The sequence below is a fragment of the Bacillus sp. 1NLA3E genome (assembly GCF_000242895.2).
GTDB lineage: Bacteria > Bacillota > Bacilli > Bacillales > Cytobacillaceae > Bacillus_BU.
In genome coordinates this window covers 2998916-3056586 of record NC_021171.1, presented here as the reverse complement: position 1 = coordinate 3056586, position 57671 = coordinate 2998916, and the positions used below count along the sequence as shown (strand labels likewise).

Below are 57671 nucleotides of genomic sequence, written 5' to 3'. Positions count from 1 at the left end.
TGGTGCTTAGGAATTTTGAAGGTGTGATAACCTCCTACCCAGAACCACAAAACTATATACCAGGCATAGCGGAAGGCTACTTTAAAGGTGTATATCCGGATTATGAAAAGTACCAATCTAATGTTGGAATATCCGCTATCATGAATGACAGTAAATTCAACCTCATCCCGGAAGATCTCCATCGCCTAGATAGAAGGCAAAAGTACCAGGTTGATCCAAATCACACTTCTCTAAAGGATAAACGTGAAAAACGGGACGAATTAAAAGAAAAGAAATTTAAGGCTCAGCAAAAATCAATCGGTAGTGAAGATCAACAAAATAAATGAGAAGGTGATTCGTGTTGGAGAATAAATGTGAGTGGTGTGGAGGAAACGCAAGCAGCGGTGAAAGCACAGTTTACTGGGAGCTGCCAGATGGATCAAGGGCAATCGAAATTACGATGACCACAGCTGTTATTTGCAAGGAGTGCGGTATGGTGTATCAGACCGACAACATCATTAAAGAAATTGAGGATCAATTGTTTTTAGTAGATACAAGGATAATCGGAAATTCGATAAGTTTTAAGGAGCTTATAGAATTACCAAGATTATTGAAGAGAAATTATTTTGATTTTTCTTCTAAATGATTCTTTCAACTTTAAATGGCGCTCAGAAATGGGTACCATTTTTCATATTTAATAATTTTTTTCTTATTCAACAATAGGGCCATATTGTGGAACATCACTTTTAAAGAAAAATTGGTAAGAAAGAAGATATTGTGAAGATTTTCACTCAAACAAACGGACCAGTTTAGTTGAAGAAGGAATGATATTATATTTATAGATATACGGAACAAATGATGCTTGTGGGAGGAGTAATAACGATTGAATAAAACTAAGACAATGGTTTATTTCAGCTTGTATGGAGATAACTTTTCAATAGATGAAGTTACAGAAAAGTTAAATGTGACACCTACAAAAACTTATAAAAAAGGCGATTTAATTCCAAACCTCTCAACAGTTCGTTACCGAAAAGAGACAAGTTGGGATTTAGGAACAGGCTATGAAGATTCACTTGATGTATGTAACCAACTTCAACAAATTGTAGGTAAATTACAAAATAAGTCATCAAACATTAACGAAATAAAAGAGGCTTATTCTCTGGAGTGTAAATTCTATATTGTCATTAAAATAGAAAAAGGAAACGCCCCTTTTTTATATTTAGATAAAGATATTATAAAATTTGCTTCAAGTATAGAGGCTGAATTTGATGTGGATTTGTACGCTAATCCATATGAAAGTGACTTTAATCAATAAAAAAGTTTCAACAAACTGGGTGCTTTGCTTCAACAAGGGAGCAAGGCATTTTTCTTATTGAAGAAACGGGGCAGGATAGTTCAACAAAAATATCCTATTATTAATTGTTTCAGTTAGTTACATTTATTATAATTAGTGTATAATTACACTTTTTTGGAGGTTGGTTATCATTAGATTTGGTTTCAAGTTGAGAGTGTCACAAGTCATTGTCACCTGTTTAGGTGTCCTTCTATTTATAACTGGTTGTGAGAATTACGAAGTATCTTCATTAAATATAGAAGAATTAGAAAAAGTAGCTGAACAATATTTAAGGACTCGTGATACAGAGGATGAAGCTCAAATCCGTCCTCGAATTGAAACACTTTATTCTATACCTGATACGAACCGAAAAATTGTTTTATTCAGAACAGGAAATGAACAAACTTGCAATAAATGCTATGGGTTTACTCAGTTAGAAATTAAGGGTGAAAACAAGTATGAGTTTGTTGGAGGTACGGATGTATCTAACGGTCTATTTACGGATGGGTTCATCAAAATAGACAAAATGACATACAGCAAGACATACTATGTAATGGTGGTTGACAATAAAGACGGAGATATAAGGAGAGTAGTTATAAAACAAAAGGGTGTCTTTTCTCATACGTTTATTCCTAAAAAAAACCTTTCTGTGTCTATAAAAGAGGTTAGCAATAGGGTTTACACTGAGATGTCTACCCTGAAAACCGAAATCAAGTTTTATGATAAAAATGGAAGAGATATTTCAGAAAGAGTGAAAAAGAATTTTCCAAATGATTTTTGGGAAGGGATTGGGGGATAACAACTTTTAAATAATAGAAGTGATTAACGGCTCTAATTTAGACTGTTTTTTCTTATTCCGTTAATGAGCCGTTTAACTGGATTGCGAAATAATGAAATTAACAAAAAAGGCTTAGAGTTGTCAACTCTAAGCCTTTTTTGATTGTAATATATACTGATTTGTTTTGTGAATTTTACGTTATTTGCTGTGTGTTTAAGTTTGTGATTTAAGGTTTGAACCTCACAAGTAAACCCGTTAGTCTAAGATAGAAGGTTCATTTTATTAAATTGTAAAGAATTACACTTAAACTATCCGGGTGCTTTACTTCAATTACGATATTCAGCAATCGGGCGCTATCCTGATGCAGGGATTAGCGCTTATTTACATTCTAGGGCCATTTAATGGAATAAGACTCTTTACCAAAAATGAATATTTGTATTAACATCGCCAAAGAGATTGTGAAGTATTTCACTTAAACAATCGGTTCAGGTTAGTAAAAAGAGAGATAAAAAAAGAAGGGTGCAGTTCAAACTGCACACCCCCTACTTGACTCACGATAGTAATAAGTGAAGGACCTTAGTTTGTTAGTCTTATGACCATTTACCAGTTAATACCTCTCCTCGGTCTGTTGCTGGTGCAGGTGTTCTTGATAAACGTGAGATTTCATTATACATTTCTGGTGTCATTTTAAAATCGGCAGCTGCTAATGAATCTTCCAACTGGTTTAAATTACGTGCACCAATGATTGGGGCAGTAACAGCAGGATTTGCTTTTACCCAGGCAACTGCTAAAGTGGAAGGATTCACCCCATGCTCTTGTGCATATTTGGTGAACTCTTCAGCTGTAATATAATCTTCATTAGCCCCGTAACGATCCCCATAGCGGGCATCTTCTATAAGGCGACCTTGTTCAGGACGTTTGTTCACTCCGTATTTACCAGTTAATAAACCGCCACCTAGCGGGCTGTAAGTAATTACTCCTTTTTGTTCAGATTGTGCCATTGGCAAGATTTCCACTTCTGCTTGGCGTTTCACCAAGTTATACATCGGTTGGATAAGTTCAAAACGAGCTAATTGCTCTTTTGCAGAAATGCCTAATGCTTTAGTTATTTGCCAAGCTGCCCAGTTACTAACAGCAGGGTAGAGAATCTTTCCTTGCCGTTGCAAATCGTCCAATGCTCGTAGCATTTCTTCCATTGATGTATTTTCATCGAAGTCATGAAGAAAATAAAAATCAATATAATCTGTTTTCAATCGTCTTAGGCTAGCTTCAACATTTTGTATAATGTTACGTCTTGATGTGCCCAATGCGTTGACATCAGGACGGAATGACCAAAAGACTTTCGTTGTGATAATGACATCTTCCCGCTCGTGAGCAATACATTCCCCTAAAATTTCTTCGGAGCGTCCTCCACCATAAGCATTTGCTGTATCAAAGAAGTTGATGCCCACTTCTCGACAACGTTTATACATGGCTTTTGATGTTTCTTCATCGGCATTAGCACCAAAAGACATAGTACCAAAACATAAATTCGAAACATTAATTCCAGTTTTTCCTACTGTACGGTATTCCATTTTGTACCTCCAATATTTATTTATTGTATATAGAAGTTAATCAACTTTTTTAAATTACATATTTGAACCATAGCCCACCATCGTCCAGCTTTTCTATATCCTTTAAGAAGAAATTGACTAGTTGTGTTTTTTTTTTAGATAATTGCTCGTTTCAAATAGTGTCAGGGAGTTAGAGGCACCCTCAGCAATTGGAACTAAAACAAGGCCCAACTCATCAATTAACTCTTAATTTAAAAAGATCCATTGATAGAGCCTCCGCCTTCTAGTATTAATTGATCGATAGAGAATAAACTTTTTAGCTTTTCCACTACAGCAGTAAAATTCAAAACTTCTTTTCCACCGAAAATATAAGAAATACCTAGATTTTTCAGATGAACTAGATGACATAATAAATAACACACTTTCTTAATTTTCAGGAATAACTTCATTAACGCATGCTAATGCGTTTAGTGTTCTTGGAAACCCCATGTATGGAAGGCAATGGGTGATGGCAGTGATCAATGTTTCCTTGTCATTGCCCACATTTAGGTTACCCTGCACATGTGCCTTTACTTGGCATTCAGCACCGCCCAAGCTACTTACGATGCAGAGGGTCAACAACTCCCGTGTTTTCAAATCAAGTCCACCACGGGTGTAGATATCTCCGAAGCAAAAAGCAGAGAGATAATCCTGTATATGCTTTTGGTTTGCAGGGGCATTTTCCCGCATTTTTGCAATTACATCACCAAATATCTGTACCTGCACGGCAAGTCCTTTATCAAAACGGTTATCTTCATTTACAGTCTTTTGACTTTCAATCGGTAAAGCAATATTCTGCGCTTTGAAAGCCTCATTGACTTCATTGATGGCATTTAGCGTTTTTGGGAATCCAATGTACGGAGCACATTGATAAACTGCCTCTTTGATTTCTACAGGTGTCAGCCCAATGTTTAGTGCAGCACCAACATGTGCTTTTAGTTGGGGCAACGTCTGGTTGGTAGCAAGAACGACTAGGGTACTCAACTCACGTTGCTTGTCATCAAGATCACCTTGATAGAAAACTTCCCCAAAAATGAAATGGCTAAGAATGTCCTGAAAGTCAGGGTCGGTAGCAAATGTTGCAGGTACTCCATCTCCAAATAGTTGTTTGAATTTTTCCTTGCTCTTTTCTACACGGTTCATAATTTAACCTCCGCCTTGTCATTAACTCTTCAATTAAAATGATTCCGTTTGATGCATTAAATAAGAATGCCAAGCTAATCTTAATTAGTGTTGCTTTGATCTCTGTTGAACCAACAGAGATTATTTTTTCCAAGACATTCAAGGCATGCTTTTATATTCGAATAACACGAAGGTTTTTGAATCAGAAATCATGAGCTTTAGCTGTACACAATTTCGTATTCTTCGCGTTTTTCATACAGCTCCCAATACTTCTCTGCAATGAGTTCAGGCGCAAAATGAGTGCCCGGAGCGACAGCTCCCGCAATTGTAACCATTCCGACAAAAATGCCTTGAGGCTTTAGTTCTTCAGCTAGAGAAAAGGCTAGGTTACGTATCGCGGCTTTACCTATGCCCAAAGCCGCATAGTCAGCCGAAGGATACAGCGCCAATCCGCCACCCGTGAAGAGGATTGTTCCTGCTTTTTGTTCTACTTGATCCGGGATAACTTGTAGTGCACAATGCAAGGAACCGGCTACGTCCACCTGATAATGAGACACAAGAGAATCTGCCGTCAAGGAAGTTGGTTTTCCGCCTTTTAAAACTGCAGCGTTGTACACTAGCACATCAGTTGTACCGTACTTTTTCTTGATTTGGTCAAAAGCTTCTGTTAGCGATGCCGGACTTGACGCATCCGCAGCGACGGCATAAGCTTCTATTCCTTCCGAGCTCAACACCTGCACATATTGATCCAGCGAATCCCGATTACGGGAGACTAGGACAACACGGAAGTTATTAACACCGAATTTTTTTGCGACATGATTTCCGACACCAGGACCTGCTCCAACAACCACGATAAGTTTTTTATTCATTTTTTATCCTCCTAAAATTTTAGTAAACTCAACAAACAAGACCAATATTACCCTTTTCCTTCGTTACACCTGGTCCCGACTTTTAATAAGAGTTGAGGCGATTAATCCTACTCCTAATAAAAGTGCTAACAATTCAAACGTTAAAAGATAGCTACTTATATTCAAGATACCAATAGCTACAATTGGTCCAAGAGTTGCACCCATAAATAGAATAAACGAGAACAGTGAAATTGCAGAACCCCTTGCAATACCTCCTAATTGTCCGACAAGTGAGATTAGGGTTGAAATGGTTATGGAGACACCAGCCACAAAAACTACACTCATCACGATAAGAAAGAACAAATTAGAGCTAACTCCTAAAATCGCAAGACCTAAAACGGCTAAAGATAAGCCAACTCTTATAACGGTGTGAATACCAAGCTTTGTGACCAGTCTTCCAGAAAACGGAGAAACTAACATACCTAAAATCCCGACACATCTTACATACAGAATACCTTGACTATTTAGAGCGAATGTACCACTTAAATAACTCCCTAGCGTTGTATACATACCAACAAAAGAAAGTAAAAGCGTTAAAGTGATGATGTAACACAAAAGTAATGATTTTTGTGTAATAACCTTTCCCATTTGTTTAAAAGAGTCAAGCATACTTCCTTTTATTTGTGGGACATTACTCTTTGGGATAAAAAACGTTACTAATATTGCAGTGATTAGATAAACCACTCCAAGGATATAGAACACATAAATCCAACCAAAGTTCTCACTTATTAGACTGCTGAACACCTGACCAACAATTCCGGACATTAAAAATCCTGTGCTAACAAATCCAGTTGTAGTGATCCGTTTTTCTGCCGGAAAATATTCTACTACATACGAAAGTGCAGCTGGAGCAAATGTTGCTGCTGCAATTCCTTGGATCGTTCTAAGAGCTATCACCCAAGACAGATTAGCGAACAATCCAACTAAAGGTGAAACAATGGTTAACACAATTAGCCCAAATAATATAATTTGCTTTCGTCCATAGCGATCTGACAAGGGACCGAAAAATAAAAAACCCACAGCATAACAAAATGAAAAAGCACTGCCGGTCCAGGCTGCTTGCGACGTTGATACTTTAAAAGCTCCTGCAAATACTGAAACCAAGGGAATGGTGATATATAGGCTAGATACAACAACTAAACCACACCAAAAAAGTATTGCTGTTATGAGAGAATAACTTCTTTCTGAAGTTTCATGATTAACTTTTACATCTGCTTCTTTCAAAGAAAGGACCTCCTTATTGACATAGCTAATACCATGAAAACAGACTTCTGCCTCCATCCAACAGGGCAATCTTTGCCATATCATCCGCAGATAACGTAAAATCAAAGACATCCATATTTTCTATCATTCGTTCCCTATGGGTGGATTTTGGAATCACAACGATTCCGCGTTGGATTAAATATCGAAGACCCACCTGTGCGTTGGACTTATCATATTTTTGCCCGATCTCTCTTAATGTTTCATTAGAAAAGAAGTGATTCTTTCCCTCTGTAAAAGGAGCCCAAGATTCGATTTGCGTACCATATTGCTTCATTATTTCCTGTGCCTGCGCTTGCTGCCGAAATACGTGTGTCTCCACCTGATTGACCGCAGGAATGACATTGCAGGATTCTACCAGATTCATAAATACATCCGGATTAAAATTAGAAACTCCAATTGCTCTTATTTTTCCGCTTTGATAAGCTTCCTCCATGGCATGATAAATCCCTTGATAGTCAGGAAAAGGCTCGTGCATCAAAAGCAGGTCAATGTAATCGAGCTTTAAAGTCCGTAATGATTCATCAATCGCATTGACTGCTTTTTTGTAACCGCCATACGGTATATACAATTTGGTTGTAATAAACAGTTTTTCGCGGTGCACACCAGATTTTCGGACTGCATTCCCTACAGCTTTTTCATTGCCATATACCTGTGCTGTATCAATCGAACGATATCCAACTTGGATTGCATCCAAAACGCACCGCTCGCACTCTCTGGGACTGATTTGATAAACACCAAATCCCAAAATCGGCATTTTAACACCATTATTCAAAGCGATAGACTCCACAATTTCCCCTCCTTACTGACGTTTCTTATTATGGCACAAAATGAAAAAATTCTTTAACCTATTACTATCAAGTTTTTGCCTAATACTATAAACGTTGTTACGATTTCGAAAAATATAAGGTATAATGATTTTGTAAAGATGAAGAAAAAGGAGAATGCGTTATGTCTGAAACAACCTACACAAAGCATCAGAAACTCGCAAAAATAATTAAGCATTATACAGGTCGTGACGGTGTAAATGACACCTCTATTCCATCTTTATCTCTAATCCGGGAATCCACTATTACAGAACCTATCTCTAGAGTTGACGTGCCTTCATTTTGCCTAATCATACAAGGTGAGAAGGAGGTGTGGTTGGGAGAGGAACGCTTTCTGTTTGGTCTGGGTAAGTACCTTGTGGCATCCGTTGATTTGCCAGTCACAGGTCAAGTGATAAGCGCCTCAACTGATTTTCCTTATTTAGCTCTCAAACTTGAATTTTCACCTAGCGAAATCTTGGAGGCTTTAGATGACACAGATATTCAAACAGAACAGAAGAAAAGTACGAAAAGGGCTATGTTTACAAGCGAAGTGGAACCATCATTGTTGGACGCAGTAGTAAGGTTAGCATCTTTGCTAGACAATCCAAAACATATCCCGAAACTTGCTCCTTTATACAAGAAAGAAATTCTTTATTGGATTCTACAGGGGCCGTTTAAGGATGCCTTGGAACAAATGGCATTACAAGGTAGTAATGCATTTCGAATTAAAAACGTTATAGAGCATATCATCAATAACTATGAAAGGTCATTTCGAATCGAGGAACTTGCAGAATTAGCAAATATGGGTGTAGCTTCGCTTCACCGGCATTTTAAAGAGGTAACTGCTATGAGTCCAATTCAGTTTCAAAAACAATTGAGATTACAGGAAGCTAGACGTTTGTTATTAATTGACTCATCAGATGTAGCTGATGTCGCCTTCAGGGTGGGCTACGAAAGTCAATCCCAATTCAGTCGAGAATATTCCCGTATGTTTGGTTTTCCACCTAGAGTGGATATAAAACGAATGAAAGAAAATCTCAGTTTAAATGAACAAAGTGTGTGATTAATCAGCTCCAGCAAGTTGGCACCTTCTAGAAGATACCTAAACGTAATTTTTTGATGGAAATAAAGATTGTGAAGGCTTGTACTTAAACTACCGGGGCGTTAGTTGAAGAACCATTAATTGATTTTATGGCAAAAGGACTTATCTTAGTTACTCCATTAAAGGGCGCTTAACTGCAGTAGTTAAGCGCCCATTTTCATTTTTGGGCCAATTTTTTGGAATAACACGACTGTTATTTTAGAACTATATATTTTAAATTGAAGAACTTATTTTAACTTTTTAGCTATCATTTTAAGATAGCTAAAAAGTTAAAATAGCGACTAAAACAGGTGCAAAATAACTCCTAAATCATGTTAATTTCACTTGCCAATTTAGGACGATTAGTAAGTTGTATATTTCAAAATGCACAAATTTACATTTATTCACACCTAGCATGCCGTTTTTGGACTTATCTCTGACTTGCCCCTTAAGAGCTTATTGGAAACTTAAGAATTCTTAAGAATATTTGCCCCATTTTCTTCAGGTTTGGATTCTAAAGTATGATTATCAATTCAAACCAGTGGGGTGGTTAAATATGAAACAGCTCTCTTTCTTATTTCAATTTATAATTAATCCAAAAGCAGTGGGTGCAATCCTTCCTAGTTCAAGGTTTCTTGGAGAAAAAATGATTGAGGGAATTGATTTTAAGAAAGCAAAATACATTGTCGAATATGGACCTGGTATAGGTGTATTCACAGAAAAATTGTCAAAAAAAAGAGATCCCAATACAATTATTTTATTAGTGGAAAATAATAAGGAATTTTATTTATTATTAAACGAAAAATTTAAAGAAGAAGAGAATTTATTCATTGTATATGGATCTGCTGAAAATATTGAACAGTATTTAAGGGAGTACGGTATCCCTTATGCCGATTGTGTTATTTCTGGTCTTCCATTTGCAAGTTTACCAAAACAGGTTTCAAATAAAATTTTATTAAATACCACGAAAATCCTAAACAAGGATGGACAATTCATTACTTTCCAATACACTATATTTAAAAAGGCATTCATTGAAAAGTTTTTTACCAAAATAGATATAAAAAGAGAATTTAGAAATGTGCCACCTGCTTATGTCTTTAGCTGTTCGATGAAAGAAAAAAATGTGGAGGAATATTATGGAGTCTAAAATTCTTATTGTTGATGATGATAAAGAAATTAGAAATCTAATTTCGATTTATTTAGAAAATGAGGGTATGCAAACCCAAAAAGCGGAAGATGCTATCGAAGCCTTAAAATTATTGGAAGATAAGGAGTTTGATCTCATTATTTTAGATATAATGATGCCAAAAATGGATGGAATTGAAGCATGTATGAAGATTAGACGAGAACGTAATATGCCCATCATCATGCTCTCTGCAAAATCAGAAGCTATGGATAAAATCCAGGGCCTTGCTTCCGGCGCAGATGATTATTTATCAAAACCGTTCAACCCCTTGGAATTGATTGCCAGGGTAAAATCCCAATTAAGAAGATTCAAAAAATACAATACTGACACTGACAGCAATAAGGCCGTCATCGAAATTGGCGATTTAACCGTTAATTCTGATACTCGACAGGTATGGGTACGAGGGAAGGAAGTAAGGCTGACCCCAAAAGAATTCGATATACTTGAGCTTCTTGCCCGTAACAAAGGGATTGTCCTAAGTGTTGAAAAAATATATGTAGCAGTTTGGAAGGAAGACTTTTTTAAATCTGATAATACCGTGATGGTGCATATTACAAAAATTAGAGACAAAGTAGAAGAGGATCCGAAACACCCCATTTACATTAAAACGGTTTGGGGCGTAGGGTATAAAATATGAGGAGAATTCATTTTAGGAATAAGATATTTGTAAAGCTTCTTGGTTCGATCTCTATTAGTTTTTTGGGTTCAATTTGTATCTTGAACATTATTTTGCGATTCATCTCAAACCTGATTGGGATGAAACTCCTGACCCCGACAGAGTTTAGTGTATTACAAATTAGTTTGATGATGCTATTTATGTTTTCAGTAGTTATCTTTACTTTTATTGCTTTTTTTTTGTTATTGGTACGGAAAAAATTAATGTATTTGAAGCTCATTTCCGAAAGCGTTAATCATATTGCCAATGGAAAACTGGGTTTGATGATTGAAACTAAGGGAAAAGACGAATTAACCCAGCTCGCTCAAAATATTAATTATATGTCAAAAGAGTTAGAAAATAAATTTGAACATGAAAGACGAATAGAAAGTGCAAAAAATGAACTCATAACAAATGTATCCCATGATTTACGTACACCTTTGACATCAATCATTGGATATTTGGATTTATTAAGAAAAGGTCAATATGACAATAAGATACAATATCAGGAGTACCTTGAAACCATTTATTCAAAATCACAAAGACTGAAATATCTAATTGACGAACTATTTGAATATACCCGTTTATCAAGTCCTGATGTTAAGTTAAACCTAAGTGAGGTGGACTTGGGAGGATTATTGGAGCAAATCATTGGAGAATACATTCCTATATTTGAAAAGGAACACATAAGTGTTCAAAAGATGATAACAAAAGAAGATATACCTGTTGTACTTGATGCAGAAAAGATGGTCCGTGTTTATGAAAATCTCTTTATGAATGCGATAAAATACAGCTTGAAACCATCCGAATTACATATAAGTCTTGAAACAAAGGGTAACAAAGCAATTTTGAAAGTATCAAATAAATCTGAAAAACCTCCAGTAAACAATGTTAATAAATTGTTTGAACGGTTTTTTCGGGGAGATAAGGTAAGAAGTGATAATCGTGGAACTGGACTTGGACTTACTATCTCAAAAAGAATTGTTGAACTTCATGATGGGATCATTTGTGCTGAATATAAAGAAGGTTGGATGAATTTTATTATTGAATATCCTATACACAGGTAATAGCTTATGGGGCTAAAGGTTTCCATAAGCTTTTTTATTTTACATTAACTTAAGAATCCTTAAGGATTTTACGGGGTGTTTCTTAATTCCCATTGCTTATGATGTATGTATAGAAAGCAATGAGGAGAGTGACGAAATTGAAAAAGAAAATTACCATTGTGTCTATATGGATTTTATTCATTTATATATTAAAGCAAAATCATTTATTTTCACTTGACATGGATACGCTAAAGCAATTTATATCTGGAAATACAAAATATGCAATGCTGTTGTTTGTTGCTCTATGGGTTGTTAGGTTGCTAATTTTTATACCAGGTGTAACCCTTATGATTTTAGGGGGAATATGCTTTGATCCAATCGTAGGTTTTTTATTATCAATGGTAGGCATGATATTAAGCGAAACCGTGGTTTATATTTTTTCGAGAATTTTTTCCAATGAAAAAATTATACAGTATTTAGAGAGAAAACACCCAGAATTAAAAACATCATTGGAGTCCTACAATTATAAGCTTTTAGCTCTAGGAATCATTTGTCCGATAGCTCCAACAGATGCAATTTGTTTTTTATCAGCAGCAGCTGGATTAAAATATTCTACTTACATTTTAACAATAATTATTTCGAACATCCCTTTAATGATGTTATATAGCTTTATTGGAATCAGCTTTAGTGAGTCTTTAATGGGGATCATTTTAGTTGTCATATCATTTGTTTTGATTGCTTTTATATCCATAAAAATTTGGAACAATTTTAAGCAGAAGCAAAAAACAGAGCTACAGCATTGTTAATTATAAATCAAATATATTACCCCCAAAAAGATTAAAAGCCGATGAATCCTAAGGACTAAAGGAAAATCAGCTTTCTTCATGTTGAAATTTGCTTAGCGTATGTTTTTCGCGTTTTGCTGGTAGGCCCCCCTATTACTGAGTACTAAGTTTCATCTAACATTGTTTCCAAAGGGAATGCTTCTATATGGGTTTCAGTATCTACTAAAAATTGGAATACGACCCACCAATTCCATTTTGGTTTTTACAACAACAAAATGGCCAAGGTGTCTATTTTGCAAAGACTAAATATCTAAATGTACTTCAATAAGAATCGTCGTAAAGCGTTGCTAAGGCAGCTTTTTTAAGCTAACAGGGTGTTTATCTTGAACAAGATTTAATAAATGATCTTCCACAATCGGGCGCGTGCGATGTGTTCTGTTATAAGCACTAAAGTGCGAAAAACAGGAGACTTTTCAATTTTATATAATACTAAAATTAAAATCTCAACTTTACAACCGAGGATGGGAATGACGGAACCATGTTACCTGAAACCATCCCGACAATACTCCTGCATGCGTCATAATTGACAGATTATGGGGTATGAAGCCAGGTGGAGTCGGCAGAACAGAGGCTAAAGACTCACTTTTTTTTTTTTTTCGTGATGCCATGCCAATGGATATGCCGGGCGGCTGAAAAACTAGATATGGTGAGAATCGTTCCAGATATAGGAACTGACGAACTTTCGAATTTAAGGGTCTAAAGATTGAACATATGGAAACCTATGGACCATCTAACGATGGTGTGAGTGGTGTGGAGTAAAAATGCGCCCTCTGAAACACGCTATATCGAACTATGGCGATATCCAGCTCACAGGCTTAAAGAAAGCACCTACGTCTAGGGAGGATAGCTAGGTTGTAAGGAACGCGGAAAGCAAGGAACATTGAAACGAAGGCTGTCACCTGAAATGGTTGTTATAAGGTTAAACCGAAATACATTTATCCTTGTGAGGGTAGGGGCACGACCTATGAAACTTCTGTAATGGGAGCGGAGGAACAGCCCCGAGTCTAGCGAAATCAAACGATTATTTTCCTAAAGTGCATTGCACCGATCGGGTATGAACATGGGAACATCACCTCGGAGAGGGGGGGATGCCACAGTGCAAGCTCTACGATATTGGGATTACTACAGTATGACTGAAACTTTTACGGATTTATATGATAGAGCCACTCGTAAAGAATCTTTTACCCGATTATATGACTTTATTACATCAAGAGAAAATATTCTACTGTCTTATCGAATCATAAAATCTAATAAAGGTTCAAAAACTGCGGGAACAGATGGTAAAACTATAAGCGATATAAAAATACTGTCTGAAGATGAACTAGTAACCACTGTACAAAGTAAATTACGAAACTATCGTCCAAAGAAAGTAAGACGAAAACTGATTGAAAAAGAAAATGGAAAGATGAGACCGCTTGGAATTCCTTGTATTTTAGACCGAATTATCCAACAGTGCTTCAAGCAAGTTCTGGAACCTATTGCAGAAGCTCAATTCTATAAACATAGCTATGGTTTTAGACCTCTTCGGTCTACTTACCATTCAATGGCAAGAGTACAATCCTTAGTTAATCACGCATCACTTCACTATGTAGTTGACATTGATACTAAAGGTTTCTTCGATAATATCAACCATACCTTGCTTATCAAACAACTGTGGAATCTAGGTATTCAAGATAAAAAGGTCTTAGTTTGTATTTCCAAAATGCTAAAAGCTGAAATTGATGGAGAAGGAATCCCTTCAAAAGGGGCACCTCAAGGTGGATTGTTATCGCCTTTACTTTCTAATGTTGTCCTTAACGATTTAGACCAATGGGTATCCACACAATGGGAGTTCTTTCCTTTAAATCGACCATACAAAACAAGAGAAGGTCAGCTGTATGCCAAAAAACGTACCAATCTTAATGAAGGATATTTGGTTCGTTATGCAGACGACTTTAAAATTCTCTGTCGAGATTGGAAAACAGCCCAAAGATGGTTTGCTGCCGTAAGGCAGTACCTAAAAGACCGCCTAAAATTAGATGTTTCGCCAGAAAAATCTCAAATTGTAAACCTTCGAAAACGCAATTCAGAATTTCTAGGTTTCACGATTAGGGCGAACAAGAAAAGAAACAAGAGGGTTGCCCACACGGGAATAAAAGATAACAAAAAGCAAAAAATCAAGGCTGAAGCGAAAAAACGCATTCAGATACTTAGAGCGTCCCCAACATCTCAAAATGCTTTACTTTTCAATAGTTTCGTCTTAGGAATGCATAATTATTTCAATCGAGCAACCCATGTTAATATAGAGTTCTCTCGCATTGCCTACGAACTGCAATCCTTTATGTACAATCGTCTAAAATCCGTCGGTATATATGAACATCCATCAAATGCATCTCCTACTTATAAGAAATTTTACAGCACAGGAACTTAAACGTTTAAAGTAGCTAATGTATATCTATTCCCTCTTTCTTATGTGAAAACTAGGAACGCCATGAACTTTAGTCATGGTCTTACCCCTTTTACAATTGAAGGAAGAGCACGTATACATAAAAAGATTCAAACGGATATTCAACGGGAAATCTCATTATTGATGAAGTCAACTATTCAGGCACGAAGTGTTGAATATTTGGATAATCGGATTAGCCGATACAGTATGAAAATGGGGAAATGTGAAATCACAGGCAATTTCCTATATGCTAATGAAGTTCACTGTCATCATTATATCCCAGTACATCTTGATGGAAGCGATCAATTTAAAAACCTTCGCATTCTCCATAAAGATGTGCATCAATTAATTCATATGACGGATAAAAAGACGATTACAATACTCATATCGAAACTTGGAATTTCTGGACCTATGGTTCAGAAAATTAATACTTACCGCGAAAAATGCGGAATAGAACCAATCTCATAATGGATGGGTAACAAGGAACTTATAATCTAGTACAAATCGTTAGATGGAGCGCGGAATGATGGGAAACTATCACGTTCCGTGTGGGGCAAGGGAAAAGCTGGAGATAACATCAAAGGTTTACCTATTGCTACTTTCCTGCAATAAGGAAAGTGTTTTTTTCCATTTTAGGGCCATTTAATTGAAAAACACATTTAAAGAAAGTTGGATATTCATATAAAAATTTATGTGACAATAATGGTTGGTATGAAGAATGTACAAAAGAAATCAGCTAACATGGAATAGTTCTTCTCATTTCAGAAATGTTGGCATATTTGCTTCATATGAGAAGGATTTTGAATTTCAAAACAGTGGCAATTAACCATTACAACTCTTGGGAGGGGGAGCCATGTCTAAATATGAAAAATATCAAGAAGGGATTGAAGAACCATTGATGCTGTGAAAACAGGTAAAGTCAGTGGATTTCAATTTTATACCTATAATGAGGGTGAGTTTTTCGATTTTCGCAATTTAAAAGTGGTTTCTGAGGAAGAAGTTAAAAGTTGCATTAACAAATACATTTACACCTCAAATAAATATCCAGAAACTGAACCGTGTGAATTGTGCGGAGCTCCAGACAAAGAAGAATAAAGCAAGGACCGCTACTTAGCGGTCCCCTTTTTATTCCTTTTGCATAACTTTTTTTATAGCTCATATGGATTGTTTCTTATCTTAAGAAACTCATTATATAACGACAACCAAAGCTCTCCGTATTCTTCAAAAATGATGGCATACATCCACAAACCGCCGTCATTTTGGTTTTATAAAACAACATACCTATTCTAATGAACTAACTCAAAGTCCTCATAAGCACAAATGCAACTCTTATTTATATCCTTAGACTTATACATCTTTCTATCAGCAGCATTAATCAACTTATCTAAAGTTTCACCGTCATAAGGGAAGAGTGCCATTCCAGCAGATAAACCAATATTTGTTCCATATTTATCTTCTATAACCCTACTTAATATCTTTTTAGTTTCATCTTTGTCAGCCTTAGGACAAATTACTAGAAATTCGTCTCCACCCCATCTGGCAACAATGTCGGTTTTCCTTACGCTACTTAAAATTATCTTTGATACTATTTGGAGTGTTTTGTCTCCATATTCGTGACCATGCTTGTCATTTATTTTTTTAAAATTATTAATATCAAGAACCAATACACCAATATTTTCATTTGTCTTTAATAATTTAGGGAATACATTATAGACATACCTTCTGGTATATAACTTTGTTAAAAAATCCCTATCAGAAAGAAATTTTAAGTTATCAAACTGTTTACCAAAAACCCAACTTAATATTACGCTACAATTGAGGTAGGGATTTGTTCTAATAAAGGTTCTTTAAAGATAAATAAAGAGATTAAACTAAAGGATAAAGAACTACTTAACAGTGTTATCCGACCTTTATATTCCATATACTCCCCTCCTGTCTCCGATTATAGTGTCAATACAAATACCATTATAATTTGTATTTATATTTTTGCATTCTCTATCAACTTTATTTTATTATATTGTTATTATTCTAACAAATTTATTTTTTGAACTAATCCAAATTAAACCTAAAACAAATAGGGAACTTTTGGAGATTTTAACTATAATAAAAAACTATTCCTGAGTTCAAATATCTAATTAAGTCTTGTGGATATTTATAAAAGTTAATGTGATATTATAGATATGTATAAAATATTGTTAGGGGTATTCAATATGAGCAACCACTACGAAAACAGTCCAATTGATACAGTAATTTTAAAAGGCCTAAAAGCCTCCCTTTTGGGTTTTAAAGATGGAACAGAAGTTATCAAACATGAGCTTAAAGAAGGACAGAGTTGGGGAATTACTCCTGAAGAAGGCTGGGAAGCTTTAGAATTTATGTATATTACAAAAGGAAAAATGACCTGTCAGAAAGATAAGAGTTTTATTATTCTACAAACAGGTGATTATTTAAGTTTATGTCCAGTTAAAGAATTTTTGTTTTTTATTGCGGATGAAGATACAGAATTTATCTACGTTACTTCACAACCTGTTTTTTATCGTTATAGTGAAAGCCTAGGAAAATTAATGGATTTAGCTGTAGATGTCGAGAAGAAAGATGGATATACTGCTGACCATTGCGAAAGAATTATGAAGTTATCCATGAAAGTTGGATCAGAAATGAACCTGTCCAACCACGAAATGTATGTATTAAATTGTGCATCCTTCTTTCACGATGTAGGGAAAATAAAGATCCCATTAGAAATATTAAATAAATCGACAAAATTATCAGATAGTGATTGGAACGTTTTAAAGAGGCATGCAACATATGGTAAAGATATTTTAGATGAAACAGGCAATCCTTTTTTAATTGAAGCCGGTAAAATCGTTGAACAACACCATGAGAGATGGGACGGTAAAGGTTATCCTAAAGGCCTAAAAGGAGACGAGATAGACATTAGTGCTGCAATAATATCTGTTGTAGACTCTTATGATGCCATGACAACGGATAGAATATATAGAAAAAGATTATCTAAAGAAATTGCGATACAAGAAATTAAAAATAATAGTGAAAAAATGTATAATCCTAAAGTTGTTGAAATTTTCCTAGGATTATATCAAAATAATTAACAAGGAGGTGAAGAACCTTGAGAAGACTAGGAGTTTTACTTACAGTATTATTAGTATCTTTGATTCTTTATGCTGGTAATGGAAGTGCTGAGTATTTACCTCAATATGATACTTATATTGAAATTAGTACGAACGGAAATATTGAGCATTTCCCATTAGATTCTAGTAAGGCGCAGGATATGTTTGAACATCAGGAAAGTATCCATGAAAAAGTAGAACAGATTACTGGAAGAGATGTTGACCATTCATACATTTGGATTGTATTGAATGGTGAAACGATTGTAGCTGCCGATCCTCCAGTAGGCGGATTCTAATTATTTTAAAAAAGAAACTCATACTCTTGGTTATTCGTCGAAAATTTAACCGAAGAGTATGATTTTTTTTTTGCGAACCAATCTAATGTAACTCAAAAGAGACAAAAGAGTCGCTTTTCTTCAGCAAACGGGCAAGATTGTGGAGGAAATCATTCAGAATTTGAAAATAAATTAGGGGTTGATTGTTAAGTATTACACTTAAATTAACATTTCAGGATAGCTGAAGAATTTTAGACTTCGCACTAATTAATTGCAGAAAAACAAAATTTCTTTCTTCCCCTAAAAAAACATTTTTTTGCTATAATATGGTTAATTTCATTTTTTAAATATAATTTTTTGTGTATTGTTTTGATTGGAATATATTTACTAATTAGGGGAAACACTATGTTAAAAGATTTGTTTGTTCATGTTTGTATTGTTATTACCTTCCTGTTCATTGGAGGAATGGCATTAAGACGTATGCCCATTATTGATAATATTTTGCAAAAGTTAATATTAGGTATTTCTACAGGAATTCTAGGCTCATTCTTAATGGAATTTTCTATCCATTTAACCCCAACAATCATAATGGATTTTAGGCATGTAGCTATTCTTTTATCAGCTCTATATGGTGGTTATATTGCTACTTTTGTTTCAGTAATAATTATCTGTTTATGTAGGGCTATATTTTTTAGTGGTTCTACAATATCGCTCTTGATTTCGGTTGTCATGATGGTTTGCATAGGAACTTTTGCCACTTTTATTTCAAAATTAAGTTTTTCTGAGCTCAAGAAGTGGATATACATGTATCTTTTTAGCTTGGTAACACTTACTACGGGCTTTCTTTATTTATTAGGTATGTCAAAGGGATTCTATGATTTCATGATTAAATATTGGGTAATTAGCATAATTGCAGGAGCTTTAATTTTTTATTGTGCTAATTTCATCATTCAGTCCAAACGAATATTTTATGAAATGAAAAAAGATTCAACAACAGATTTCCTAACTGGTTTATATAATGTTCGCTATTTTGATTCTAAATTAAATGCATCTATTAAAAAGGCAAAGGAATATAGTGAAAAGTTATCTTTTCTTATGATAGATATTGACCATTTTAAAATGGTAAACGATACATTTGGTCACATTGTAGGTGATGAAGTTTTAAGAAAACTAGGGGCTTTAATATCTAGTTGTGCCCGTTCCTTTGACATCGTTTCAAGGATGGGGGGTGAGGAATTTTCTGTATTGTTATTAAATTGTAATCATGCCCAAGCATTAGAAATTGCTGAAAAGATTCGTTATGCTGTTGAAAACCATAAAATTAAATTTCCTAATGGAAAGGAAATAAATGTAACAATTTCAATTGGTGTAGCAACATATTTGGAGACAACTCAATATCCAGAGCATCTAGTACGCCAAGCTGACAAAGCATTGTATAATGCAAAACGGACAGGAAGAAATAACGTTTGCTCAACATGGGTGTCGTAATAGTAGGGCAAAAATGTTTCCTTATGTAACAAAATTTATAATGTCAAATAGCACCTCGATGTGTTCGGTAACTGAAGGTATTTATGAAAATATAGATAACGTGTATCAAGCAATAAGGTTTTGTCCCCTACTAGACTATAAGTAGCTCCTGGTTGTTCCATTAAAGGGCGCTTTCCTGTAATAAGGAAAGTGCTTTTTTCCATTTTAGGGCCAGATTGTTGAACAACACCTGGGTATCTAGGTTAAAGGTTAGAAGAGATTGTGAAATTTTGTACTTACGAACGTTGCAGGTTAGTAAAGTAGGAATAAGGTTAAATGATATTTATGGAGGAAGATATGACTTCATATAAAAAAAGTATTCCAAAATTTTACCATAAATGGTGATATACTTTAAAAAAGGAGGGCAATGCAGAATGGAATTCAAATTTGGGAACGGTGCTATTGTTCTACCCCCTTTACACATTACAATTATCGCAATAATTATTATTTTCCTTTTAGTAAGGTGGAGCAAGCAATTAGAAACACGACGTTTTACGGTTTTCTTTTACTTTCTGATTAGCACTTACATTGCTCCAATTTTTTCTCGCAGTACCAAAGAAGGTGTCTTTCAGCTATGGATTCCCTTGGGATTTATAGTAGTTTTCTTTTACTTGTTTGGCAGCAAAAGAATCCATCCATCTAAAATGAAAGCGAGTATTTTAGGATTTTCCATAGCATTATATCAGTTAATTCTTCAATATGTCGGGTAGTTTTTGGTATTCCACTAAAGGGCGCTATCTGAAAAAGGATTGGTGCCCTTTTAGTTGAATTTATTGCATTAAAGGTCAGGTTAGTGGAATTGGAATAAGGAGTTGACGTATTATTTTAGAAACTTTATTTGGTATCATAATTATTTTGTTCTTACTGGGAGTATGCTTTTTAATGATGTATTGGGGATTTAACCAAATCTATAAAACTACACTAAAGTCAAAAAAGAACAGTGATGCAGAGTTAACAAAGGAAATAGATTTTTTAAAAAAACGAGTAGAGTTGCTTGAAAGAAAATTAGATAACAAACAAAAATAATAAATACTAATTCGTTATTCAAGTTTTGAGAAAAACTTAAGGAGGACTTCTATGGGATTATTATTTTGGCCATTTATTATTGCTTCAATTTTATTCTCATTTAAAGCTTTAGGTTTGAAGAAGCCAATATTTCTTGTGATTTCCTGCCTACTTATAACACCATTATCACTCTACTTAGCTGCAACACCACGTTTTGAATGGTGGGGTTTGATATTTCCATTCTTTTACCTTGGAGCTGCTTTTTCCCTAAGAAAAAACATCAGGTGGCTATCGGCATTGCTGATCTCACCAAACATTTTATTAATTGGATGGATTGGATATGTTGTAATGAATCAATAGGAATATAAACATATATCTATGTTCCAGAATAGGGCGCAAATCTGAACAAGAGATGCGCTATTTTTGTTATGGGCCAGATTGGGAACAACTCCTTGATATCAAGGTAAAAGTTTAGAAGAAATTGTGAAATTCTACACTTAAAGAACGGTCAGTTTAGTTCAAGAAGGAGAAGTAAGCCGTTTTGGTTAAATATATCATAATCACTAACTAAAGAAGGATTAAAGGTGTAGCTATGAAACAAATTCAGGGAATTAGTGTAGAGGGAGTAAGGTATATTGGCGAATCAGGGGATCCTGGGTTTATTGATTTTAGGGAATGTAATCACAACTGGATACAGTACCGGAGCAGAACAAAGAACCTAAAGGATGATGAAATACAAAATATCTGCCAGGAATGTGACATGGTGTACCAGCCAGACAACATCATAAAAGAAATTGAAGATCAATTGTTTTTAGTGGATACAAGTATCATCGGAAATTCAATCAATTTTAAGGAATTAATGATATTACCAAGATTGTTGAAGAAAAATTATTTTGATTTTTCTTCTTAGGATTTGTGTATAAATGGCACTCAGTAATGGGTGCTATTTTGTTTTTATCAGCTAAAAGAAGTAAGATTATGTAAATTATTTATGTTGATTGTGGGTAATTTTGGTAATATGAAATATAAGATAATATGAGAGGAGACGATGAAAATCAAACTTGTCGATGAAGTGGAAAGGGTCGCGAAACGAAAGCTCTATCAAGTAAAGATTCCTATATTAGAAGGTTACCGGTCGAATGTGAAACAGGCAAAAGAAGATTTGGAAATTGGAAAAAGAATGTACCGTAATGCACACTCTACCTTTGTCACACCTTGGGAAGGTGATGCAAGAGTGGATTATGATACTATTGCGAATGAGTTAATTGGTCTAGAACGAAATATTTATTATTTAGGTGAAGAGCTACTCGCTGAGGTAAATAAAGAGATTCGTAAGCTTCAAGGAAAAGTAGATGAGTTAAGATGAGCAAGATTAAGGTGAATGATGAGGATTTAAAACAGTTTGCTAGTATAATAGGTAAGGTAGAAGATAAGTGTAGAGAGGCAATTCGTCATCTAAACGTGGATTTGACCTCATTGCTTTCGAATATACCCGGTGTATCCACGAAAAGAATTCAGGATATTGAGGCCACCTATAAGCAAGTAATACATAAATACAGAGAAAAGCTTGATTATGCTCAGCAGTTGGTTAAGAAAACTGAAGCAGCCATGAATCAGGCCGAGAAGAATCTCGCAATGAAGGCCGGGGAGTTTGGCCTTGAGATGTTGGGCTATTATGACGCTCAAAGGATATTCAGTGAATATGATCCTATTACGGGGGAAAAGGTTTCCGTTGGAGATCGGCTACTGGCAACCGGGATGCTGGCATTATCTCTTTTTCCACCTGCAAAGGTTGTAGGTGTTGGTGGGAAGGTTGCTGTCAAAGGAGTAAATGCTGGTACCAAGTTCGGACTTTCAGCTTTTGCGAAAAACCTTCCTACTTTTTATAGCATGAAAAATGTCTTGAATACGAAGAAAGTCCTTGAGGTTTTTAAAGGGATATACAAGGAAGTAGTCAAAGCGCCACTGGCTGCAACCGAGCTTTGGATGGAGCGAACAGTAAGGCAAATAGTTGATTTTCGTTTGCCTGTTATTAATCCGCAGGTGGTGACAACAATTGGGGCTATTCCATCGAAAACAATAGGAGAAGCTTTTGGCGGGACGAAGGACTTTTTTGTTAAAATGACAAGAGGAGAAGCTGACAATAGGTCGGTTTGGAGAGATACTAAGGTTACGGATAAATCTGTTCATAAAGTAAATTACGGTGATCATTATACTAGGAATGGTCGTAAGAAAGTATTAAAACCTGATGTTGAGTACACAAGTAAAGAAGGCTACAATTATAAAACAGATTGTCAAGGTCGGATCTCTAGTGCTGAAGGCACTCTCAAATTTGGAGATGGCAAAAGAAATAAATATGCCCAAAAGGTTGTTGGAAGAGAAAATAGATTGCCAGATGATGAAGGTGGTCATTTAATTGCAAATATTTTCAAAGGGTCTGGTGGTCTGGATAATCTTGTTCCAATGAATGGGAATCTAAACAAAGGTGAATGGAAGAAACTTGAGAATACATGGACAGATGCACTTAAACTAGGTGATGATGTGAAGGTGAAGATAACCCCAAATTATATGGAAGACTCACAACGTCCAATAAGTTTCGATATTAAGTATAAAATTGGTGATGATGAATGGGAAATTAGAAGATTTGATAATGTACCGGGGGGCAAGAAAGATGAATGATGAACAATTAGATAGATTATATCAGAAGATAGCTGAGGTTGTTGTAGATACTATTCCAGAAGACTGGTCCAAGGTTTATTTATACGGTGAGGTAGTTGAAGGATCTCAGTCTACTTACTTTTATTATTACCCTGAAGGCAGTGACAAACCAATATACAGCCATGGAATAACTGAACTATTTACAATAAGTGAACTAGAATACTCAGAAAAATGGCATCTATTAGTAGATTTTATTCAGGAACTTTGGAGAGAGTTTAATATTAATGGTCAAGAGCCTTGGTCGAATTTCACTTTGGTATTGGATAAGTTAGGAAAGTTTAAGATTGATTATAATTATGATGATCTTACAAATAAAGACCCGCATGAAAGAAAAACTATTTGGAAATATAAGAATCTTGGCATTATGCCTAAAAGCAATTCTGGAAAAAAACATTTAGAAAAATATCTTGCCAAGCTGGAATAAAGAAAAAAAAATACCTAAAGTAAGTTAAGGATGAAAAGTTCGAGAAATAGGCGATATGATATTTTTAATGTATGAAGTATCATCACAGTGAACTCACTACTACATTAATCTGTCTGCAATCACTATTCAAGCCAAGTGGAGTGCAGAAACATTTTTTATATAACTTAATCGAAAGCATGACAAATAATCATTATGTATAATTAAAGCTGCAAATCAAGATAGTTTTTTTCTTGGTTTGCAGCTTTTAGTTATTTAAAAGTACTTACAATAAAAAACGCAGTCCCTACCTTCGTTTGCGATGCACCTGGTGGGGGAGGGAAGATTTCGCTTCAGCCGAATTATCTGATTTCTCAGAGTGCGGATAAGGTAGTGTTGAGGAATTTTGAAGGGGTGATAACATCCTACCCAGAACCACAAAACTATATACCAGGCACAGCGGAAGGCTACTTTAAAGGTGTATATCCTGATTATGAAAAGTACCAATCCAATGTCGGTATATCCGCTATTATGAATGACAGTAAATTCAACCTCATCCCGGAAGATCTTCATCGTCTCGATAGAAGGCAAAAGTACCAGAAAGACCCGCAGCATTCTTCTCTAAAGGATAAACGCGAAAAACGGGACGAATTAAAAGAAAAGAAATTTAAAGCACAGCAAAAATCAACAAATATTGAAGACCAAAACAATGAATCAACGGTTAATGAGAAGGTGATTCGTGATGGCGATTAAATGTGAGTGGTGCGGTGGAAACGCAAAAAGCGGTGAGAATACTGTTTATTGGGAGCTGCCTAATGGGTCAAGGGCGATCGAAATTACGATGACACCAGCGGTTATCTGCCAGAAATGTGACATGGTGTACCAGCCCGAAAACATCATAAAAGAAATTGAAGATCAATTGTTTTTAGTTGATACAAGGAAAATCGGAAATTCGATTAGTTATAAGGAATTAATGGCATTACCTAGATTGTTGAAGAGAAATTATTTTGATTTTTCTTCATAAGGATTCTTTCAAACTTTTAAATGGCACTCAGGAATGGGTGTCATTTTTTCATATTTATTAAATGACTTCAACGCTTCCAGAGGAAATATTTTAAATTTGATATGTTAAATAAAATATAGAAAATCAATAGCCTTGTATATGTTGGGGTAGAATGTTTTAAAAAGTTCTAGATTGTTTGATCATACCTTTATTTTTCTTAATCAACCATCGGGCCATTTAATGGAGTAACAGGTTTCACTAACAGGAACGATAAATTTCACTATTATCTAATTTTAATAATTGAAATTCCAATGAATGAGTATTAGGCTTTTAATCATAGACAAATCTTTACAGATATTAATTATTCTGGAAATAAAATTCATTCTTAATTGAGGTGTATGATCACATGACCCTATTGCAAATAAAACAAATTGAAAAAAGTAAAGGAAACACGATTATATTTCCAAAGATAGATTTAGATATTCATAAAGAAGAAGTTATAGCGATTCAGTGCAATAATGAGGTTGGAAAGCAGTTAATAATGATGATTATTGGAGAGATACCCATTTCGAATGGGGAGGTATTGCTAGAAGGCCTGCCTTTAAACCATTGTTTTAAAAGCCTATCTAACCGTGTAGGGTTATTTTTATTGAATGAAGCTTTGTATGACCGACTTACACCGAGAGAGTACCTAACATTTTTTAAAAATTTATATAATGTCGATATAGAGATTAATTCACTTATTCAAAAAGTTAGTTTAGCTGAGAAAGTGAGAACGAAAATTAACAATCTTTCTTATTCAGAAAAAAAACGGTTACAACTTGCTAGAGTCATTTTGCACCACCCAGATTTACTCCTTATGGAAGAGCCTGATCAAAATATTGATTTAGAAAGCAAAATCATTATGCAAAGAGTATTAGAGGAATTCAAAAGGCAAGGAAAAGCAGTACTCATTACGACAAACAACTTTGAAAGTGCCATTTCCATGACCAATACTGTTTACCGTCTTAACGATGAAGGCTTAAAAAAAATTGATGTCATGGAAGAGGAAAGGGTAATTTTGAATTCCGTTTCAATAGAAAACCAAGCAATTGATTCGCTGCCGATAATAAATACTGAAATACCAAGTGAAGAAATAGTTAATTCAAATTTTGAAGAGGTATATGAGGATAAAAAACAAGCTGAAGAGAAAGCTACTGTAATCCGCAGACCGTTGCGGTTTGAAAAGATTCCAGCAAAAGTAAATGAAAAGATTATCCTATTTGATCCCACGGAGATTGTCTTAGTCGAGAGTAATGAAGGAATTTCAAACCTACATGTAAATGGAGAAGTCTTTCCCTGTTCCATTACATTGAATGACCTATCTGAACGATTACAACCATTTGGATTTTTTCGTTGCCATCGATCCTATATTGTCAATTTACAAAAAGTACGTGAAGTGATTACTTGGACTAGAAATAGCTATAGTCTCATTCTTGAAGATTCTAAGAAAAGTTCTGTTCCATTATCCAAAGGAAAATTAAATGAGTTGAAAAATATTATCGGGATTTAACATTCTATTCATGACTAAAAGCGCATTTTAGGAAGGAAAACATGATCCATTCACCCGAAATTTGGTTCCATTCATCCATTCTTATACTCTTTTCACCTTGATATTACTGCATTTGTTTAATATTTAGCTAAACTTGAATCAAAAAAGAAAAAATGGCAAAAGGAGTAATGAAAATGGAAAATGTTATCGAAGTAAGAGAGCTTGTTAAATCATTTGAAAACAAGATGGCCTTGAAAAATGTAAACTTTGAAGTGAAAAAAGGAGAAACAATTGGCTTCTTAGGACCAAGTGGTTCCGGTAAAACGACAACCATTAAAATTTTAACAGCCCAACTTCATCCAACAGCTGGAGAGGTTATGGTGTTTGGTCAACCAATCCATAAATTAAACGATTCAACTTATATGACGAGAATCGGAATCTTAACGGATAATAGTGGCCTTTACGAGCGACTTAGTATCTACGATAACCTTGCATTATATTGTGATTTATATGATGTAGACAAAAGTAAAATCAATGAGGTTCTTGAATCTGTTAATCTAATACAAGATAAAAAGAAACCAGTTCAAAAACTATCAAAAGGAATGAAGCAAAGGGTGACATTAGCAAGAGCCATCTTACATAAACCTGATCTTCTCTTTTTAGACGAACCAACTTCTGCCTTAGATCCTGTAAATACAAAGCATATTCATGCGGGCCTGAAAAAATTGAATCAAGAAGGGGCCACCATTTTTTTAACAACCCATGACATGCAAGAAGCAGAAAACCTTTGTGATCGAGTTGCGTTCTTGAATAATGGGGAGATCATGCTATTGGATACACCCCAAAATGTAAAAATACAACAAGAAAACACAACGATTTCCCTTTTATTAAAAGGAAATCGTACAGTAGTTGTTAATAAAAACGAAGAAGGAGCAAAAGAAATATACCGATATATGGAAAATGGGAAGATTTTAACAATTCACTCAAATGAGCCGACACTTGGAGACATTTTTGTACAATTAACAGGGAGGAATTTATCATGACATTTTCTTTTAAACGAGTAAACGCCATATTTATAAAGGATTGGAAAGACCTACAAAGAAATTCCTACATAATCTTTACATTAGCAATCCCTTTAGTTTTTGCAGCAATGTTAAGTCGTATGGGTGAAGAAAATGTAGTCTTTACAACATATCCAATCAATCTCGCTCTTGTCATTGCAGGCGCTTTTATTCAAGCTGCAATGGTAGCAGAAGAAAAAGAGAAAAATACACTGAGAGGATTGTTATTATCGCCTGCTAGTACAGCTGAAATTTTCGTAGGAAAAAGTGCATTATCTGCTATTATGACAATTGTTGTTATTATTGGCACCATTTTTTTATCTGACTACAAGGTTCCGTCGCCTCCGTTATTTGTATTAAGTGTATTATTGGGATTGTTTTTTTATCTTGCGACTGGAACCATTCTTGGCTTGCTTTCAAGAACAGTAATGGAAACGAGTATTATTGGAATGCCTGTATTAGTAGTCTTTGGGATGGGAACTATGCTTAAAGCAATGGTGGAAAACGAAACTATTTTAAAGATTATTGATTATTTACCAAATGAACAACTAAATACCATTTGGTTTGGATTAGGCAATGGAGAAGGCTTTAGTGAAATCATCGAAAATATACTTGTACTATTCGTTTGGGTAGCTGTATCAATAGTTATTACGGTAGTTATTTATAGAAAACGTAGGTTCGATTAAACAACAAAAGCTCAGGGTGTTAAATCAATTGCCTGCAATATTATGTCCTATATGTCATAGGGATTCATAAACCACTTTGTAGAAAAAGAAATATACTCTTCTTATTTCGCAATCGGGCGCATTTCTGCAGTAAGAAATGCGCTCTTCTTAATGAATTGGGCCAGATTCTTGAGGATCTTCCCCAAAGATAATTGGATATTTATGTTAAAATGATGGGAAGGATGATGAAGTGAACAGGGGGATTGTAAATGGAACGAGGAGGAACCAAATCTAAACTTATTATAATTTCAATTGCAATTGTTATTGTATGGTTTTTCTTATTTGGAATGAGACTAGGGGGTTATTTTTCAGCCATAAATGAAAGAGGATTACGGGAATCTGTATGTGGGACGCAGGGCTGTAACAATATAGTATTAATTTTAGATATACTTTGGACTTTCTCGTTTTTTTATTATTATTCCTCTTATTATTCCATTGGCTCTTGTCAATTACTGGAGTGCAAAGGGAAAGCGTTCCTAAATTAAAGGGCGCGATTGTTGTAGAATTTACTATAGAAAATTAAAAAGGTAAACACCGCTACATCAATATGTCTGCGACCAACACTCAAGCCAAGTGGAGTGCAGAAACATTTTTTATATAACTAATCGAAAGCATGACAAATAATCATTATGTATAATTAAAGCTGCAAATCAAGATAATTATTTTCTTGGTTTGCAGTTTTTAGTTATTTAAAAGTACTTACAATAAAAAACGCAGTCCCTACCTTCGTTTGCGATGCACCTGGTGGGGGAGGGAAAATCGCGTTACAACCAAATTATCTAATTTCACAAAGTGCAGATAAAGTGGTACTACGGAATTTTGAAGGTGTGATAACATCCTACCCAGAACCACAAAACTATATACCAGGCACAGCGGAAGGCTACTTTAAAGGTGTATATCCGGATTATGAAGAGTACCAATCCAATATCGGTATATCCGCTATAATGAATGATAGTAAATTCAACCTCATCCCGGAAGATCTTCATCGTCTCGATAGAAGGCAAAAGTACCAGAAAGACCCGCAGCATTCCTCTCTAAAGGATAAACGTGAAAAACGGGACGAATTAAAAGAAAAGAAATTTAAAGCGCAGCAAAAATCAATCAATATTAAGAATGAAAAAAATGAATCAACGGGAAATGAGTAGGTGATTCGTTATGGATAGTAAATGTGAGTGGTGTGGAGGAAACGCAAGCAGCGGTGAGAAAATAGTTTATTGGGAACTGCCAGATGGGTCAAAGACGATCGAAATTACGATGACACCCGCGATTATTTGCCAGGAATGTGGCATGGTGTACCAACCCGACAGCATCATTAAAGAAATCGAAGATCAATTGTTTTTAGTAGATACAAAGCTAATCGGAAATACAATAAGTTTTAAGGAATTAATGAGCTTACCTCGATTGTTGAAGAGAAATTATTTTGATTTTTCTTCTTAAAGATTCTTTAAAACAAACTGTTAAATGGCACTCATAAATGGGTGCCATTTTGGTATACAAAGGTTACAAAAGGGGGATTTGGAAAAATAAAAAAAGACTTGAAAAAATAAAGTCCAATTAAGAAATCTAACGTCCAATATGTTAGATAATGCCGTTTTGTTAATGAAACCCAAACTGCTAAATTTGATCGGGGTCAATAATCAAAAAGGGACTCCGATAACCTACTTTGTGGAAGTGAATAAGTAAGGCAGCGCAAATGGTTTTTACTCGAAAACTACTGATTTAATGTCTTTTACAATTTATACTTGAGATAAATAAGTTTAAAAGGGAGAACCGGACGTGTATAAAATATTGCTTATTGAGGATGATCCACAGCTTTGTGAATTGATTAAAGAAAATCTGGAACAGTACGGGTATGAAGTGCATCTTCCTGATCATTTTTCAAATATAGAGGAAAAATTTGCTCAGGTAACTCCTGACCTTGTCCTGCTGGATATTAACTTGCCTTACTACGATGGGTATTATTTGTGCAGGTGTTTTAGAAAGCAGTCTAATGTACCGATCCTGATGATGTCAGCTAGAAGCCACGAGATGGATCAAATTATGGCCATAGAACTCGGGGCAGATGATTATATTACGAAGCCGTTTACTTTTGAGATGCTGCAATCCAAATTAAAAGCCACCGTCAGAAGAGTTTACGGAGAGTACGCAGTAAAGGAAACGAATACCTTATGTGTTGGTTCCCTTTGTATAGATGCCAAGTCTCTTACCTTAACCTATGGCGGGAATAAGGTTGAACTTTCGAAAAATGAATATAAACTGATGAAGAAATTAATGGAGCATAATGGTGAGTTTGTATCCAGAGAAGAGCTTATTGAAGAAGTTTGGGATTCAGTAACATTTATTGATGATAATACACTAACGGTAAACATGACTAGGATTAGGCATTTGCTGTTGGAACTGGGGGGGAATCATGTGGTGAAAAGTAAAAGAGGAGTAGGGTACAGGTTATATGATTCTGTTACCATGAGGGATTGATGATGCAAAAAGAGATCTTTACGAGGTTTATAAAAGACAGATTGCTTATCATCATGTTGTACTTGTCAAGTATGGCCTCAATCATAACCTTTTTCCATCTCAGTGAACCGGCGAATACAGAGATTTTCTATCCCGTGTCGATTGGCGTTTTTTTATTAATCGTATACCTCGCCATAGACTGGATTCGGTACTATCCCACAAATCGGGCAATTGCACTTATATTAAAGAATCAGGATACGGAGTTGCAGCCGCATACGGAAGAACAGAGGGCGTTTCAGCAATTGGTGTATAAAATGACAGGTGAATACACCCGTAAAAACAATGAATTGAAGGAACAAAATAAAGAGAGACTCTATTTTCTATCCCACTGGATGCACCATTTAAAAACACCTGTGTCTGTGATTGAGCTCATCATAAATAAAGAGGAAAAAACAAATGAAGCAGCTGAAATATTAGAGAAAATTAAGCAGGAAAATAATCGACTTCATACATACATCCAGCAAGGTCTAACGATGATTAGAATGGAGAGTTTTGAAAATGACCTTGAGGTACGTTCGGTAGACTTACTCCCAACATTGCGAAAATTGATAAACGACAGAAAGAAAGAATGTATCTATCAGTCAATCTATCCTTCTATTGAATTCGAAGGTGGGAATGCCTTTATTATCACTGATCCAAAGTGGAACGAAATTCTATTGGTACAGATCATTTCAAATGCGATAAAATATTCCGTCCCGAAAGCTGGGAGCAAAAAGCTTATCTTTCAAATTAATAAAAGTGTCAAACATATCAGCTTAACCATCAAGGATGAAGGTGTTGGCATTCCTGCCTATGATCTTGAGCGAGTCTTTCAGCCTTTTTTTACAGGCGAAAACGGAAGGACTTTCTCGAACTCCACGGGGATTGGGCTGTACCTAAGCAAAAAAATTGCTGACAAACTCGGGGCGACTATCAATATTCAATCCGAGCCCTCTAAAGGTACTACCGTGACAATCCGGTGGTTGGCGGGAACCAAAATAACCTGCTCCTAAACCCGTTTGAACAATAGTAAAGATACCTTACAAAAATGTAAGGTATCTTTAGCATTTCCGATGGTTGCGTTTTTTTATGTCCCTTAAAATGATAGTATTGCAAAACAGGGAGGAAGACCAATGGTTATTTTGGATGTGAAAAATATTGTGAAAATTTACGGAGGGTCAAGTGGGGAAGGATCAACTACTGCTTTGGGCGGGGTAAGCCTGTCCGTTAAAGAAGGGGAGTTCATTGCGGTTATGGGACCTTCCGGAAGCGGTAAAACCACACTGCTTAATGTGTTGAGCGGCATTGATCAGCCAACCTCAGGGGAGGTCATCATCGCAGGCCAGGAAATAAACGAGATGAAAGGAGATGACCTTGCTCTTTTTCGACGGAAAAAGCTTGGGTTTGTGTTTCAGGACTTCAATCTGTTAGACAGCTTAACCGTTAAAGAAAATATTCTGCTTCCCATGGTCCTCGAGAGGAAAACGGCGGCTGAAATGGAAGGAAAGCTCGAATACCTGGCGAATCTTTTTGAAATTGATCCCATCCTGTCTAAGTATCCATATACTATTTCCGGCGGTCAGCAGCAGCGAACGGCCGTCAGCAGGGCACTGGTGAATGAACCAGCGATTCTTTTTGCCGATGAACCCACTGGGAATCTGGATTCTAAATCATCCGCGGTCATCATGGAATGTTTTGAAAAAATCGTTAATGAACTCTCGACAACGGTACTTCTTGTTACCCATGATGTCTTCGCCGCCAGTTACTGTCAGAAGGTTGTTTTTATCAAAGACGGCCTCATCCACTCTACGATTGTGAAAAAGGGGAGCAGGAAGGAGTTTCTGAATCAAATCATGGATAATCTGGCTGTCTTAGGGGGAAAATCCTATGACATTTAATCAAGTCATTTGGAAGATGGCCAAGGTTCAATATAAAAAGTACATCTTTTATTATCTATGCAACAGTTTTGCTGTCATGTTTTTCTTTATGTTCTCAACCGTGTATTTCAACAACCAGATTGAGAAGGCAAAGAAGCTGGAGGGAATCCAGGATGCCTTGTCCATTCCGGGAGTTGCCCTGATTGTATTTACCATCTTCTTCATTAGCTATGCCCACAATGTTTTTATGAAAAGAAGAAGAAGTGAGTTCGGGCTTTTCATGACATTGGGCATGTCCCATCGCGATATTACAAGACTGCTCGTTTTCGAAAATGGGGTTATTGCTGTTGCTTCAATCGTATCTGGCTTGCTGGCTGGAGCCGTCTTCTCAAGATTATTTTTTATGCTGTTAATGAGCCGTGTCGGGCTTCAGGATGTTTCGTTCCATTTAAACGGAAAAATGTTCATGTACTCGCTTGGAGCTTTTTTGGTTGTTTTTTTACTCGCGGTTGGGAAATCGCTTTTTCTTACGCTTGAAAGCAGCGTGATCCTCAGCATGAAGAGTAACAGAGTTTCCGAAACGATAAAGAGGAGAAGTCCAATCCTCGGTTTTTTAGGTTTGGTCATAATGGTTGGATCCTTGCTGAGCCTGTATGTCACTTATGTAGAATCATCCGGAGGATTTTTGCCGTTATGGACACTCGGGGTTTTATTGGGTTTGTACATAACACTGAGCCAGTTTAGTAGTTTCTTGATCAAGGCTGCCAAAAAAATCCCCGGATTTTATTTTCGAAGGATGTTATTCTTAACAAGCCTTGATTATAAGTTTAAACAGCTTACGTCGATTGTCATGCTTGTTTCTGTCATGACCATGATTACGATCTTTTACAGCACCTTATTGCTTACGTTCTATAAGTCCTCCGAAACGGATGCCATTAACAATAATCCTTATGATATGGCCTTTTATCAGACTGATACGAAAAATAATCTGTCTAAAGAAGAACTGTATGCTGTACTTGACCAAGCGGATCACCCAATTAAAGAACATCTTGTCATTCCGATTATTGCGCACTATGAAAAGCATCCATATGCTGAAGGATTTCAACCTTATCATTTCATGTCACTGGACGATTTTAACAAATTAACTTCGGGTCATGCGAAATTGCAAGGTAAGGAATATCTCGTCTATTTAAACACTGAACCTGAAAATGGAAATGGAAATGTTGAAATTAATCAATCTCTCGAACTTTCAATTAATAACGAGAAGGCTAGCTATGTATATAAGGAGAAAGTGGTTCAAAAAACCATTAACCTATTGCCAAATACGCATGAATTTATCGTTATAAACCAAAACGAATTTGACATTCTGGCAGCCACCTTAAATGGGTATAAATCCAATCTTCATTTAATCAATGTGTCCGACTGGAAGGCAACAGCTGGAGCCGTAGAGAAATTAAAGGAACAATTCGCGGCATATAATCGTAGTACAGCCCCAATTGATGACCATCGCACTGAGTTTTCATCTGAAGAAGAGCTATTCCACGTTGCGTCCAAGATTGATGATTACTTCAACAACAGGAATTCCAGCGGCATCATGTTTTTCGTGACCACCTTTCTAAGCATCATGTTTTTCTTTGGTACTTTCATTCTTTTATACTTAAACCTTTTCTCAGAGATTGAGGAGGAAAAATCGAAATATCGAAAGCTGTATAAAATTGGGATGACGTTGAAGGAAGTTAAAGGGAATATCTCAAGTGAATTGTTAATGATCTTCTTTGTGCCTACAATGATCGGAACGGTGCTGGCAGCCCTTTACGTGATCATCTTGTCTACGGATGTTGGCGGGATTATGAATAACCTGGATATACTTTTTCACTTCTTTCTCATTTCCGGAATTTACCTAACCATCCAAATCATATACTACTTCTATTTAAGGAATAAAATGTTGAACCACTTAATTTCATGAAGCATGAAGAGGATGCCTACGGGGATCCCTTAATTCACACTTTTAAGTAAAGGGTACCTTTAGCACTATAACTGAGGAACTTTTGCAGTTATTTCGTGTTTTTCAATATTCCATATCGGGTGTGATTGTGGAATTATTATGGTTACAAAAAAGTATTCGTATAAACATTGATTAGTTTGTATAAATGATTGCTTCGGGAGTTTAGATAATTATCATTATGTCTATTTGTTACTGCGAATTAAGATGATAAAAATGATCTTGATTTGCAGTTTTTTAGTGATTAAAGTACTTACAATAAAAAACGCAGTCCCAACCTTCGTTTGCGATAGTCCTGGCGGCGGCGGAAAGATTTCGTTGCAACCTAATTATTTAATTTCGCAAAGTGCTGATAAAGTGGTGTTACGGAATTTTGAGGGTGTTATCACTTCTTATCCAGAGCCTCAAAACTATGTACCAGGAACTGCTGAAGCATACTTCAAGGGTATATACCCTGATTATGAAAAGTACCAATCCAATGTCGGTATATCCGCTATTATGAATGACAGCAAATTCAACCTCATCCCGGAAGATCTCCATCGTCTCGATAGAAGGCAAAAGTATCAAAAAGATCCGCAGCATTCTTCGCTCAAGGATAAACGAGGAAAACGGGACGAATTAAAAGAAAAGAAATATAAAGCGCAGCAAAAATCAATAAATAGTGAAGATCAAGAAAATAAATCAAAATAAATGAGTAGATGATTCGTTATGGAGATTATATGTGAGTGGTGTGGAGGAAACGCAAGCTGCGGTGAGAGCACGGTTTACTGGGAGCTGCCAGATGGATCAAGGGCGATCGAAATTACGATGACACCAGCGACTATCTGCCAGGAATGTGACATGGTGTACCAGCCCGACAATATCATTAAAGAAATTGAAGATCAATTGTTTTTAGTAGATACAAAGCTATTCGGAAATTCAATCAATTTTAAGGAATTAATGACATTACCTAGATTATTGAAGAGAAATTATTTTAATTTTTCTTCTAAATGATTCTTTCAACTTTAAATGGCTCTCAGAAATGGGTGCCATTTTTCATATTTAATATTTTTTTTCTTATTCAACAATAGGGCCAGATTGTGGAGTAACTCATGTATTACGTAATACATTACCTAGAGAGAGTCGGGGAAAAAGCCAAGCCAAACTTAGAGATATGGATATTAGGGAACAATAGCAAATTGCACGTTTAGAAGAGTATGAGCGTAGAGTTTTTGCTATTGAAAGTGCTGGTGATCTACTTATAGGGAGATCCTTAAAATTGCTTATGATTGCATGTTAAGTGGTTTAACTAGACAACAGATATCAATTCATTTAGAAATTTCTCGTGATTCGGTAGATAAATTACGTTCCGAGATAAAGGCGTAAATCAACTCTAATACGACATTTTACAAACTTTTGCATGGAGAAAAATCCGCAGTGTAAAATGGGAGGCAGGACGGCACGGAAGGTTACAAGGCCGTTCAATTAATAAAGTTATTGCATCACCTTGCGGTGGCGTTTTTGTGACACTTCAAACAACCCAAAGGGGAATTTATCCTCCTTACCGAAATGTACTAAAATAACGGAAAAAGGAGGGTAATATGAATATCTTTGATTATGCACAATATCCTACACCAGAAGATTGGGATATTTTAAGTAAGAAAAAGAAAGAATCACTGGACAAAATTAATCTTACAAATGACAAGAGGACTCATAATGGATTGGATTTTCTCGGAATAGAGCTTAGTTATTGGCTAAAAGAATTTAACAATAGAGTTTTTGATCTAGTTAACAATTACGTTCTTTTAATGTTTTATTTTAATAAGGGAATCCCTGATGATGAGTGGTATATTTCACCTGGTAAAAATGGACAGAGTATCGAGTACTTCCCTCATTTTGAAGAAAAGCATTATATATATCAATATTGGTTTGGCTTTTATATGGAGAGTTACTATACAAGGTTTTCAGGGATATTTGATGCGATTTATCATTTAATCAATGTAAAATATAAATTCGAAATTCCTGAAAAATTGGGGTTTAGAAAAGAAGTTTTACAAAAACTTAAAAATAAAGACGATTGTCTTTATAATTTCCTAAATGATATTCCTAATAACAATATATATAAGGAAGTATCTGATTTGCGAAATAACATTGCACATAACTTTAGATCCAACCAAGTCGATTCAGGATACAATAAGAAAAAAAATCCGGATGGGTCGGTAATTATAACTATGACAGTAGGTAATTACACTACTACTTCAGAATTTGTGCGGAATATTGAGGAAAGCATAGACTTTCTTGCAGATGTTATTGATGAGGTTAGGGATAAAGTTAAGGAAGAAGCTTAAGCACTCACGAAGGGTGCTTTTTGTTTTGTTCATTAATAATCAACAAATTTTTACAGGATAATAACTCCTTTTGTAGAAAATATGCTTAAAGGAGTGATAATTTTGAAAAATAATACTATCGAAAATGTAACAAAAGACCAATCAGAGTTAGTTTTTAAATTTATGGAGTTGCTTTTTAGTGAGGATGTAGAAGGTTATTGGGATTGTATTAGCAAAGTAGATCAAGCCAGGGTATATGGGATGTACAGAGTTGTAGCCGAAACTGATATTTATGATGATATTTCATTTTTTGATTATGTTAAGCATTATTTTAAACCAAAACAAGAGGAAATTTATGAAAGAGTGAAAGAACATCCAGGTTTAGCCACTCATGTTCGGTACACAGATGAAGGAGAAGTTTTATTATATCTTTTACAAGATGTACAAGTTCCAAGGGTTTACATCGCTGAAACTCAAGAATATGTATTTCCAATTACATTAACGATAGATACAGAAGTTAGTAATGGAGAAGTTAATGCTAAGTGGAAAGTAAGATTATATACTGATCAAAATTATAAAGATTTATCTTCTGATTAACTGCATCCTTCAGGATCTCTTTATAATGAAAAAAATCAATTTGAATTTAAAGAATTACAAAAGGTGATTTATAAAAATTAATTATTCTAATCCTAATTAAAATTTAAAATATAGCCATAAACCCTGATACCATAAGGTTTAGAAGATGAAATGTATTTAATACGGTTCTTAGCTTATTTTCTATTTAGGAAAGCAGATAAGACACCCACAGCTATAGTTGCACCTAAAGATGGTTCAGGGAGTTTTTTTATTACTTTCACAAAAACTTGTACTCTATACTTTTCTTCATTATATTTTTCAGGGTAGTGTACAATATCAATTACCTCACACAATGTTGAACCTACCTGAACTTTTTCACCAATTCGCACATATAGATTGTTTAAAATATCACTTCCTATCTCTTCTTTAATTGCGTCTAATGTACCTTCAATATATTCAATATACATTTTAAAGCCCCTTTCTCTATGTATAGACTATACAATATTACTGTTCAGCAGGAAAACTAAAAGTATGATAATTATGGTTACCGACCTTCTTCAAACTAAAGGGTGTTTGAGTGAGACAAGGTATTGTTACGGCAACATCTTTTTTTATTGAAGTAACGAATCAGGGAGTTGAATAAGAGATTTATTTTTTTAAAAAGTTCACAGGTGGTGGAAAAGATGACTTCAAAAGAGTTTATTGAGTTCCAAGAAGGTATAGAAATTGGAGAAGAATACTGTTTTACATATAAAAATGAAGAATATTGGATAAGCCAAAATCCTGATGGATATTATCTAACGCGAGTTAGAGGTTCCTATACTCAAGAGTTTGATACTTCTGAAGCTCTTTTTAAAAATGGAACAATCGAAGGAAGACTTCTTGCAGAAATTTATATGGATATAGAGTGGTAATCTAAATCTTAAAATATGCTCCTGTTGAACTAACGTGGGGCGTTAGCACAATAATTAAAGGTCAATTTTTTATGGTCTTTAAAAATTTATCAATCTTCTGCAATCGGGCGCGAAAATGCAACAAAATGGACTGTTAATTTTAGCTGTCCATTTGTTTTGCCTTTAATCAATTAAAGAGTCAGTTTAAGTAAGTGAATTATTGAAAAATTAGGGTTAATTTGAAATAATTAGTGAAACATTGATTAATAGGGAGAGTGAAAATGCGAAACTTTATAGGCTGTTCCTTGTTTATAATTTTTACTTTGTTGTTAACTGGGTGCGCAGGTGTAGAAAAGGAGAAAGAAAAACAGTTACCAAATGCGAATATAACCATTGAACCATATAACATGAGTGAAAAAGAAAGTTTGCTCATTAGTAAAACTGGTGTAGATCAAATTGAATTTTTTAAGTTGAAAGGCAATTTGAAGGAAGATGAGGATTTACAATTTGCCGTGGAGGTGTATGAAAACGGAAAACAAAAGGAAGAGTTACTAACTACTTCGAATGAACCGCAAAGAAAGTTTGAAGATACCATCATTTCTTTTGGAATTAGTAACATAAAAGACAAAGACCAATCTTTAAAACTGATAGCTGGTATACCTTCTGGGCTTGTTACAGCGAATTATTCAAATAACATGACATCTTCTTCTTTCAGTAAGATAGTAGGTGAAAAAGTTACTTTGGAGAGAAATATACCTGTTTATTTAGTAGCGTGGGTCGGCACTACTAAAAACGAACTGAGATCTGTTGGAAGCGAAAAAGGTAAACTACCCGAGGGTATTGAAGAAGCTGAGATTGCGCTTTTATACAGAGTTATATGGACCGATAATGAAAAGTAATAATTTCTGGTTTTTATATTCCTTAAAGAGATAGATAATAACAAAATTAAAAGGGAAGTTAATAGTTTAAGCAAGCACAAGGGGATTTATAGTATGGGATCTATATATTAAGTTATTCCATTAAAGGGCGCGATTATCGAAAGATGATCACGCCTATTTCATGTTTAGGACCAGATTGTTTAATAACAATTTTAAAGCAAAGTGGATATTGTTAAGGTTACACTTAAACTATTTGATTCAGTTTAGTTGAACAAGAAATTTTTTTGCTAATTGAGTTGAATTTATGATAAGTATAGAGTATTGAAGCTAAAAGTTCTTACTGGAGTATTTTGAAAGGAGCTAATTGTTTTGGATTTATTTGAAGAGATTCTTACAAATGACATTGAACAAAATCCAATAATTGAAATTAGGGAAAAAAATGAACATCCAAAGGTGGTATATGAGAAGTTAGACATTGAAGAACCTTCTGGACAGCAAATTTCATCAATTGCTCAGTATTTATTAGCTCCCTTCATATTAGTTAGTTCAAATGGGATGTTGGATATTCCAATAGTGAATGACAAAACTCTTGATATAGCCATCAAAGAGATAGCCCCTCACTTCAACAAAGTTGTAAAAATTATAACCAATGAAAAACAAGTAGATATTAGATTGCAAAATGTTAAGGAAAGTTCAAAAATTCATTTTATGAATCTAAAAGAAAATCGTAAAGTTAATGCCATTGTGAGTGATATATATTCAGAAGGGACTTCGAGCTGGGGAGAAACATTCATACCAAAAGAATTTAGAGTTAATCTCGATCTTGTAGGAAAAACAGCTAATCATGATATTTTATCAATGTGGGATTTTTTTGAACATACTTTTGTGCAGACATATGGGGGGATGGCTATTATACCAAGTGGATGGACATTTGATGAATCCTTTAAAGATAGGGTAGCAGTTCGGTCTTTTGCAAGTGTGTGTAATGAAATGATGGTAACGGTTAATAGTGAAAATAATTTTATTACTTCTATTCTAATAAGCTAAAATGTTTTTTTATTCAAGTAACGAAACATTAGTTAAAGAAGAATTAATTAATTTTGAGATTGAGATCATGTTTTAGTTATTCCATTATAGGGCGCATTTCTGCAGCAAGAAATGCGCTCTTCTTAATGAATTGGGCCATTATTTTGGATTATTATGGTAACCTCGAGTTGTAGCTGGATGAATGAAAATGATTAAAGATTGTGGCTACCAGGAAATAAAACAGAATAAACATTTGTGAACTGTTATTTTTTTATTCCTAAAAAAAAAGGGTGAGAGTGTGGAAGTAATCTTAGTGAGTATTTGTACAGCCATTATTATTTTTATAACTGTCTCAAACCTAATTAGGCTCTTTAGATTAGCGTATGAAAAACAAGAGATAAATGGTAAGAAGTTTAAGTTATTAGTAACTTCTTCAATAGTGGTTGGTTTCCTTTTGACTATTTCTTTATATATCGGCTATCAAAAATTTTGGCTCTTTCTTTCAAATTAAAATGATCCCTTTATCGAATATTAAAGAATAACAAATCCAATTCTCAACAATCGGGCGCGATTATCGAAAGATGATCACGCCTATTTCATGTTTAGGGCTATTTAATTGAATAAAGGCAAGTATATTTATTCATGAATAATGAGTAGTGATAGGAAATAAATAAGAAAAAAATCCTGTTTCACAAGCAAAACCCCTTCAGTTACTGCTGAAGGGGTTTTAAATACTATTCTTTCTCGTTGATTACGACTAAAACACCAGTGAAAATTAGAATAGAACCTATCCAAAACATTACACCTATGGTCTCTCCTAGAATAAGCCATCCAAGTAATGTTCCAACCATGGGTTGAAAGAAGAAAAATATCCCCCCACTTGAGGCGTTAAGCATTTGTAATCCACGATTCCATAGTAGAAATCCACTTGCCGTTGAGACAATACCCAAATACAATATTCCTCCCCAAATGGTCGGGTGAGTCAGTTGAGAGATATTAACTTCGTGTAAGCGTGGCAATACAAAAGGAGTCAACACAATTAATGCTACCAAGATGGAATAGGTAGTTACCACAATTTGTGAATAATCACTCGGCAAAAGTTTTACAAGTACTGACATGAGTGCCCAAGTCAAAGCTGCAATAAGTAGTGCTATACCTCCAAGTGTACTGGACATATTCACATCACTAATTCCAACAATGAGCAGCACTCCAATTGTCGCTAAACAAACAGAGATTCCCTTTTTTAACGTCATCCGTTCTTTAAGGATTAAGCGAGCAAAAATAACCATAAATGCTGGTGTTGAAGAAGTTATAATGGCTCCCATTTGTGCTGTGGATAGCATAGTACCAGTTTCCTGAGCAACAATTGAAATGGCATTACCTATGATTCCAATGGCTATGATTATAAAGACAAAACGTTTTTCAATACGCCATTTTTGTCTTGTTATGAAACCGATCACGAGAAGTGCGACAAACGCCACTAAATAACGCATCCAAACAAGTTCTAGTGGAGGTATGACCGATACTACAACTTTAACAACAACGTACATACCACCCCAAATGCTTGAAGCTAAAATTAAATATAAAGAACCTAATAAGGTGTTTTTCATTTTTTTGTACCCTCCGTCTTTTGTTTAGGTCGAGAATGCCCCTAACGGAGAGATGTAGTCACCTTCACTCCATTAAGAGCAGAAGAGTGCTACTGGTACATCATTTTCAAATAATGGAGTCCAATACATTTTGATTCACCTCAAGTCCAATCTAATTATTTTTGTTTTATTATAGCAGAATATTAAAATTTTTAATATGTTTGATGTCTTAGTGGAAAATATCAGAAATCTCCGCGAGACCCCATATACAAAAGAAGCCCGTGTTATCAGATTTTTTAATGAAATTCCTATTCTGAGAGTTAGAATGAAAAATTTTTTTAAAAGAACGGGGGCTTATCTTGATTAAGATTTAAGCAATCAATGATCTACAACTATCGGGCGCTATCCTTTAGCAAGGATCAGTGCTTATTTCCATTTTAGGTCCGGATTTTTAAACAACACCTAGATATCTAGGTTAAAGTTTAGAAGATATTGTGAAATCTTATACTTAAAGTAACGAAGCAATTATATACAGTATGATTTTCCACCGTATTCAACGTAAGTAAAGTTACCAAAAATGCCAGATTTGTATCTTTGTAGAAGGATTATATACAGTCAGTATTTATAGTTTTCAACGTTAACAAACATAGGACTTTATTTGGAGAGGTGGGTATGATAGGCTTGGATGCCTGATGAAACAACGGCTTCAGCCTTTCAAGACCAATCATGCCCACAGAGGCTCCAAGTCAAGTCCTTAAACGCTTTTCTATGGTTACATGTAAACAATGATAAAAGGTGCGCCATATCAATGTTTTGGAACTTATACTTATATAATATTAGGTTAGTGGAATAAGAAATGGTATAGTATGTATTGATTTTTTGTTTATAGTCTCTTAAGGGATAGGGGATAAAATGATTAAGATACTGAATGGGGCAGATAGATTAATTATTGTAATTCACGAAATATATGGAATTAATCAACACATGACGAATTTTTGTGAAAGATTATCAGAACAGGGCTTTGATGTTATCTGTCCGAACTTACTAAAACGTGAGCAACCTTTCAATTATTCCGAAGAGGAGATTGCCTATCAAAATTTTATAGAGAATGTTGGGTTCACTGATGCGGTACATAAAATAAAAAATGTATTAGTAAGTATTAAAAAGGAATACAAGAAAATATACATTATTGGATTTAGTATAGGAGCAACTATTGCTTGGCTGTGTGGTGAGGAAGATTATCTCGATGGGATAGTAGGATATTATGGTTCAAGAATTAGGAATTACAAAGAAATAGTTCCATCAAGTCCCACAATTTTATTCTTTCCGCAGAAAGAACGGTCCTTTGATGTTAATGAATTAATTTCAAATCTGGATAAAAGAAATACTGAAATACATAAATTTAATGGAGAACATGGATTTAGCGACCCATACTCTCCTAATTTTAATGCTAAATCAGCTTCAGACGCTTTCGATGAAATGCTCAACTTTATTAGAAGACATTGATTGATAACTGGGGGAGTTATTCAACTAAAGGGGTGCATTAGCACAATAACTAAAGATCAATTTTTGAAGCTCTTTTAAATTTTTCGATCTTCCGCAATCGGGCGCATTTCTGCAGTAAGAAATGCGCTCTTCTTAATGAATTGGGCCATTTAATGGAATAAGAATTTCAAGCAAATTTGAATATTTATATTAACAGCAGCATGAAATTTGTGAATGATTTCACTTAAGCTAACGGTCAGGATTGTTCAATAAGGAATGGCATAAAAATTGTATGGAAAATCGGACTTAATGGGGGAGTTTCACTTGGATAAAACTCAAGTAAAGGTTTATTTCAGTTTATACGGAGATGACTTTCCAATTGATAATGTGACTGAAATATTGGGAATTAAACCAACTAATTCCTATAAAAAGGGTGATGTCATTCCAAAAAAATATAATCCAAATGTTGTTTCAACTAAAGTCCAATTTCGAAAAGAAACCGCTTGGGAATTCGGTACGGACTATCAAGAATCCAATGATGTAAAGGTACAACTTGACCATATTATAAGACCATTAAAAAATAAAGCAACTATAATCAATCAGTTAAAATCGAAGTATAATCTCGAATGCGATTTCTCAATCGTTATAATTATGGAAAATGGGGAAACGCCAGGTTTACACCTCGATAATGAACAAATTGAATTCGCAAATAATATTAAAGCTGAATTTGATATTGATTTGTATGCTAATCCTTATAAGGGTATTTGAGTGTTATAGAAATTGAATTCCTTATTGAAGTAACGGGGGCTTTCCTTGAAGAAATGCATAAAATAATATTTGGGCTGTTATAGTATGCTAAAATCCATATATAATTTAAATCGTTGAATGTAGGTGAGAATTATGATGCCGTGGTATCTAGATAATGTTTATGAACTAAACAAAGAATCGCCATATACGTTTTATGTTCCTAGTTTAGAAGTGTTGAACAAATTAAAAGTTGGTGATTTGATAAAATTAATCTTCGTAACTGAGGAAGCTGAAGATGATGGATTTAGAGGAGAAAGAATGTGGGTTCAAATCACCAACATAAAAGAAAAGAAATTTATAGGCATACTTGACAATGAACCTCAGCGTTTACCTTTAAAAATAGGCGATGAGATTTCATTCGGAATTGAAAACATATGTGATACGGAATATGAAGACCCAAAATCATCAGAATGGAATTTTTATTTTGATACTTTAGTTACGGTTAGCGAAGATGTACTTGAAAAAAGAGAATTCAACTTTATGCTAAAGGATTATCCAAATGGCGAAGGAGATTCGGGTTGGTCAATATTAAGCTGCTATGAAGATGATGCCTTTCTAAGTGATTCTGAAAATTTTCAAATTGTTTCTATTGGAGTAATCTTGAATATCGACGATTCAATTTTAGAATTTATTCAAGAAACTCCTTTATGTGCATATGAAAAAAATGAGCAAGGCAAATTTTATAAAATTGATGATTACGATTGGGACAGATATTTAAACGGATAATACTAAATAAGGAGAACCTCCTGCTCCATTTTAGTTTAAAACTGTCAGTTTCTTAATTATCAGCCGCCTTACTTATTGAGCTAAGGTGCCAGTTAGTTCAATAACAATTAATCAATTTTAAGGTTAATGCTAAATCTTAGTTACTCCACAAACGGGCGCAATAATTGAACAACTATGGACTGTTTTAGCAGTCCGTTTTTCTTGGTCTTTAATCATAAGACAGGATAGCACAAGAAGGTATTTGAAGAAAAAACAAGAAATGTTATGTGAAAAGAATTTAAAAGGATGGCAAATTAATGAACGATGTAATCAATCTAATTGAAACAAGTAAACCTAGAGTTACGGATATAAATATAAAATCAGCAGAAGAACAATTAGGTGTTGCCTTCCCCAATCAATACAAAGACCTTTTTAAATTAACTAACAATGCTCAAATTGGTGAATGGACTCTATTTCCTATTAAAGACCCCAAAAACTTAAAAAGAACCTGGGATGATATTGTAAGACAAAATCAAGAGGTAAGAGATGAAGGAATGGCAGTTAATTTAATATCCATTGGTGAAGATGGTACAGGGGACAAATTATGTTTTCGGATTGTTGATACGGTAATGCTTAATAAAGTTTATATCTGGTATCACGAAACGGAAGAAGTAGAAGAAATAGCTTCTAACTTAAAAGAATTTATTGTATCGAATTCTGAATTTGAAGATGAGATTGAAGAAAATTAATAAATAAAAGTTTCAATTACTAGCTAATAGAAGCTATTAGTTATTCAAGAAAAGGGCGCGATTCCAAAAGGATTGGTGCCCTTTTTGTGGAATTTATAACATTATATGGAAGAAGTGTTGAAGAAGGATATGGTCTACAGAAAGGGAATTATAATTATCCATTAAAAGGGGGAAGAATGTGGATATCGTTGAAGCCATTATAAACTTTATATTTTTTGTTCTTGTTATTTATTTTATTTCAAGAGTAGCTCACTTTATGAACCATACAAAAAATAGGTTAAACGAGATAGATAAGAAGATAGATGAATTAAAAGAATACATATCTAAAAAGGATTATTAAGCATTACTATATGAATAGATTTATTCAATTAACGGGCGCTTTACTTCTATAACGATATACAACAAACAAAAGGGCGCGATTATCAGTAAGATGATCGCGCCTATATCATATTTGGGCTAGATTGATTCAGAAAAATGTTAAAACAATTTATCTATATTTCCAGCGTTTTTCATTCGAAATTTCTTTGTGCCCATGCGTCTAACTTTTTCACTTGTTTTTTACCAATTGTGGCTCCGTAAATAATAAGCAGGATGATAACCGATGTAAATATATCTAATTCTCCTTTTATAAAAAAATTAAAAATCCCCATGATCACTTGAGGGATGACACCGGTGATTGCAAATAAAACCGATCCAACTTTAAACCAAAAATTCGATTGAAGCCTGTATCTAGCGTAAAATAAGAAGAATGTGCAAGACCAAGCCAGTACTTCCAAGCCAATTAAAATTCCCCATTTATATTCAACTAAAAATGTCATAAGATGATACTCCTTTTAAAAAGTTTTTATTAACAAAAAAAGCCCAGGAAAGACATCGATGTGATATCTCTCCCGGGCTTTTATCCCTCCGTGTTACACTACATTTTTGCCGTAGTGGGTTTTCTCTCGGACCAGTCTGATCAATGATCACGGAACCCTAGAAAACAATAACATTATTCTATATCCATTTTCTTTTTGGGTCAAATATGGTTGTAAAAAACATACATACAAGAGAATATCCAAGAATGTCATTCTCAATTAACTACATCAATCGCTGTTATTGATACGTTTGTAGATTTTTCTTCATTAGAGATGCTACTTGTATATTATCTTGGTTTGAACTGTCTTCCAACTGCTTAATAATTAACTCTTGTCTCTCCACAGGATGATTTTGGCTTAATTTAGCTTTCGCTTCAATTTTTGTCGTTTTTATTCTGAACGCTACAATTCCTTTGCTCATTCCTTCGATGAAACTTGGTTCTACATTATTTAAATTGTATGGACTATCAGGACTTTCATATTTATTTACCAATTCATTTAAAGAATCGAATATTGTTTTTGGATCTTCTACAATCTCCATCTTCCCATATAAATGGATAGAAACATAATTCCAAGTAGGTACTGCTTTCATTGTTTCGTACCAAGAGGGTGATACATAACAGTGTGGACCTTGGAAAACCACAAGAACTTTTTCAGCATCCTTCCATTGCTCGTTCGGACGAGCAAAATGACCATATAAAGCATTTTCAGCTTTATTTAATATCAGTGGAAGATGAGTAGCGTAGGGTTCTCCATTATGCTGGGAAAATAAAGTTGCAAAGCCGTTCTTTTCAATAAAGTCATAGATAATTTCTTCATCTTCAATTTTAAAATCTTTTGGAATATACATTTGGGATTCCACCTCGTTCAAATCAGTTACCACTTGGCCATTTCGCATGGCGCGTTTAGTGCAATAAGAAATTACAATAAAGTTTAATATTTCTCTTTAATTCCTTAAATATTTAGTATGCTACAATTAAAATATTACAAGTGAAAAGCGGTGTATATTTATGTTTATAATTGTTGCATTTCTGCTTCTATTAGGGTTGTTATATCTTTCCTTTAAAATATTTAAAACTAGAAAAAATATAATATATCCTGAATTATTCACTGATTTTCTAAAACCGGCTATAACGTCTATGTAATCAGCTTTTTCGTTAAAATGAAATGCACGAAATAAATGAAAAAAGAATCCGTTTCTGATAAGGTTAAAACATCGACGAAATAACCACCAGAAGGATTCTTATAATGGCTACTTTACCTCAATTATCGCTTGATTTCAATCGTCAAATTAAATTGTCAAATGATGGAGGTTCTCTTTCCTCCGATACAGGAGAATTCCTTTTTCGAGAATTTGATGAAAAGCGGGATTCTCCAAGACAATTGCCAAAAATATAAATCTGAAGGACAAACGGGCTTACTATCTACATTCAAATAAAAATTTTTTGTAGTTTCATGATCTCCTACTTTTCAAAGTAATAGAAAATGAAATTATTTTTGGATAAATGCACTTTTCATTTAGGAGGTATGAATAATTCAGGTGTCATTATTAAATCTATGTTACCTGAGTAATATTATGGAAAATAAATTCGATCAATTCGCTACTTTATCAGCTCAAATCTCACATATTTACGCCAGTCTTGCAAGCCAGTATGGTTTAACCCTTAACGAATTACATGTTCTCTACTATATCGGTAGTAATGGTCCTAGTTCTCCAAGCGAAATTAGTAAAAGGTGGAGTTTACCCAAACAAACAATTACCTCTATTGGTAACAAGTTAGCAAAAAAGGATTACCTATACTTTTCAACTGATCCTATTGATAAACGCAGTAAACAGATTAGCTTAACCGATTCCGGGGAAAAATTTGTCCGTCCTTTAATTGAAAGCATCACTCAAAGCGAATTAAAAACCAGTAGGGAATTTGGCGAAGAAAAGTTTGCAAGTTTACTTAAACAGCTATCACAATTACAAAATTTGCTTGCACATAATTTAAATCATAAAAGTTAACTAGTTGACCGATTGAACCTCAATCGGTATTTTTTGTACAATTTTTGACATATCGTTAAATAAGGTTGTATCATCTGCCAATTATAATTACAATTAATTTTAGTCCGATATCGGACTAAAATTAATTAGGAGGCAACAAAACATGAATAGCAAAAAAAACATCAGCCCAGAAATTGGACTTGGCAAGTATTCTTGGCCACAAGTGATTAAGTGGCTTTTAATCGTTTTAGTAATCTACGCCCTATGTAGTGTCTTAATTTCGAACCCATTCTCAATTTTTGTTGATCGAACTTCACCAGTCGATTATTCAAGAATAATGTATTTTCATGGTTTGACTGTGGGTTTAGCAGGGATTATCTCACTGATTATCAGTCAAGTTTACGATCTTAAGACAAAATTTAAAAAGATTATTTTTTATTGCACCATTGCTACGATTTTCCTTGGTGTTACTGGAGGGGCAATAAACCGCTCAATGGAATATACCAAGTTAACTCTTTGGTATCAGATCCTTTCTTTCTTTGCTCTCGACGTGATTCTAATTACAATGTTCATTGGCTTAATTGTCATAAAAAATCAAGAACTTAGACAATCACGTACCTACTACTTAGTTTTAGCCTCTTCATGTTCAGCTGTAATTGCAGGATTAATAGGTGACTTAGTCGGCTTTATTTTGGACTTTGGTAATTGGCCAGGTATCTGTGGTTGGTACGCAGAAAAGATTGGCTACACTTTGCAGGAATGGCAAGACAATCTTTTAAGATCGCACTCAGATATGATGGTGGTTGCGGTTATTGGGCTTATTTTGGCAGTCATTAGCTGGAAGTATGGTCGTAACTTAATCGGTAACGCCGCAACTATCAAAGCCACTGGTGAATGGATGGCAATTGTTGGCCTAATCTTAATGACTATTATTTTGGTCGTTTCTGGATTTGGTGGTTCTGGTCTACAAATTCCACACATTTTTACCGAAAAGGGCTTTTTCGAACCCCGTGGTCATAGTGTAGCTGGTATTGACTTAGTTGACTTTACGATTGGCACACTTGTCTTTTTTGGCGGCTTGCTACTAATTGGGGCTATTCTTTTCGGCAAAAAGGCTGCTGACGACAAATTGAGTAAAACTGCTAAATACACTCTTAGTGGTATCTTTCTTACTTGGTGCTGTATTGTTATAACTGTTGCGGGCATGGGATTCTTAGAAGAATACAGAGCTGATCTTTATAACTCTTATAATAAGGTTCCGCTGGGGGAATATGGCTTTGCTTTCAGAATGTTGCACCTTGATGTAAGTTTGATTTTGTTCCCAGCAATCATGGTTGTGATGCTGCTTGCTCAACATTTATTAAAAGATGAGCAAAACAAACTTATTCAGTGGATTTTGCGTATTGGTGTCATCTTCTGTGCCGTGGGCTCTCTGGTCTTTATGATTGTTAACCCAGCACCATTTGGCCCTGGATATTGGGTAGTAGGATTAGGCTTTGTCTTTGTGGTTGCTGCGATGATCTACTTTTTCATTCAGAGTGATAACAAAGAAAAAGAAAATTTTAGTAAATAAACATTGATTTTAAAATCACTCTTTTTAAAGTAACGGGGGCGTTAATCCAAGAAGGATTAACGCTTCTTTTCATTGAACTTTATTTAAGGAACTGGTCATTTTGTTTAATAAGAATCACCTTAAATATCTGGTACATAGTGGTAAAAATTAAAAATATGGAGGAGTTAGAACGGATAAACAACTTGAAAACTAGAAGTGATATGCAGAAAATTAGTTTAGGAGAAGTAGTATGGAGATAATAAAAAAGCAGAAACTTATAGAAAAAATCAATGACTATAACTTAATTCCTTTAGAAGTAAATACGTTAAATATATCTAATCAAATTCATTTAAACATAGATAAAATCGAAGACTTCTTAAAATTTGCAAGTGATTGGAATAGTGGGTATCTCTATTACTATTATACCCACTATCATTCTGGAGAATATATAATTCCCCTAGACTGGTACAGTGAGTATTCAAAAGAATTTAAAACTGAGGTCCGTCAATATAATCAACATATAGAATCATTAGATTTTGCCTCGCCGAAGAGTTTGACTCTATTTGTTCTTCAAAATAGAACGTACGTGGGAGTGGTTCTAGAAAACCCTTGGGCGGATAATCAAGGCATCATTGTAGCAGAAGATGCTATTGAAGTAATTGAGGATAAGTTCTATCGTGAAGTTAAGAAAATCAGTGCTAACAAGAAAGTTCAACAAAAAGAGGATGAAAATGAGTTAAGGGAGATTATCTTTAACGACCCTGAATTTAAATTATGTAAAAATTAAGCTCTTAGATATCAGTACTTGATAGAATTACTCGAAAAAGAAAAAATGATGAAATACGATTATTTGGTCCAACCCTATGGATATTACAAAGATGGCAAGGTAAAGTGGTTTATGGATGTAACATGGGAACTTTATAAAGAACGGAACAAGTAATATGACCAACCTTATTATCTAAAGGGTGCGTTAGTTAAAGAGGAACGTAGTGATTTTAGGACGGGGTTCATATATTTGTTATTCAATTAAAGGGCGCTATAACGGATATCCGCCGAACAAAGAACCGAAGGCTGTAGGGGATGTCTTGGAACAGGCTAAGTTGCAAGCGTATAATATGTAGGTACTGAAGTAAATAATTCTATTGATAGAGGGCACTTTTGTTGGCCCTCTTTCTTTGTGTTTTCATGGTTTAAGAGTGGGCACCACCTAACTAGAATATATATACATCTAGGTATATGCGGGTTATCGACTATGAAAAATACCCACCCCTGTCTCAAGAATCAATAGGATTCAAGGACAGAGGAAGTGGTATTTATCAATAGGTTAATATACTTTTAGTGCAAAAGCTGGGAACCCGATGATGCTGCTGTTTAATACCTGAATCTCTTCAACTTGTCATTTGCTTTATTCAAGCGTACGTAGTTTCGCCCACATACATCATGACAAGCACCATTGGCCGTAGCCAATCGAAACTCCACCGAACCGTTATTCACAAGAAGCCGTTCCCGCTCCTTCTCAAGCAATCCAGTCAAAACAGCAGAATGACCTTGCTTAATGATTGCTAGTGCTGATTTTCTTTGTCGCATTGGCTCAGCTCACCTGACCTCTTATTTAGCGTGACTTAAGGGCACTTCCCACGGTTATTATTTTTTAGTAGTTCTTTTTATGTCGGAACTAATGGGACGACAGCGTTTTGAAAGAGAGTGCGGCTCTGACCCCTTTGGGGATTTATCTCATTAATTGTTACTTTAATAAAACCTTTTGAAAGATAAATATCAAGTATATACTTTTTTTGTTTAGATTATATTTGATATGCGGGGATTTGCGATAAGGGATTGTAATAGGCAATTCAATAATCGGGCCCCCGATTGTGGAACAATTTTTTTAAAAGGATATAGAAGAGGTTTGTTAGTGTTTGTTCATAAAATGAGTAATTATTGGAATTCTCCTAAAGGCGATGCGTTTATTTAATCTCCAAATTTTACCCAGTTTTCATAAAAGTTAAGTGTTATTTGAATCGTTTTTTGTGTCTGTTTTATCTAATATACGAAAACGAAAAAGGAGGTGCCATATTGGAAACTAAGTTGAACTTAATATCCAAAGCTAAAAAAGGGGATATAAATGCATTTCAGACATTAATTCATATTGAGAAGGAAAAATTGTACAAGATGGCATATATGTATATGCGGAATGAAGATGATGCATTAGAAGTGTTTCAAGAAACGATTTATAAAGCTTTTGCATCTCTGTCAAAACTAAAAAATGACGAATATTTCTCTACATGGATGACGCGTATTTTGATTAATACAGCGATTGATTTATTAAGAAAGAAAAAGAGAGTAGTTCCAATCAATCAAGAAGTGTTGGAAAACACTAGTGATACCTCATCTTTCAATTCTGATGTACATATTGATCTTCTTAAAGCAATGGATGAAATTGAGGAAAAATATAAAACGGTCTTACTGTTAAGGTATTATCAAGATTATTCGGTTAAACAGATCGCCTCGATGCTTAAATGTCCAGAGGGAACGGTGAAAACGAATATCCGGCGCGGGTTAGACAAACTTAAGGAGAAAATGAAGGGGGTTTACAGTGATGACAGACAAAATTCCGTCGTTTAAGGAAGACATTGACATGATTCATGTTCCGACTGATAAGCTTAATACGATTATATCAAACTTTTCGTTGGACTCTGATACAAGAAAACAGCAGGTCAAGCATAAAAGGAATCGTATTTTAATCGCTGCTGCCTGTTTATTGATTGGCATACCGACGACCGCCTTCGGTGCAGTAAAAGCCTATGATATGATTGTCCAAAAACAAAATTATGAAGTGAATATTTCAGTGGTAAATAAGATTTTCAAAATGAAAGACAGTTGGTATAAGATGAAAATCGGCTATTTACCAGAAAATATGGAAGCATATGAGGCTATGAAATATTCCTTTAAAGATAATTATGCAAATGGTGGGTTTTCATTCATTCTATGGAGATTAGGAAAAAATTCTGATTTTCAAACTTTGTATGCAAACGACTACGAAGAAAAGGAGATCAATGGTAGGAAAGTAGTGATTGTTAATAAAGATACTGGAAACAAAAATGTAATGTTTGATAGACAGGTCTTTCTCTTATTCGAAGAAGAGGGGATGATGTTACAAAGTTATGTTGGAACGGATGTAAGTGATGAGCAAATGTTGAAAGTCATAGAGGGCATTTCACTTGAATCAACAACGGAAGAAAAGGCAACATATACAGCGGATTATGATGGAGCCCTTTTTAGTAAAGCGAAGGAACCAACAGAATCTCGTGTTATTCCTTTGAAAAAGGACAGCAAACAACTATTTAAGGTAGGTCAAACGGTTCCAGTAACCATAGAAATGAATGAAACCGAAAGTAAACTTGAATATGTGATAGAAAAAGTTGAAGTCTTTGATTCAATCAAAGATTTTAAACAAGGGAACTTTAATGAATTGGGACTAGAAATCTTAAATGATAATAAGGTTTTAGATCAGACAAATAAACTGTTACCGTACAAACGGGATGTGTATAAAGTAGGGAATGGTAAGGATTCTGTTGACGAATTAGTAGAGTCGCAATTAGTTAATCTGAAATTTGTCTACCTGACAACAACAGTGAAAAATAATGGTAAACAGGCAACAGAAGAAATCTATATGCATCCGTCCTTACAAGTGCTTAAATTTGAAAAGAATGCATGGAACTATGCTGGAGAAGATGGAATCGCCGAAGAAAGTATTATGACGGGCGAAGTTGATTATCTAGAACCTCACGGAAATGGAAAAGGCTTTTACAATATTGGTAGTATCCAGCCTGGACAAACGATGAAGGTTAACCTAGGTTATTTTGTAGATGCGGACAAACTGGATTCAATCTTCCTTGATGCTTTCCATTACAGTGGATTTGGTGACACTGAAAACATGAATTCAAAAGATCGTTGGTGGATTGATATTCGTCAATAGTAAAAAGGTTAAGATCATATTTTAGTTATTCAAGAATCGGGCGCTTTCCCGTAATAAGGAAAGTGCTTTTTCTATTATAGGGCCATTATCTACAGTATGTTTTTCTACCGTATTCAACGTATGCAATGAAACAAAAATGAAAGAGTTGCTAGTTTTCGATATAATTAAAATAGTAATTAAATGAGGAGGGAATTAACTTGAGCTTGTTTCAATCTATAAAGAATATGCTTTCTAATTCTGCTACCAACAAGACTACTTCGGTTCAGTCTTCAATACCTGGAACTCAAAAATTTACTAGAAGAGATTCGGCTTATTATCATAATGTGAAAAAAGTAAAATATCAACAATTATCCACTATACCCCTACAATCTACTTCTCAACCCATGTGGAATTCATTTTTTTCCGTTTCGAAAACAAATCCTAAATTAATCGGGTTCGAAAAGCGGTCCCGTAAAAAATTCCGTCATCTATTTCATAGTAAAGAATTACTTATCGCAGAAGCAGATGGAGTAATTGAATTTGTTACGAAAGAAAAAATAGAACAAATTTCGCTAAAAGATACCCCATTACAAAAATTCCACCATGTTACCGTTAATAAAACAGGTGGAATTCTTCTAAACAAAGAAAAAGTTGCTCTTGTCAATTATCATTCTCTGCATGCTATTATGTATGAGTTTCAGTGGCAGCCCTTTATATTTGCATCGTGCGAAAATTTTTGGTTAGTTGGGACTCGGGAAACATATGATGGTCCTGGAGAACTTTACTGCTTTGATTATAATGGAGAATTAAAATGGGCAATTGCTTTTACAGAAAAATTCTCTGATTTGTTTGGAGGGCTCTCTTTTATACCGTATCTTTTAAAAATATCTTCTGATTCAACCGATATCTTTGTTTCGAGCATGGATAGATTATATCGGTTAGATGTCAACGGTCATTTAAAAGCTAGAATTGCCATTTCTGAGCTGAAAGAAAATGAATTGAAACAAAAATATGAAGAGATGCAACGGGCCTTAGCTATTCCTCCTAAAACTGAAGGAGAATTAATTAGCATGTATGCTAAGCAATTATCAGCACAATTTTCGATTGGATTGGAAAGGTCAACTTTCACCTCTCCTTTTGCTGGGTTTGCCCATGACCCCAAAACGGATATGATCTTTATTTTAGAAGACAAAGGTCGTGTTTCAGCATGGAATAGCAGCGGGAAATTACAATGGTTTAATACCTTCAAAAACGAAGGAAGATATATCTCTTGGTTGGATGATAAATTAATTGTTTCTTTCCAATCTGGAGAAACCTTTTGGCTAAACCGAGAAGGTAAATCTATATATGGAGCCAAGCTGCCAAAACAAGCCTCTACCATCGATTTAATTCCTAACCAAGATAAGTACTTAATAGTTTGTGAAGATAATCGACTATACGAATTAAACAAAGATACTGGTAATCTCGTGACAGGTTCTGAAGGTCATCCTGGAATGGAATTGTTCACCCTATATGGCCAACATGTCTTTTATGACGGGAACGCCAACTCACAAGGATACTTTTGGTTAGCACCACCAAACCATCAGTGGAAGCATTTCGAAGCCAAAACCTTTGTGGATGCTGATGCAAACAAAACACCAAGTGGAATAGCAACCGAAATTGCTGCTACTAAAAAGTTTATAAAGAAATGGTCAGTAAAGAGTAAAAAACGAGGAGGGTTTGGAAGTCGAATCATTGATTTTAAAAATGAACGTGTGTATGCAGTAGAGGAAGGTCCTCAAAAGGATATTGATGAACGAATGAAGATGTCAGATAGTGAACGTCAAAGAGAGTATACCAGTCATAACTTAGTTTGCTTTGACTTTAATGGCGATGTACTTTGGACCAAACACTTTTATTCATCAATGAGATGGTTGTTTTTATCACCTCATGCAGAGGTGTTATTTATAAGTATCCCTTCAGAAGCGGAAATTACTTATTTACCTGGTCATATTGTTACTCTCACAAAAGACGGGCAACTAATTGATGAATTTAAGGTAAAAGCTCATGGTTTTACTCTGGATTTTGTATCAGAAAAACGTGCCATCGTTCATTTTGCTTCTGAAAAAGGCGGGTCTTCCTATACTGGGGTGTTTGAAGAAAGCACTGACGGGAAATGGATATTGAAAGAATTAGAAGATGATAAGGAAAATCAGAGCCCTTTTGGTGCAGGACTAAACAAAATCAACTTAAATCATTATAAACTGAATCGCATAGACAAAAAGAAATATAGTCTTGCAGCACCATCCAGCATTACACAATTATCTTTTTCAGCTGCTATATATGAAGCATATGAAACACCAGAAGATGAATTGCTATTACGAATTGGAACTAGGCTTATTGCCTTCTATAATGCTAATGCAGATAAAGTTCGTGAAATAAAAGAACAAGAAAACATTCAGTCTGTTACAATTGGACCCAATAGCTTTGTTGTTGTTACGAAAGGTGAAACAAAATGTTACAACTATCAAGGAGAGCTTATTTGGAAGTATGCTCCCCTTCCAAAAGCGTTCGAATCTAATGTGACTTGGATTCCTGATAAAAAATATTATCTATGGGTAGTTTCGAACAATATAGAAACTGTAGCTGCATCTATAAACGAGAAAGGAGCGGTTTTAAGAAGTCATTCGTTTGATAAAAAAGATTATTATCGTTCCATTATTGTTTCACTAGAAGATAATAGTTTTGTAGCCCAAACAAATGACACTATAGAGGTATATAATCTTTAATTGAATCGTAACCTGTTTGATACAAGATAAGTAGACATCATTTATAAGTGCTGATATGTATGCTGGTTCAGGACAAGACCGTGTGTTCTTCTCTAAAAATATTGTTTTTTATTATTTGAATTGACAGGAACAATAATAATGTTCTTGTCTTATTCAAGTAACGGGCGCATTTCTTCAAGTAGGAGAAGCGCTTTTTTTGTTGAAGTAAAGGTGCAGTATAGTGAAATAAGAGGATATTAAACAATGTTAATAGAATAAGTTTTAATTAAAAGTATGTGGGAACTTTTACTGGTACAAGACAAAACATTCTAATTACTTACATATCCTACATACAGGAGTGGTGAATTTTGAACATTCAAGTGAAAAAAGATAATAAAGAGGTATTTCAAATTTTTCTAGAAGATATTTGATTAATAGGAAAAAGGGTGGTTATAGTATGAAGTTTGAAGATAAGGTAGCTTTAATTACTGGCGGGACTTCAGGAATCGGACTATCCGTTGCTCGATCTTTAACCAAAGAGGGAGCAAAAGTAGTTATTGTAGGGAGAAATCAGAATAAGGGAGATTTAGCTATAAAAAAATTAAAACAAATACATTCCGATGTAATGTATTTGTCTGTTGATGTAAGTAAGTCTAATGAAGTGGAACAAATGGTTCATACCACTGTATCAACCTTTGGTAAATTAGATTTCGCTTTTAATAATGCTGGAAATGCTGAAGGTAAACCAGCGCTTACACATGAGTTTAGTGAAGAAGATTTTGATAGCATATTGGGTGT

The 57671-nt window shown here is 34.8% G+C and carries 56 protein-coding genes, 6 pseudogenes and 1 riboswitch (2 of these 63 running past the window's edge); of the genes and pseudogenes, 51 read left to right on the top strand and 11 right to left on the bottom strand.

What is annotated here, in order from left to right; translation table 11 throughout:
- The 4 genes and pseudogenes from B1NLA3E_RS14535 to B1NLA3E_RS14520 form a co-directional block, all read left to right on the top strand.
- Nucleotides 1–326: pseudogene (locus tag B1NLA3E_RS14535) on the top strand (lysine 2,3-aminomutase) (its annotated part extends 91 nt beyond the left edge of the window); the annotation flags it as partial.
- A 14-nt stretch (nt 327–340) separates the two neighbouring features.
- Nucleotides 341–625 carry a YokU family protein gene (locus tag B1NLA3E_RS14530; RefSeq protein ID WP_041580566.1) on the top strand — a complete coding sequence of 95 codons (285 nt, stop codon included), beginning with the start codon at nt 341–343 and terminating at the stop codon, nt 623–625.
- Nucleotides 626–862: 237 nt separating this feature from the next.
- Nucleotides 863–1294 carry a DUF4279 domain-containing protein gene (locus B1NLA3E_RS14525; RefSeq protein ID WP_015594586.1) on the top strand — a complete coding sequence of 144 codons (432 nt, stop codon included), beginning with the start codon at nt 863–865 and terminating at the stop codon, nt 1292–1294.
- Between the two features lie 160 nt (nt 1295–1454).
- Nucleotides 1455–2111: a hypothetical protein gene (locus B1NLA3E_RS14520; protein WP_015594585.1), complete on the top strand. Its 657-nt coding sequence runs from the start codon at nt 1455–1457 to the stop codon at nt 2109–2111.
- A 569-nt stretch (nt 2112–2680) separates the two neighbouring features.
- Here B1NLA3E_RS14520 and B1NLA3E_RS14515 read toward each other — a convergent pair.
- The 5 genes from B1NLA3E_RS14515 to B1NLA3E_RS14490 all read right to left on the bottom strand — a co-directional run bounded on the left by B1NLA3E_RS14515 (nt 2681) and on the right by B1NLA3E_RS14490 (nt 7762).
- On the bottom strand, nt 2681–3664 hold the full coding sequence (locus B1NLA3E_RS14515; protein ID WP_015594584.1) for an aldo/keto reductase: 984 nt from the start codon (nt 3662–3664) through the stop codon (nt 2681–2683).
- A 405-nt stretch (nt 3665–4069) separates the two neighbouring features.
- Nucleotides 4070–4825 (bottom strand): carboxymuconolactone decarboxylase family protein, encoded by a 756-nt coding sequence (locus B1NLA3E_RS14505; protein WP_015594583.1) that lies wholly within the window; start codon nt 4823–4825, stop codon nt 4070–4072.
- Nucleotides 4826–5022: 197 nt separating this feature from the next.
- A complete protein-coding gene (locus B1NLA3E_RS14500; protein ID WP_015594582.1) occupies nt 5023–5673 on the bottom strand; it encodes an SDR family NAD(P)-dependent oxidoreductase in 651 nt (216 codons plus the stop codon).
- A gap of 63 nt (nt 5674–5736) precedes the next feature.
- Nucleotides 5737–6936: an MFS transporter gene (locus B1NLA3E_RS14495; RefSeq protein WP_015594581.1), complete on the bottom strand. Its 1200-nt coding sequence runs from the start codon at nt 6934–6936 to the stop codon at nt 5737–5739.
- Between the two features lie 25 nt (nt 6937–6961).
- Nucleotides 6962–7762, bottom strand: a complete 801-nt coding sequence (locus B1NLA3E_RS14490; protein WP_015594580.1) for an aldo/keto reductase — start codon at nt 7760–7762, stop codon at nt 6962–6964.
- A 161-nt stretch (nt 7763–7923) separates the two neighbouring features.
- Here B1NLA3E_RS14490 and B1NLA3E_RS14485 point away from each other — a divergent pair, with 161 nt between their 5' ends.
- From B1NLA3E_RS14485 to ltrA, 6 genes and pseudogenes are all read left to right on the top strand, one after another.
- A complete protein-coding gene (locus B1NLA3E_RS14485; RefSeq protein ID WP_015594579.1) occupies nt 7924–8844 on the top strand; it encodes an AraC family transcriptional regulator in 921 nt (306 codons plus the stop codon).
- Nucleotides 8845–9418: 574 nt separating this feature from the next.
- On the top strand, nt 9419–10009 hold the full coding sequence (locus B1NLA3E_RS14480; protein WP_041580564.1) for a class I SAM-dependent methyltransferase: 591 nt from the start codon (nt 9419–9421) through the stop codon (nt 10007–10009).
- Nucleotides 9999–10685: a response regulator transcription factor gene (locus B1NLA3E_RS14475; RefSeq protein WP_015594577.1), complete on the top strand. Its 687-nt coding sequence runs from the start codon at nt 9999–10001 to the stop codon at nt 10683–10685. The genes B1NLA3E_RS14480 and B1NLA3E_RS14475 overlap by 11 nt, the downstream gene beginning before the upstream one ends.
- A complete protein-coding gene (locus B1NLA3E_RS14470; RefSeq protein ID WP_015594576.1) occupies nt 10682–11770 on the top strand; it encodes a sensor histidine kinase in 1089 nt (362 codons plus the stop codon). Before B1NLA3E_RS14475 ends, B1NLA3E_RS14470 begins: the two co-directional genes overlap by 4 nt.
- Nucleotides 11771–11907: 137 nt before the next feature.
- Nucleotides 11908–12555 (top strand): TVP38/TMEM64 family protein, encoded by a 648-nt coding sequence (locus B1NLA3E_RS24105; protein WP_015594575.1) that lies wholly within the window; start codon nt 11908–11910, stop codon nt 12553–12555.
- 1135 nt (nt 12556–13690) lie between these two features.
- Nucleotides 13691–15487 (top strand): annotated as a pseudogene (gene ltrA, locus B1NLA3E_RS14460) (group II intron reverse transcriptase/maturase).
- A gap of 818 nt (nt 15488–16305) precedes the next feature.
- On the opposite strand, the gene B1NLA3E_RS14450 reads toward ltrA, so the two are convergent.
- Nucleotides 16306–16824, bottom strand: coding sequence for a GGDEF domain-containing protein (locus B1NLA3E_RS14450; protein ID WP_236619677.1), 519 nt, complete (start codon nt 16822–16824; stop codon nt 16306–16308).
- 405 nt (nt 16825–17229) lie between these two features.
- On the opposite strand from B1NLA3E_RS14450, the gene B1NLA3E_RS14445 reads away from it, so the two are divergent.
- From B1NLA3E_RS14445 to B1NLA3E_RS14325, 24 genes and pseudogenes are all read left to right on the top strand, one after another.
- The gene (locus B1NLA3E_RS14445; RefSeq protein ID WP_144061487.1) at nt 17230–18126 is read left to right on the top strand and encodes an HD-GYP domain-containing protein; all 897 of its coding nucleotides are present in this window, start codon (nt 17230–17232) and stop codon (nt 18124–18126) included.
- A 17-nt stretch (nt 18127–18143) separates the two neighbouring features.
- Nucleotides 18144–18440 (top strand): hypothetical protein, encoded by a 297-nt coding sequence (locus tag B1NLA3E_RS14440; protein ID WP_015594572.1) that lies wholly within the window; start codon nt 18144–18146, stop codon nt 18438–18440.
- A gap of 384 nt (nt 18441–18824) precedes the next feature.
- Entirely contained in the window at nt 18825–19907 is a 1083-nt protein-coding gene (locus B1NLA3E_RS14435; RefSeq protein ID WP_015594571.1) for a GGDEF domain-containing protein, read from the top strand.
- Nucleotides 19908–20320: 413 nt separating this feature from the next.
- Complete coding sequence (locus tag B1NLA3E_RS14430; protein ID WP_015594570.1) at nt 20321–20656, top strand: hypothetical protein; 336 nt, start codon at nt 20321–20323, stop codon at nt 20654–20656.
- Between the two features lie 367 nt (nt 20657–21023).
- Nucleotides 21024–21311: a hypothetical protein gene (locus tag B1NLA3E_RS14425; protein ID WP_041580561.1), complete on the top strand. Its 288-nt coding sequence runs from the start codon at nt 21024–21026 to the stop codon at nt 21309–21311.
- Between the two features lie 232 nt (nt 21312–21543).
- Complete coding sequence (locus B1NLA3E_RS23325) at nt 21544–21861, top strand: YokU family protein (RefSeq protein ID WP_015594569.1); 318 nt, start codon at nt 21544–21546, stop codon at nt 21859–21861.
- A 138-nt stretch (nt 21862–21999) separates the two neighbouring features.
- A complete protein-coding gene (locus B1NLA3E_RS14415; protein WP_015594568.1) occupies nt 22000–22317 on the top strand; it encodes a hypothetical protein in 318 nt (105 codons plus the stop codon).
- A complete protein-coding gene (locus B1NLA3E_RS24100; RefSeq protein WP_015594567.1) occupies nt 22314–23630 on the top strand; it encodes a DNA/RNA non-specific endonuclease in 1317 nt (438 codons plus the stop codon). The genes B1NLA3E_RS14415 and B1NLA3E_RS24100 overlap by 4 nt, the downstream gene beginning before the upstream one ends.
- Nucleotides 23623–24093, top strand: a complete 471-nt coding sequence (locus tag B1NLA3E_RS14405; protein WP_015594566.1) for an antitoxin YezG family protein — start codon at nt 23623–23625, stop codon at nt 24091–24093. Before B1NLA3E_RS24100 ends, B1NLA3E_RS14405 begins: the two co-directional genes overlap by 8 nt.
- A gap of 276 nt (nt 24094–24369) precedes the next feature.
- Nucleotides 24370–24822, top strand: a pseudogene (locus B1NLA3E_RS14400) (lysine 2,3-aminomutase); the annotation flags it as partial.
- On the top strand, nt 24812–25093 hold the full coding sequence (locus B1NLA3E_RS14395; protein ID WP_015594564.1) for a YokU family protein: 282 nt from the start codon (nt 24812–24814) through the stop codon (nt 25091–25093). The pseudogene B1NLA3E_RS14400 and the gene B1NLA3E_RS14395, both read left to right, overlap by 11 nt.
- A gap of 385 nt (nt 25094–25478) precedes the next feature.
- Complete coding sequence (locus B1NLA3E_RS14390; protein ID WP_015594563.1) at nt 25479–26624, top strand: LytTR family transcriptional regulator DNA-binding domain-containing protein; 1146 nt, start codon at nt 25479–25481, stop codon at nt 26622–26624.
- Nucleotides 26625–26797: 173 nt separating this feature from the next.
- Nucleotides 26798–27646: an ABC transporter ATP-binding protein gene (locus B1NLA3E_RS14385; RefSeq protein WP_015594562.1), complete on the top strand. Its 849-nt coding sequence runs from the start codon at nt 26798–26800 to the stop codon at nt 27644–27646.
- Nucleotides 27643–28350 (top strand): ABC transporter permease, encoded by a 708-nt coding sequence (locus B1NLA3E_RS14380; protein ID WP_015594561.1) that lies wholly within the window; start codon nt 27643–27645, stop codon nt 28348–28350. The genes B1NLA3E_RS14385 and B1NLA3E_RS14380 overlap by 4 nt, the downstream gene beginning before the upstream one ends.
- A gap of 752 nt (nt 28351–29102) precedes the next feature.
- A pseudogene (locus B1NLA3E_RS14370) lies at nt 29103–29534 on the top strand (lysine 2,3-aminomutase); the annotation flags it as partial.
- 10 nt (nt 29535–29544) lie between these two features.
- Complete coding sequence (locus B1NLA3E_RS14365) at nt 29545–29826, top strand: YokU family protein (protein ID WP_015594559.1); 282 nt, start codon at nt 29545–29547, stop codon at nt 29824–29826.
- Between the two features lie 339 nt (nt 29827–30165).
- On the top strand, nt 30166–30864 hold the full coding sequence (locus B1NLA3E_RS14360; protein ID WP_015594558.1) for a response regulator transcription factor: 699 nt from the start codon (nt 30166–30168) through the stop codon (nt 30862–30864).
- Complete coding sequence (locus B1NLA3E_RS14355) at nt 30864–31895, top strand: sensor histidine kinase (protein WP_015594557.1); 1032 nt, start codon at nt 30864–30866, stop codon at nt 31893–31895. Before B1NLA3E_RS14360 ends, B1NLA3E_RS14355 begins: the two co-directional genes overlap by 1 nt.
- A 120-nt stretch (nt 31896–32015) precedes the next feature.
- Complete coding sequence (locus tag B1NLA3E_RS14350) at nt 32016–32780, top strand: ABC transporter ATP-binding protein (RefSeq protein ID WP_015594556.1); 765 nt, start codon at nt 32016–32018, stop codon at nt 32778–32780.
- Nucleotides 32770–34725, top strand: coding sequence for an FtsX-like permease family protein (locus B1NLA3E_RS14345; RefSeq protein WP_015594555.1), 1956 nt, complete (start codon nt 32770–32772; stop codon nt 34723–34725). Before B1NLA3E_RS14350 ends, B1NLA3E_RS14345 begins: the two co-directional genes overlap by 11 nt.
- A gap of 303 nt (nt 34726–35028) precedes the next feature.
- A pseudogene (locus tag B1NLA3E_RS14340) lies at nt 35029–35451 on the top strand (lysine 2,3-aminomutase); the annotation flags it as partial.
- Between the two features lie 18 nt (nt 35452–35469).
- Entirely contained in the window at nt 35470–35754 is a 285-nt protein-coding gene (locus B1NLA3E_RS14335; protein WP_015594553.1) for a YokU family protein, read from the top strand.
- 587 nt (nt 35755–36341) lie between these two features.
- Nucleotides 36342–37088 (top strand): Cthe_2314 family HEPN domain-containing protein, encoded by a 747-nt coding sequence (locus tag B1NLA3E_RS14330; RefSeq protein WP_015594552.1) that lies wholly within the window; start codon nt 36342–36344, stop codon nt 37086–37088.
- Between the two features lie 102 nt (nt 37089–37190).
- On the top strand, nt 37191–37664 hold the full coding sequence (locus B1NLA3E_RS14325) for a hypothetical protein (RefSeq protein WP_041580558.1): 474 nt from the start codon (nt 37191–37193) through the stop codon (nt 37662–37664).
- Between the two features lie 173 nt (nt 37665–37837).
- Here the strand turns inward: B1NLA3E_RS14325 and B1NLA3E_RS14320 are convergent, their stop codons facing one another.
- The gene (locus B1NLA3E_RS14320; RefSeq protein WP_015594550.1) at nt 37838–38110 is read right to left on the bottom strand and encodes a hypothetical protein; all 273 of its coding nucleotides are present in this window, start codon (nt 38108–38110) and stop codon (nt 37838–37840) included.
- A gap of 216 nt (nt 38111–38326) precedes the next feature.
- Here B1NLA3E_RS14320 and B1NLA3E_RS14315 point away from each other — a divergent pair, with 216 nt between their 5' ends.
- From B1NLA3E_RS14315 to B1NLA3E_RS14305, 3 genes are all read left to right on the top strand, one after another.
- The gene (locus B1NLA3E_RS14315; RefSeq protein WP_041580557.1) at nt 38327–38557 is read left to right on the top strand and encodes a hypothetical protein; all 231 of its coding nucleotides are present in this window, start codon (nt 38327–38329) and stop codon (nt 38555–38557) included.
- A gap of 260 nt (nt 38558–38817) precedes the next feature.
- Nucleotides 38818–39435 carry a hypothetical protein gene (locus B1NLA3E_RS14310; RefSeq protein ID WP_015594548.1) on the top strand — a complete coding sequence of 206 codons (618 nt, stop codon included), beginning with the start codon at nt 38818–38820 and terminating at the stop codon, nt 39433–39435.
- 348 nt (nt 39436–39783) lie between these two features.
- A complete protein-coding gene (locus B1NLA3E_RS14305; RefSeq protein WP_015594547.1) occupies nt 39784–40461 on the top strand; it encodes a hypothetical protein in 678 nt (225 codons plus the stop codon).
- Between the two features lie 713 nt (nt 40462–41174).
- On the opposite strand, the gene B1NLA3E_RS14300 is transcribed toward B1NLA3E_RS14305, so the two are convergent.
- On the bottom strand, nt 41175–42050 hold the full coding sequence (locus tag B1NLA3E_RS14300) for a DMT family transporter (RefSeq protein ID WP_015594546.1): 876 nt from the start codon (nt 42048–42050) through the stop codon (nt 41175–41177).
- 891 nt (nt 42051–42941) lie between these two features.
- Between B1NLA3E_RS14300 and B1NLA3E_RS14295 the strand changes: the two genes are divergently transcribed.
- The 5 genes from B1NLA3E_RS14295 (at nt 42942) to B1NLA3E_RS25375 (ending at nt 46115) form a co-directional block, all read left to right on the top strand.
- On the top strand, nt 42942–43535 hold the full coding sequence (locus B1NLA3E_RS14295) for a dienelactone hydrolase family protein (RefSeq protein WP_015594545.1): 594 nt from the start codon (nt 42942–42944) through the stop codon (nt 43533–43535).
- A gap of 303 nt (nt 43536–43838) precedes the next feature.
- A complete protein-coding gene (locus tag B1NLA3E_RS14290; RefSeq protein WP_041580556.1) occupies nt 43839–44282 on the top strand; it encodes a DUF4279 domain-containing protein in 444 nt (147 codons plus the stop codon).
- A 135-nt stretch (nt 44283–44417) separates the two neighbouring features.
- Nucleotides 44418–45047 carry an immunity protein Imm33 domain-containing protein gene (locus B1NLA3E_RS14285; protein ID WP_015594543.1) on the top strand — a complete coding sequence of 210 codons (630 nt, stop codon included), beginning with the start codon at nt 44418–44420 and terminating at the stop codon, nt 45045–45047.
- 296 nt (nt 45048–45343) lie between these two features.
- Nucleotides 45344–45775 carry an SMI1/KNR4 family protein gene (locus tag B1NLA3E_RS14280; protein WP_015594542.1) on the top strand — a complete coding sequence of 144 codons (432 nt, stop codon included), beginning with the start codon at nt 45344–45346 and terminating at the stop codon, nt 45773–45775.
- 178 nt (nt 45776–45953) lie between these two features.
- On the top strand, nt 45954–46115 hold the full coding sequence (locus B1NLA3E_RS25375) for a hypothetical protein (RefSeq protein ID WP_015594541.1): 162 nt from the start codon (nt 45954–45956) through the stop codon (nt 46113–46115).
- 169 nt (nt 46116–46284) lie between these two features.
- Here B1NLA3E_RS25375 and B1NLA3E_RS14275 read toward each other — a convergent pair whose 3' ends face one another.
- Together B1NLA3E_RS14275 and B1NLA3E_RS14270 are read right to left on the bottom strand one after the other, a co-directional pair.
- On the bottom strand, nt 46285–46593 hold the full coding sequence (locus B1NLA3E_RS14275) for a hypothetical protein (RefSeq protein WP_015594540.1): 309 nt from the start codon (nt 46591–46593) through the stop codon (nt 46285–46287).
- A gap of 67 nt (nt 46594–46660) precedes the next feature.
- Nucleotides 46661–46765, bottom strand: a riboswitch (guanidine-I (ykkC/yxkD leader).
- 105 nt (nt 46766–46870) lie between these two features.
- Nucleotides 46871–47482: an FMN-binding negative transcriptional regulator gene (locus B1NLA3E_RS14270; protein WP_041580555.1), complete on the bottom strand. Its 612-nt coding sequence runs from the start codon at nt 47480–47482 to the stop codon at nt 46871–46873.
- A 398-nt stretch (nt 47483–47880) separates the two neighbouring features.
- On the opposite strand from B1NLA3E_RS14270, the pseudogene B1NLA3E_RS24090 reads away from it, so the two are divergent.
- The 5 genes and pseudogenes from B1NLA3E_RS24090 to B1NLA3E_RS25840 form a co-directional block, all read left to right on the top strand.
- Nucleotides 47881–48074: pseudogene (locus B1NLA3E_RS24090) on the top strand (transposase); the annotation flags it as partial.
- A 98-nt stretch (nt 48075–48172) separates the two neighbouring features.
- Entirely contained in the window at nt 48173–48640 is a 468-nt protein-coding gene (locus B1NLA3E_RS14265) for a MarR family winged helix-turn-helix transcriptional regulator (protein ID WP_201765842.1), read from the top strand.
- Nucleotides 48641–48782: 142 nt separating this feature from the next.
- Nucleotides 48783–50192, top strand: coding sequence for a hypothetical protein (locus B1NLA3E_RS14260; protein ID WP_015594537.1), 1410 nt, complete (start codon nt 48783–48785; stop codon nt 50190–50192).
- Between the two features lie 229 nt (nt 50193–50421).
- Nucleotides 50422–50958: a hypothetical protein gene (locus B1NLA3E_RS14255; protein ID WP_015594536.1), complete on the top strand. Its 537-nt coding sequence runs from the start codon at nt 50422–50424 to the stop codon at nt 50956–50958.
- 18 nt (nt 50959–50976) lie between these two features.
- Nucleotides 50977–51111, top strand: a complete 135-nt coding sequence (locus B1NLA3E_RS25840; protein WP_268870636.1) for a hypothetical protein — start codon at nt 50977–50979, stop codon at nt 51109–51111.
- A 431-nt stretch (nt 51112–51542) separates the two neighbouring features.
- Here the strand turns inward: B1NLA3E_RS25840 and B1NLA3E_RS14250 are convergent, their stop codons facing one another.
- On the bottom strand, nt 51543–51758 hold the full coding sequence (locus B1NLA3E_RS14250; protein WP_041580554.1) for a hypothetical protein: 216 nt from the start codon (nt 51756–51758) through the stop codon (nt 51543–51545).
- A 486-nt stretch (nt 51759–52244) separates the two neighbouring features.
- Here B1NLA3E_RS14250 and B1NLA3E_RS14245 point away from each other — a divergent pair, with 486 nt between their 5' ends.
- The 4 genes from B1NLA3E_RS14245 to B1NLA3E_RS14230 all read left to right on the top strand — a co-directional run.
- The gene (locus B1NLA3E_RS14245; protein WP_015594535.1) at nt 52245–52793 is read left to right on the top strand and encodes a sigma-70 family RNA polymerase sigma factor; all 549 of its coding nucleotides are present in this window, start codon (nt 52245–52247) and stop codon (nt 52791–52793) included.
- Nucleotides 52768–54147: an ECF-type sigma factor negative effector gene (locus B1NLA3E_RS14240; protein ID WP_015594534.1), complete on the top strand. Its 1380-nt coding sequence runs from the start codon at nt 52768–52770 to the stop codon at nt 54145–54147. The genes B1NLA3E_RS14245 and B1NLA3E_RS14240 overlap by 26 nt, the downstream gene beginning before the upstream one ends.
- A 197-nt stretch (nt 54148–54344) precedes the next feature.
- Nucleotides 54345–56894 carry a hypothetical protein gene (locus B1NLA3E_RS14235; RefSeq protein WP_015594533.1) on the top strand — a complete coding sequence of 850 codons (2550 nt, stop codon included), beginning with the start codon at nt 54345–54347 and terminating at the stop codon, nt 56892–56894.
- Between the two features lie 436 nt (nt 56895–57330).
- Nucleotides 57331–57671, top strand: partial view of an SDR family NAD(P)-dependent oxidoreductase gene (locus B1NLA3E_RS14230; RefSeq protein WP_041580553.1) — the beginning only. Its footprint extends 433 nt past the window's final position; 341 of the gene's 774 nt are visible here — the first part of the coding sequence; it begins with the start codon at nt 57331–57333; its stop codon lies beyond the right edge, outside the window.

Excerpts from the sequence above, each read along its gene's own strand:
- B1NLA3E_RS14515 (WP_015594584.1), bottom strand. The coding sequence starts at position 3,664 with ATGGAATACCGTACAGTAGGAAAAACTGGAATTAATGTTTCGAATTTA.
- B1NLA3E_RS14505 (WP_015594583.1), bottom strand. The coding sequence starts at position 4,825 with ATGAACCGTGTAGAAAAGAGCAAGGAAAAATTCAAACAACTATTTGGA.
- B1NLA3E_RS14500 (WP_015594582.1), bottom strand. The coding sequence starts at position 5,673 with ATGAATAAAAAACTTATCGTGGTTGTTGGAGCAGGTCCTGGTGTCGGA.
- B1NLA3E_RS14485 (WP_015594579.1), top strand. The coding sequence starts at position 7,924 with ATGTCTGAAACAACCTACACAAAGCATCAGAAACTCGCAAAAATAATT.
- B1NLA3E_RS14480 (WP_041580564.1), top strand. The coding sequence starts at position 9,419 with ATGAAACAGCTCTCTTTCTTATTTCAATTTATAATTAATCCAAAAGCA.
- B1NLA3E_RS14475 (WP_015594577.1), top strand. The coding sequence starts at position 9,999 with ATGGAGTCTAAAATTCTTATTGTTGATGATGATAAAGAAATTAGAAAT.
- B1NLA3E_RS14470 (WP_015594576.1), top strand. The coding sequence starts at position 10,682 with ATGAGGAGAATTCATTTTAGGAATAAGATATTTGTAAAGCTTCTTGGT.
- B1NLA3E_RS14445 (WP_144061487.1), top strand. The coding sequence starts at position 17,230 with ATGAGCAACCACTACGAAAACAGTCCAATTGATACAGTAATTTTAAAA.
- B1NLA3E_RS14435 (WP_015594571.1), top strand. The coding sequence starts at position 18,825 with ATGTTAAAAGATTTGTTTGTTCATGTTTGTATTGTTATTACCTTCCTG.
- B1NLA3E_RS14430 (WP_015594570.1), top strand. The coding sequence starts at position 20,321 with ATGGAATTCAAATTTGGGAACGGTGCTATTGTTCTACCCCCTTTACAC.
- B1NLA3E_RS14425 (WP_041580561.1), top strand. The coding sequence starts at position 21,024 with ATGGGATTATTATTTTGGCCATTTATTATTGCTTCAATTTTATTCTCA.
- B1NLA3E_RS23325 (WP_015594569.1), top strand. The coding sequence starts at position 21,544 with ATGAAACAAATTCAGGGAATTAGTGTAGAGGGAGTAAGGTATATTGGC.
- B1NLA3E_RS14415 (WP_015594568.1), top strand. The coding sequence starts at position 22,000 with ATGAAAATCAAACTTGTCGATGAAGTGGAAAGGGTCGCGAAACGAAAG.
- B1NLA3E_RS24100 (WP_015594567.1), top strand. The coding sequence starts at position 22,314 with ATGAGCAAGATTAAGGTGAATGATGAGGATTTAAAACAGTTTGCTAGT.
- B1NLA3E_RS14405 (WP_015594566.1), top strand. The coding sequence starts at position 23,623 with ATGAATGATGAACAATTAGATAGATTATATCAGAAGATAGCTGAGGTT.
- B1NLA3E_RS14395 (WP_015594564.1), top strand. The coding sequence starts at position 24,812 with ATGGCGATTAAATGTGAGTGGTGCGGTGGAAACGCAAAAAGCGGTGAG.
- B1NLA3E_RS14390 (WP_015594563.1), top strand. The coding sequence starts at position 25,479 with ATGACCCTATTGCAAATAAAACAAATTGAAAAAAGTAAAGGAAACACG.
- B1NLA3E_RS14385 (WP_015594562.1), top strand. The coding sequence starts at position 26,798 with ATGGAAAATGTTATCGAAGTAAGAGAGCTTGTTAAATCATTTGAAAAC.
- B1NLA3E_RS14380 (WP_015594561.1), top strand. The coding sequence starts at position 27,643 with ATGACATTTTCTTTTAAACGAGTAAACGCCATATTTATAAAGGATTGG.
- B1NLA3E_RS14365 (WP_015594559.1), top strand. The coding sequence starts at position 29,545 with ATGGATAGTAAATGTGAGTGGTGTGGAGGAAACGCAAGCAGCGGTGAG.
- B1NLA3E_RS14355 (WP_015594557.1), top strand. The coding sequence starts at position 30,864 with ATGATGCAAAAAGAGATCTTTACGAGGTTTATAAAAGACAGATTGCTT.
- B1NLA3E_RS14350 (WP_015594556.1), top strand. The coding sequence starts at position 32,016 with ATGGTTATTTTGGATGTGAAAAATATTGTGAAAATTTACGGAGGGTCA.
- B1NLA3E_RS14345 (WP_015594555.1), top strand. The coding sequence starts at position 32,770 with ATGACATTTAATCAAGTCATTTGGAAGATGGCCAAGGTTCAATATAAA.
- B1NLA3E_RS14335 (WP_015594553.1), top strand. The coding sequence starts at position 35,470 with ATGGAGATTATATGTGAGTGGTGTGGAGGAAACGCAAGCTGCGGTGAG.
- B1NLA3E_RS14330 (WP_015594552.1), top strand. The coding sequence starts at position 36,342 with ATGAATATCTTTGATTATGCACAATATCCTACACCAGAAGATTGGGAT.
- B1NLA3E_RS14320 (WP_015594550.1), bottom strand. The coding sequence starts at position 38,110 with ATGTATATTGAATATATTGAAGGTACATTAGACGCAATTAAAGAAGAG.
- B1NLA3E_RS14315 (WP_041580557.1), top strand. The coding sequence starts at position 38,327 with ATGACTTCAAAAGAGTTTATTGAGTTCCAAGAAGGTATAGAAATTGGA.
- B1NLA3E_RS14310 (WP_015594548.1), top strand. The coding sequence starts at position 38,818 with ATGCGAAACTTTATAGGCTGTTCCTTGTTTATAATTTTTACTTTGTTG.
- B1NLA3E_RS14300 (WP_015594546.1), bottom strand. The coding sequence starts at position 42,050 with ATGAAAAACACCTTATTAGGTTCTTTATATTTAATTTTAGCTTCAAGC.
- B1NLA3E_RS14295 (WP_015594545.1), top strand. The coding sequence starts at position 42,942 with ATGATTAAGATACTGAATGGGGCAGATAGATTAATTATTGTAATTCAC.
- B1NLA3E_RS14285 (WP_015594543.1), top strand. The coding sequence starts at position 44,418 with ATGCCGTGGTATCTAGATAATGTTTATGAACTAAACAAAGAATCGCCA.
- B1NLA3E_RS14280 (WP_015594542.1), top strand. The coding sequence starts at position 45,344 with ATGAACGATGTAATCAATCTAATTGAAACAAGTAAACCTAGAGTTACG.
- B1NLA3E_RS14275 (WP_015594540.1), bottom strand. The coding sequence starts at position 46,593 with ATGACATTTTTAGTTGAATATAAATGGGGAATTTTAATTGGCTTGGAA.
- B1NLA3E_RS14270 (WP_041580555.1), bottom strand. The coding sequence starts at position 47,482 with ATGTATATTCCAAAAGATTTTAAAATTGAAGATGAAGAAATTATCTAT.
- B1NLA3E_RS14260 (WP_015594537.1), top strand. The coding sequence starts at position 48,783 with ATGAATAGCAAAAAAAACATCAGCCCAGAAATTGGACTTGGCAAGTAT.
- B1NLA3E_RS14255 (WP_015594536.1), top strand. The coding sequence starts at position 50,422 with ATGGAGATAATAAAAAAGCAGAAACTTATAGAAAAAATCAATGACTAT.
- B1NLA3E_RS14250 (WP_041580554.1), bottom strand. The coding sequence starts at position 51,758 with ATGCGACAAAGAAAATCAGCACTAGCAATCATTAAGCAAGGTCATTCT.
- B1NLA3E_RS14240 (WP_015594534.1), top strand. The coding sequence starts at position 52,768 with ATGACAGACAAAATTCCGTCGTTTAAGGAAGACATTGACATGATTCAT.